At 35.8% G+C, this 43,409-nt stretch carries 34 protein-coding genes and 1 tRNA gene; 16 read left to right on the forward strand and 19 right to left on the reverse strand.

Translation table 11 applies throughout. The annotated features are described in order from the left end of the window. Positions 1-158 precede the first annotated feature (158 nt). The 3 genes from PLJ10_09490 to PLJ10_09500 form a co-directional block, all read right to left on the reverse strand. Positions 159-956, reverse strand: a complete 798-nt coding sequence (locus PLJ10_09490) for an outer membrane lipoprotein-sorting protein (GenBank protein ID HOK09882.1) — start codon at positions 954-956, stop codon at positions 159-161. Between the two features lie 23 nt (positions 957-979). Further along, positions 980-3,883 (reverse strand): MMPL family transporter, encoded by a 2,904-nt coding sequence (locus PLJ10_09495; GenBank protein HOK09883.1) that lies wholly within the window; start codon positions 3,881-3,883, stop codon positions 980-982. 62 nt (positions 3,884-3,945) lie between these two features. Continuing rightward, positions 3,946-4,140 (reverse strand): DUF2892 domain-containing protein, encoded by a 195-nt coding sequence (locus PLJ10_09500; protein HOK09884.1) that lies wholly within the window; start codon positions 4,138-4,140, stop codon positions 3,946-3,948. 303 nt (positions 4,141-4,443) lie between these two features. On the opposite strand from PLJ10_09500, the gene PLJ10_09505 reads away from it, so the two are divergent. The 5 genes from PLJ10_09505 to PLJ10_09525 all read left to right on the forward strand — a co-directional run bounded on the left by PLJ10_09505 (position 4,444) and on the right by PLJ10_09525 (position 10,298). Continuing rightward, positions 4,444-4,536, forward strand: a tRNA-Ser gene (locus PLJ10_09505). Between the two features lie 353 nt (positions 4,537-4,889). After that, entirely contained in the window at positions 4,890-6,374 is a 1,485-nt protein-coding gene (locus tag PLJ10_09510) for an AAA family ATPase (GenBank protein ID HOK09885.1), read from the forward strand. A gap of 263 nt (positions 6,375-6,637) precedes the next feature. Beyond that, a complete protein-coding gene (locus PLJ10_09515; protein HOK09886.1) occupies positions 6,638-7,603 on the forward strand; it encodes an alcohol dehydrogenase catalytic domain-containing protein in 966 nt (321 codons plus the stop codon). 4 nt (positions 7,604-7,607) lie between these two features. Next, positions 7,608-8,690: an aldose 1-epimerase family protein gene (locus PLJ10_09520; GenBank protein ID HOK09887.1), complete on the forward strand. Its 1,083-nt coding sequence runs from the start codon at positions 7,608-7,610 to the stop codon at positions 8,688-8,690. Between the two features lie 117 nt (positions 8,691-8,807). After that, positions 8,808-10,298 (forward strand): PilT/PilU family type 4a pilus ATPase, encoded by a 1,491-nt coding sequence (locus PLJ10_09525; GenBank protein HOK09888.1) that lies wholly within the window; start codon positions 8,808-8,810, stop codon positions 10,296-10,298. 2 nt (positions 10,299-10,300) lie between these two features. On the opposite strand, the gene chrA is transcribed toward PLJ10_09525, so the two are convergent. Continuing rightward, complete coding sequence (chrA, locus tag PLJ10_09530) at positions 10,301-11,479, reverse strand: chromate efflux transporter (protein ID HOK09889.1); 1,179 nt, start codon at positions 11,477-11,479, stop codon at positions 10,301-10,303. Between the two features lie 109 nt (positions 11,480-11,588). Here chrA and PLJ10_09535 point away from each other — a divergent pair, with 109 nt between their 5' ends. The 7 genes from PLJ10_09535 to glmS all read left to right on the forward strand — a co-directional run bounded on the left by PLJ10_09535 (position 11,589) and on the right by glmS (position 18,176). After that, positions 11,589-11,912: a hypothetical protein gene (locus PLJ10_09535; GenBank protein ID HOK09890.1), complete on the forward strand. Its 324-nt coding sequence runs from the start codon at positions 11,589-11,591 to the stop codon at positions 11,910-11,912. A 60-nt stretch (positions 11,913-11,972) separates the two neighbouring features. Beyond that, positions 11,973-12,650: a corrinoid protein gene (locus tag PLJ10_09540; protein HOK09891.1), complete on the forward strand. Its 678-nt coding sequence runs from the start codon at positions 11,973-11,975 to the stop codon at positions 12,648-12,650. A 9-nt stretch (positions 12,651-12,659) separates the two neighbouring features. After that, positions 12,660-13,499 (forward strand): DUF169 domain-containing protein, encoded by an 840-nt coding sequence (locus PLJ10_09545; protein ID HOK09892.1) that lies wholly within the window; start codon positions 12,660-12,662, stop codon positions 13,497-13,499. Continuing rightward, positions 13,499-14,395, forward strand: coding sequence for a homocysteine S-methyltransferase family protein (locus PLJ10_09550; GenBank protein ID HOK09893.1), 897 nt, complete (start codon positions 13,499-13,501; stop codon positions 14,393-14,395). The genes PLJ10_09545 and PLJ10_09550 overlap by 1 nt, the downstream gene beginning before the upstream one ends. After that, positions 14,392-15,090, forward strand: a complete 699-nt coding sequence (locus PLJ10_09555; protein HOK09894.1) for an endonuclease III domain-containing protein — start codon at positions 14,392-14,394, stop codon at positions 15,088-15,090. Before PLJ10_09550 ends, PLJ10_09555 begins: the two co-directional genes overlap by 4 nt. A gap of 137 nt (positions 15,091-15,227) precedes the next feature. Then, positions 15,228-16,268, forward strand: coding sequence for a ketose-bisphosphate aldolase (locus PLJ10_09560; GenBank protein ID HOK09895.1), 1,041 nt, complete (start codon positions 15,228-15,230; stop codon positions 16,266-16,268). Between the two features lie 72 nt (positions 16,269-16,340). Then, positions 16,341-18,176 (forward strand): glutamine--fructose-6-phosphate transaminase (isomerizing), encoded by a 1,836-nt coding sequence (gene glmS, locus PLJ10_09565; GenBank protein ID HOK09896.1) that lies wholly within the window; start codon positions 16,341-16,343, stop codon positions 18,174-18,176. Positions 18,177-18,405: 229 nt separating this feature from the next. On the opposite strand, the gene ahcY is transcribed toward glmS, so the two are convergent. The 10 genes from ahcY to purM all read right to left on the reverse strand — a co-directional run bounded on the left by ahcY (position 18,406) and on the right by purM (position 33,033). Then, positions 18,406-19,863, reverse strand: coding sequence for an adenosylhomocysteinase (gene ahcY / locus PLJ10_09570; GenBank protein HOK09897.1), 1,458 nt, complete (start codon positions 19,861-19,863; stop codon positions 18,406-18,408). Positions 19,864-19,954: 91 nt separating this feature from the next. After that, positions 19,955-21,559, reverse strand: coding sequence for an ADP-ribosylglycohydrolase family protein (locus PLJ10_09575; protein HOK09898.1), 1,605 nt, complete (start codon positions 21,557-21,559; stop codon positions 19,955-19,957). A gap of 20 nt (positions 21,560-21,579) precedes the next feature. Continuing rightward, the gene (gene thiH / locus PLJ10_09580) at positions 21,580-22,734 is read right to left on the reverse strand and encodes a 2-iminoacetate synthase ThiH (protein ID HOK09899.1); all 1,155 of its coding nucleotides are present in this window, start codon (positions 22,732-22,734) and stop codon (positions 21,580-21,582) included. A gap of 24 nt (positions 22,735-22,758) precedes the next feature. Next, the gene (locus PLJ10_09585) at positions 22,759-23,577 is read right to left on the reverse strand and encodes a thiazole synthase (protein ID HOK09900.1); all 819 of its coding nucleotides are present in this window, start codon (positions 23,575-23,577) and stop codon (positions 22,759-22,761) included. A gap of 106 nt (positions 23,578-23,683) precedes the next feature. Next, the gene (locus PLJ10_09590; GenBank protein ID HOK09901.1) at positions 23,684-25,420 is read right to left on the reverse strand and encodes a CehA/McbA family metallohydrolase; all 1,737 of its coding nucleotides are present in this window, start codon (positions 25,418-25,420) and stop codon (positions 23,684-23,686) included. A gap of 28 nt (positions 25,421-25,448) precedes the next feature. Continuing rightward, positions 25,449-26,975, reverse strand: coding sequence for a hypothetical protein (locus tag PLJ10_09595; protein ID HOK09902.1), 1,527 nt, complete (start codon positions 26,973-26,975; stop codon positions 25,449-25,451). Positions 26,976-27,015: 40 nt separating this feature from the next. Then, entirely contained in the window at positions 27,016-28,185 is a 1,170-nt protein-coding gene (locus tag PLJ10_09600) for a ribonuclease D (protein HOK09903.1), read from the reverse strand. 35 nt (positions 28,186-28,220) lie between these two features. Beyond that, the gene (gene purQ / locus PLJ10_09605; protein HOK09904.1) at positions 28,221-29,006 is read right to left on the reverse strand and encodes a phosphoribosylformylglycinamidine synthase I; all 786 of its coding nucleotides are present in this window, start codon (positions 29,004-29,006) and stop codon (positions 28,221-28,223) included. Positions 29,007-29,015: 9 nt separating this feature from the next. After that, on the reverse strand, positions 29,016-31,979 hold the full coding sequence (locus PLJ10_09610; GenBank protein ID HOK09905.1) for an AIR synthase-related protein: 2,964 nt from the start codon (positions 31,977-31,979) through the stop codon (positions 29,016-29,018). Beyond that, entirely contained in the window at positions 31,963-33,033 is a 1,071-nt protein-coding gene (gene purM / locus PLJ10_09615) for a phosphoribosylformylglycinamidine cyclo-ligase (GenBank protein HOK09906.1), read from the reverse strand. The genes PLJ10_09610 and purM overlap by 17 nt, the downstream gene beginning before the upstream one ends. A gap of 145 nt (positions 33,034-33,178) precedes the next feature. Between purM and PLJ10_09620 the strand changes: the two genes are divergently transcribed. Further along, on the forward strand, positions 33,179-34,822 hold the full coding sequence (locus tag PLJ10_09620; protein ID HOK09907.1) for an O-antigen ligase family protein: 1,644 nt from the start codon (positions 33,179-33,181) through the stop codon (positions 34,820-34,822). Here the strand turns inward: PLJ10_09620 and PLJ10_09625 are convergent. Genes PLJ10_09625 through PLJ10_09645 form a run of 5 tightly spaced genes read right to left on the reverse strand, consistent with a single transcriptional unit; the run spans position 34,803 to position 39,444 of the window. Further along, positions 34,803-36,281: a tetratricopeptide repeat protein gene (locus PLJ10_09625; GenBank protein ID HOK09908.1), complete on the reverse strand. Its 1,479-nt coding sequence runs from the start codon at positions 36,279-36,281 to the stop codon at positions 34,803-34,805. The genes PLJ10_09620 and PLJ10_09625 overlap by 20 nt on opposite strands. A gap of 26 nt (positions 36,282-36,307) precedes the next feature. Next, a complete protein-coding gene (locus tag PLJ10_09630; protein HOK09909.1) occupies positions 36,308-36,574 on the reverse strand; it encodes a hypothetical protein in 267 nt (88 codons plus the stop codon). 8 nt (positions 36,575-36,582) lie between these two features. Beyond that, entirely contained in the window at positions 36,583-37,842 is a 1,260-nt protein-coding gene (locus tag PLJ10_09635; GenBank protein ID HOK09910.1) for a HAMP domain-containing sensor histidine kinase, read from the reverse strand. A 31-nt stretch (positions 37,843-37,873) separates the two neighbouring features. Further along, on the reverse strand, positions 37,874-38,638 hold the full coding sequence (locus PLJ10_09640) for a lipopolysaccharide kinase InaA family protein (protein HOK09911.1): 765 nt from the start codon (positions 38,636-38,638) through the stop codon (positions 37,874-37,876). 2 nt (positions 38,639-38,640) lie between these two features. Beyond that, positions 38,641-39,444, reverse strand: coding sequence for a lipopolysaccharide kinase InaA family protein (locus PLJ10_09645; protein HOK09912.1), 804 nt, complete (start codon positions 39,442-39,444; stop codon positions 38,641-38,643). Between the two features lie 511 nt (positions 39,445-39,955). Between PLJ10_09645 and PLJ10_09650 the strand changes: the two genes are divergently transcribed. The 3 genes from PLJ10_09650 (at position 39,956) to PLJ10_09660 (ending at position 43,001) form a co-directional block, all read left to right on the forward strand. Continuing rightward, a complete protein-coding gene (locus PLJ10_09650; protein ID HOK09913.1) occupies positions 39,956-41,089 on the forward strand; it encodes a Re/Si-specific NAD(P)(+) transhydrogenase subunit alpha in 1,134 nt (377 codons plus the stop codon). A gap of 206 nt (positions 41,090-41,295) precedes the next feature. Continuing rightward, on the forward strand, positions 41,296-41,577 hold the full coding sequence (locus PLJ10_09655) for an NAD(P) transhydrogenase subunit alpha (GenBank protein ID HOK09914.1): 282 nt from the start codon (positions 41,296-41,298) through the stop codon (positions 41,575-41,577). A 41-nt stretch (positions 41,578-41,618) separates the two neighbouring features. Further along, the gene (locus PLJ10_09660) at positions 41,619-43,001 is read left to right on the forward strand and encodes an NAD(P)(+) transhydrogenase (Re/Si-specific) subunit beta (protein ID HOK09915.1); all 1,383 of its coding nucleotides are present in this window, start codon (positions 41,619-41,621) and stop codon (positions 42,999-43,001) included. Positions 43,002-43,409 lie beyond the last annotated feature (408 nt).

Here is a 43,409-nt window from a genome sequence, read left to right on the forward strand (position 1 = left end):
GGGGGGGGGGGATGATTGTTTTTGTGTTAATATAAAGTTTATTATTCATTTGTGTATGTTTGTGTTGTGATATTACGAATGTAGGGGCGAAAGATTTTTCGCCCCTAAGCCAGTTTTACGGTCTTTTTAATATAAAAATTGCTCTTTACTATACAGGGTTATTTTAGGTATTCTCTGGGGGCTTTTCTAAGGTATCTTTCGGTAAATATATCGTCGGGTAGGTTAATATCATACTGGACATCGGAGTATTCTAATAAGGTTTCTCCACCAATATTGGTGTCGGTCATTTTTGATTTTATAACAGTGGGGTAGCCCTGAATTTCTTTTACTTCTAATGCTTCTGCAACTCGATAAACTTTACCGCCTTTTTCAAACTCTGCTTTTACAGGGATAAAAGTTCCTTTGTGGACATAAACTTTATAAGAATCGAATTCAACGCTTTTCGGGTCTTTGGGGGTATTTTTGATAACATAGAAGTTTTGTGTCGTTTCGATTAATTCGTGATTATCTTCATCAATACCTCTACCAGAGACATCTTCATAAAAGAAATGAGAGCCGACAAAACTGGTGCGTTCATCGGATGCGGCAATTCGTTTCACAACATCGAGAGCGGGAAGGTATAGCCAGCGGTCATCATCTTTACCGACATGTTTGTGAACCATAAAGACGGTATCTCGCACATCTGCGGGCTGGTGGAAATATACATAGAAGCGTTGTTCTTCATCTTTATCATCCATGTTTTTACGGAGGATAGTTAATTCCCTTGTGCGTTCACGGTTCTGAGCATCTTTGATTGTCATTTTGACGCGGGCTTTACCATCGTTCCCTTTATAGTATGCGGAATGGTTGGCTTTTTTAACAATTTCATTGACATCGGTCAAGTCCTGTGAAAATCCTTTTGGCATGAGCAGGAAAACGGCCACGATTGCTGTTAATAGAATGGATACATGTTTCATGGTAAAACTCCTTATCTTTACGGTTATTTGTTTTGATTTTCTATGGGTATTTCAACGCAAGGTTTGCATTGATTTCTACGAGAACTAATGAAGCAAATTATAGAAAGGATGATAATGGCTATTAACGAAACCCAACTGATAGTAGTCCAGCCAATATTTAGAAACTGATAGATATTAATAGCAACAGCACCTACAATTGTAATCCCTGTAACGATGCAGGTGTTGCACATGCAGGTAATACTGCAAAACCGTGTTTTAGGAAAGAGTAACGGTTCGAAAAGTCGAGTTAATGCAGGTAGAATAATTAATGTTCCTACGCCGGAGAAAAGCATAATAGAAGCCATAAAAGTTCCCACCGTAATATGGGGAGCAAGTGGTGCAAACAATAATGGAGTAAAGCCCAAGGCGATAACGATGATATTCCGATACAATGCCCGTGCCGTTTCTCCGAATAAAATCATGTGGGCTTTTTCCCACGAGCCCGTTTCATTATAGGCAACTCTGCCCCGTGCGAGGAAGTGAATGGCATAATCAACTGCAAGACCGAGAGTTAATGATGATAACACAGCAACAGGCATGTCGTAATATTTTCCAACTAACCCTAAGGCTCCATAGATAGCACCGATAGTAATTGTCAGAGGTATCATACTGAGTAAGCCCCATAAGCCCGAGTGGAATAAGATTATCATCATCGCTAAAACGACAAGGAACGACCCTAAAAAGGCCTCTAACATTCCTATGACCATTTTTTTCTGCCAGACGACATTGATATAAGTCAGACCATACCAGTCGTGCTTCATAGGGAAGGGGGGAGGATTATCTTTAATGAATGTATCTATGGTTTCAACTACTTTGTTCATATCTTTGTTGTCACCACTTTTTAATTGAACCCAGATACTGGCAGATTTGTAGTCAGGTGTAACGAAGTGATAAATATCTTGAGGACGATGGCTACCTTCATAGGTCATGATACATTGAGCCACAGCCCGGGAACTTTCCGGTATTCGATATTCCTTCTCATCACCTCCCATAAGTTCACGATGAACGGTTTTTATAAGGGTAGGTAAAGAATTTGTTTTCCCGACAATTCCTGTTTTCATCATGGTGTCATTTAATTGGTCTATATAATGAAGGATTTCAGGTTGTTTGAATATCTCACTCCTCTGGAGTTCAAGGCCGACAAACCTTTCTGCAAGGTCCCATGCATCCTGAGTTTCACTATTTGCATTGTTGAGTTGTTCACCACACCAATTCTGGAGCGATTCAAGTATAGATTTTAATTCCTTATTATCTGCCTGTTTATGTAAATTGATGAATTCAGAATAAACCTTTTCAGTAATTTCATTAGTATTTGCGTCATCTGCTCCGTTTTCTTTGAACCATTTAGTGAGTCTTTCCTTAAAACCTTTTTGATAATTATCAAATGAAAATTGACTTTCATCCGATTTTAAAGCCAGATATGCCATATATGTTCCGCCAAAATGTTTATTCAAAACTGTATCCGCTACTCTAATTTTATGGGTAGATTTGAACCATCGGGTAGGATTGTCATTAACTTCTATTTGCGTTATTCCATATATAGCAATGACTATCATTATAGCCGTGCCTAAAAGAATAAGTTTATATTGATTATAAGTGAATTTGCCGAGAGCATATAAAATCTTTGCAAGCAATGTATGTTCCTCTGCTTCATGAGAAGTTTTATTCACAGAGGCACCGAAGTTTTTGAGTTTCTTTTCGGATAGAAGCATGGCATATGCAGGGATAAAGGTTACGGTTAAAATCCATGCGATAGCAACGCCAACTGCAATGAATATACCAAAGGTCTGCACGGGTGGATTAGGTGTTAAAGCAAGCGAAGCAAATCCAGCAAGTGTTGTCAATGAGGTATATAACATGGGCATAAAAAGGGTATCCATTACGGATAATAAAATCTCTTTTCTCGGTTTTTGGGGAGTGTATCGTTCAAAAAATTCGGAAAGGATATGTATGGAATCCAATACCGCTATGGGCATAATAAACACAGGTATCATAGAACTCATAATGTGAACGGTATTACCGGAAATTACTAAAAGCCCCATAGTCCAGATGGTAGTAACAATCGCAACAATAAGAGGGGAGAGGATTAAAATTAATTGACGGAAAAAGAATAACATCAGTAAGAAAATAACCAACATAGCAAGAGGAGAAGAAATCGCCATTTGTTTGAACATCTCTACCCCAAAGGTATCGTTGGCAACAGGTAATCCCGTGATATAGTATTTTTCATCCCCCTTAAAGGTGGCTATTTTACCCTCTAATGCTTTACTAACCCGATAACTTTGATTCTTTGCTGTGATAGGAATATATAAGGCTATTGCTTTCCCATCTTCAGAAATAAGCGTATCCTTTAAGAACGGAAGTCGCTCCGTTTTCTTCTTTATTTCTAATGCTTCTTCATCCGTTGCAGGAGGGGAACTCATAAGCCATTCAAAGCGAACTTCTCCAATACCTCCTTGTTCGACATTATCCACAGTGGACGGAGCAATAAGTTCACTGGCTATAACACCATCATATTTTTCAGGCTCATTTGGATTTTGCCATTGAAGCGTTTTTGCAAATTCCGTTAACTCGTATATTTTTTTCAGTGTATCCGCATTAAATACTCCCTGCGGATGTTTTTCATTTACAATACCCAGAACTACAATTTCATAAATGGTAAATTGCTTTTTCATCTCATTATGAAATATACGCACTGCCTCTTTGTGGCTAAGCATATTTTCGGGGTCTGTATCAATACTGATTTTGTTTAGCATGGGAAATGATTGAGGAAATAAATTAGGAAGAGCCACAAGGGCAATGATTACGAAAGTAACTATTGCCATTACACCAACTACAGTTTTAGGATGATCAACAGAAAACTTTACCATTTTCAGTCCTGGGTTCATAAATATCTCCTTTTGTCGTGAGTTTATCTATAATAATATCAAATAAATACTTTTTTATTAACTTATTTTTGATGAGGAACACCTAATTTCTCTAATATCCACACCATTGGACACCAGTTGGTAATGCCCGATTGAAAAAGGTTTAGCCCTACAAAAGCGGTGAATAATAGCCAGTAGGGACTGTGTAAATAGGCAAGAGCCACACTTAGTAGCACAAAACTCCCTGCGATAAGTCTTAAATATCTTTCAATTGTCATGTCTAAACTCCTTTTATTTCTGTTTTTTTATTATAAAGCAAAGCCTGTGCCAAAAAGTAAAACTTTTGTAATTGCCTATTTAATAATAGTTTATATATGGGAAAGTTTGGATGTTTGATTTTGAAACATGATAAATAAATTAACATCGTTTAATTTTGAATATAGTTAAAGTAGTTCAGGTATTCTGCCTTACGATGAACTCGTAGGCAAGATATATGGGGCTACTTAAATTTATGATTAAAAACATATCATTTTTGAATTAATCCTTTAATTTATAGTATAAAAGAAGGGTTGAATGTACTCGGAGAGATGGCCGAGTGGTTGAAGGCGGCGGCCTCGAAAGCCGTTGTGCCGGTTTACCCGGCACCGTGGGTTCGAATCCCACTCTCTCCGCCAGTAAAAAAAGTATTAAAGTAATAGCTTCGTAGATGAATAAGAGGGTTATATAAAAGTGGGGAGGAATCCAGGTTTTAAACTTTGGGAATATTGAATTGATTTTGTTGGTAAAAGTAAAGAACTGGAGATATTCATCTCGAAATGTCTAAAGGGGAAGAGGGGTCAAATAATAATGAATTGAATTATGCATGCTATTTATTCAACATTGTATTTTATTGATGTACCTGGTTAAAATGTTGGAGGATAAATATAATTTTTTTGACCTGTTTATTTATTTGCATTTTGATTTCAGTTACTATTATAATAGGAACTGATATTAAAAACAGTTACTATTATAATAGGGACTGAAAAATATGGATAAAAACAAGATAGAACAGTTTTATATGAAATGGCAGTTAACTCTTCCGAAAAGAATTGAAGGGTATATTTATAATGAAAATAAGCAACTTCTGCCAATTCGATATATTTTCCCCAGATTTATAAATTTAATTGAGCGATTCTTAAAAAATGAGATTTCAGAAATAGAAAAGATTATTTTGATGCCAGGTATCAGAGGCATAGGGAAAAGCACCCTTTTATCTCAAATATATACTTTAGAGAAATTTTTATTACCTGATAATAAAAGTATCCTAAAGAATCTCGGAAAATTGGATGAAAGATTATATCTTGATGTAAGTCAGTTGCATGCAGAACAGATTTCGTTACATGACTTTTTCCAATTTTATGAGGAAATGAAAGATATTCATTTTGAAAAGCCAAATAAAAAAATATTAATTCTTCTTGATGAGGTCCATTTTGATGATAGATGGGGATTGTTTTTGAAAAATCTTTTTGATAGGACTAAAGGTCATAAAGATGTATTGGTAATAGCAACAGGTTCTTCCGCTTTGCACATAAATATAATTCCCGATTTAGGAAGACGTTCCGATATATGGGAAATGTTCCCTTTGGATTTTAGTGAGTATTTACTTTTAAAGTATGGCAAAGATATTGTCAAACATGGTTTTTCAGAAAAATTGCGGACGATAATATTTAGTTCTTCAACTGCAAAAGAAGTATTTAATAAATTATATAAGGAAAAGAAGCAAGTAGATAAATATTTTGTTAATGAAGTTCCTGTTAAAGCAGAAGAGGACTTTTTTGAGTTAGGAGGGTTTCCATCGTCGCTAAAAATAGAGAATAAACAAAAAGCAATAGAGAAAATAAAGAGTGTAATAGATGGTATTATCGCCAAAGATATTCTTAAATTAAAGAACTTTGAGACACATACTGTCGCAAAAATTACTGATTTGTTATATCTTTTAGCTCAGTCTGATTTGATAAGTTATAGTAAGCTTCAATCAGTGCTTCAAATAAATAGACCTGAAACATTAGACAACCTAATTGAGGTTTTGATGTTAAGTGGACTGTTACTTAAAGTAAAGGCTTATGGGACAACTTATGGACCTACACGAAAAACACCGAAATACCTTTTTATAACCCCTTCCCTTCGTTGTGCAATTTTAGATAACAATTTCTACGGTGGTATCGAAGGGAAGAAATTAGAAGATTATTTTGCATTAATCTTTCAAAAACATATAAGAAGAGGAAGTAGTATCGGTTCCCCCAAATTATCATTTGATATGGCTGAAGGTGGTGCCGATTTTATACTAACCCTGCAAGATAAAAGTAGCGTTGTAATTGAAGTCGGTTTTAATAAAGAAGATGTAAAACAAGTAGAAAAAACAATGCAAAAGGCAAAGAATTGCAAATATGGACTGGTATTTGGAAGTAACAATCTGGATTTAATCAATAATTCTATTGTAAAAATACCCTTACGATTTCTACTACTTATTTAATTTTTAGGAAATAATAGAAATCAGACTCAAAACTGATTGTGCCAGTTTTCCCGTCATTGTGGGCTTACATACCCCATTCCTACCTGATGAAAAGTTGAGAATAAATTTTTTATGTTTTATGATGCAAATTAATTATTGGACAGAATCTTTTATAAGAGTGAGAAGGATTTTAAAAATTCAGTCCCTATTATAATAAGAACTGAATTTTATTTCAGTTTCTATTATAATAATAATTAAAACTAAAATATTAATGGTGAGATTAAATGAAATCACTTTTTTTTGATGGGCGAGATTTATTTATAAGGGAAATGGATATTCCTATTCCAGAACAAGGAGAAGTATTAATTCGGGTATTAATGGCGGGGATATGTAAGACGGACTTGGAGATTGTGAAAGGGTATATGGATTTTAAGGGAATTTTAGGACACGAGTTTGTGGGTGAAGTAGTTGAAGCGGAAAATAAAAGTCTGATTGGTAAACGAGTTGTCGGAGAGATAAATTGTCCCTGCTATCGTTGTTCATTTTGCCTTCAAGGTATGTCGAACCATTGTCCAACCCGAACTGTGCTCGGGATAAATAATAGAGAGGGGGTTTTTGCAGAATATACTACACTGCCTGAAAGGAATTTGCATATTGTTCCGGATAGTGTGTCTGATGAAGTAGCAGTATTTACGGAGCCCGTTGCAGCGGGATTTCGCATCCTCGAACAAATACAATTTAATCCTGAAGATTTCGTAGTTGTGTTGGGTGATGGACGAATGGGACAGATTATTTCTCAAATTATAAATCCTTATGTCCGAAGATTAGTATGTGTAGGGAAACATACGAAAAAACTGTTCTTATTAAACATAATTGGAATTGATACATGTTTATTAGACTATTGGAAAGATAAAAATTTAGATGTCGTAATAGATGCCACTGGAAATCCTACAGCACAGTCTTTGGCATTAGATAGGTTACGACCTCAGGGGACATTAGTCATAAAAAGCACTACAGAAGAACAAAATACATTAAACCTTTCAAAATTGGTTGTGGACGAAATTAAAATTATTGGTTCTCGTTGTGGTCCGTTTGGACCAGCATTAAAAGCATTATCAGAAAAGAAAGTTGAAGTAGAATATATGATAAGTTATAAGTTTGCTTTTGAAGATATAATAAAAGCATTTGAGATTGCACAAAGTAAAGACTGCCTTAAAGTATTAATAGACTTTCGAAATAAGAAAGGATGAAATTATGAAAAAGAAAACAACAAAAAGTTGGTATGAGGTATCTCCAATTGAAATAAAAAAATATGCAGGTCAGATAGACCAGATTGCAGGTATACAAACATCCATACTTCAAGATGGCAAAGCATTCCCATCGCGTTCTGTTTTCGTATATACTGGTTCTGGTTTAGAGTTTTCTGTTTATTTAGATCGCTGTATGGACATTTCCCATGCGAGTTATAAAGGCATTCCATTAGGTTGGCGTTCTACACCTGGGGATGTCGCTCCCTTTTACTATGAACCTGAAGGTATTCGATGGTTACGAAGTTATTTTGGTGGTCTTTTAACCACTTGTGGTGTAACCAATGTTGGCCCTCCATGCGAAAGGAGTGAATTAACGGGGGAAGGATTACATGGTAGGATTAGCAGTACTCCTGCTGAAGATATTTGTGTTGAGAAAAAGTGGATAAGCGGAAAATATGTTCTCTCCCTAAAAGGAAAAATGAGACAAACAGCTTTGTTTGCCGAAAATATTATTGTAGAAAGAAAAATAGAAACATATTTAGGAGCAGATTATTTTAAAATTACAGATACCATAACGAACGAAGGTTTCCGTAAAACACCATTTATGATTTTGTATCATTGCAATATTGGTTGGCCTGTGGTTTGTAAAAAGGCAAAAGTCTGTATCCCTGCTAAAAGAACTATCCCGAGAGATGAAATTGCAAAGCAGGGGAAAGATGCTTGGTATGAAATAACACCACCTGAAGAAAACTATCAAGAAAGAGTGTATTTTCATGATGTTAAAACACAAAAAAATGGAGAAGTTATAATAGGCGTTTATAATGCAGAACAAGAACTTGAACAAAATTTTTATGGTGTTTACATCAAATATAAAAAAGCACAACTACCCAAATTAGTTCAATGGAAAATGTTAGGGACAGGTGAATATGTGATTGGCTTAGAACCTTGCAACGCAGGTGTTTTGGGAAAAGATGAAACCGAAAAAAGAGGCGAAATGGATTATCTTCAACCAGGTGAAACACGAATTCATGAACTCGAAATTGGAATTATAAATCAACAAGTAAGTGGCTATTTTTCAAATTTATAAAAATATAATTAAAAAAATTGACATAGAGTATATAAAAATTGTATTATTTCATATCAATTTTATAGTTTTTATATAATTTTACACCAAAAATATCGGGCAACTATAAAGGATAAAATTATGTATATTGGTAGTCAATCCACATCTACTATCCTTGATATTCTAAGAATTGGGCTACATGAAGTTATTAGGGCAACAGGTATTCCATCCGAGGTAAAGATTACTACAGAAGGATGTAGTATTGTTGTAAAATCCACTGATTTGAGTCGTAAAGTAGATTCAATGCAAATCACATTTAACCTAAAAGAATCTACAAATCCGACAGAGCTAAACAAAGCATTTGAAGACACAAGATTAGGTGTTCGTGTTAAAAATGAAGACGGAATATGTCGGGTGATGCTTCCTGGTTTTAATTGGAAGCAACTGCCTCTTTTAATTCCTGTAGATGGGGTTGTTGAAAAATTTAGCAAATCTTCACTTCGTTCGCGAACATGGCAATTAGAGGTTCTTGCATATTTAAAAACAGGTTTTAATATTAACGCAATGATTGAAATGATGAAGGCAAAAAATGCATCTGACCTTCACCTTAGAGCAGGTGCAAAGCCCTATATTCGTATTGATAATGATTTGATGCCTTTGGATATGCCACCATTAAATGCAGAAGATATGAGGGAGTTGTTGTATCAATTAGGTGGACAAGAAGAAGTAGATATGTTATATACAGAACGTGAAACAAGTTTCCAATACCATGCAGCAGGCATTGGATATTTGCGTTGCAGTGGTTATATTAAGATGGGTGCTCCAGCTCTTGCTATCCGTTTAATTCCAGAAGAACCATTACCATTCGAAAAGTTAAATATTCCAGAAGTGGTTCGTGATGTATGTAACAAACACAGGGGACTTTTCCTTGTATGTGGTATTACTGGGAGTGGTAAGTCAACAACATTAGCAGCAATGGTAGATTATATAAACGCAACGCGTTCTGCCAATATAATTACTATCGAAGACCCCATCGAATATGTGTATACCGATAAGAAAAGTATTGTTTCCCAACGTCAGGTAGGGAGAGATACCCTATCCTTTGCCAATGCTTTGCGTGGTTCCTTGCGTGAAGACCCCGATGTGATTCTCGTCGGTGAGATGCGAGATAGAGATACCATTCGTGCAGGATTAAGTGCAGCAGAAACAGGACACCTTGTTTTTAGCACACTACATACAACAACAGCAGTAGATACGGTAAATCGTATCATTAGCTATTTCCCTCAAAATGAACGAGACTTAATCCGACAGGAATTAGCCTATTCTCTCCAGGGAGTTGTTTGTCAAAGGCTATTGAAACGAGTTGGTGGTGGTAGAATACCATGTCTCGAAATATTATTAGGTGGAAAGCCTATTGTCCGCGATGCTATCCTTGAAGGTGACCTTGATAAACTCCATGGAATAATGGATGTTGATGGGGATATGAAGAGTTTTGACCAATATGCGGTAGAATTGTACCAAAAAGGATTAGTATCTAAAGAAGAGGCAATGAGTGCTTGCTCCAATGAAGAAGCCTTCGAACGAATTGTGTCGGGTATCAAGTCCTCTGAAGGTCGCAAGATTCTAAAATAGCCTTATTTAATAAAGAAAAAACCGTATACAAGCCCTATGACAATAAAAACAAGGGGTGGAATTCTGTAAATAAAGAAGAAAAGAAAACTGGTCAAAAGAAGAATTATAGATATAACAGAAATTGGGAGAAGGGTTACTAAAAAAAAGTGGTAAGACAAAAGAATAAGTTGTCCTATAATAGCAATATTAATCCCTCTTAAAAAAGATTGAACATTTTTATTGTCTTTGAAATTATTTTGAAGATTAATAAGAATTTGTAAAAATAGAAAAGCAGGGAGAAAAATCATAAAAGTAGCAAAAAGAGCACCTAAAATTCCATGTAAATAATATCCCAGAAATGTTGCAATAATAGCAAAGGGACCAGGTGTAGCCTGACTTATGGCTATACCTACAATAAAATCATGATTTGAAATCCAGTGTAATTTATTTACAAATATGTTTTGCAAGAGAGGGAGAAGTGCATACCCACCACCAAAAAAAATAAAGCCTATTCCAAAAAAAATAAAACTAATTGTGATAATTGAAGGTGTGCCTATCATAGAAAAGAGGACAGGTAAACCGTAAGATATTTTATTAGGCTGTATAAAAAAAATGGGTAGTAAGTTTTTTTCCTTTTCTTTTATAAAGTGGGAATACAAAACCTGAAAAAAGCCAGAAAAAAGAAGTAACACAACATAGTTTATATTAAGTATTCCACCTATTATTACAAGAGATATAATGAGTAAGAACCCAATGTCTTTTTTTATCTTAATAGATAAATCAAAGGCTGTGGACAGCATAAGAGCTATTATGACAGGGGAAATACCTTTTAATAAATATTGAAAATTGAATAGTTTATTAAACTTAAAATAAAGTCCAGTAAGAACACAAACAATAACAAAAGAAGGCAGTAAAAAAAAGAATGTAGATAAAATAGAACCCCAAATTCCCTTTAACTTTCTGCCTATGAAAGAAGTGGTGTTTACAGCAAAAGCCCCTAAAAATTGGCTTAAACTTATACCTATTGTAAAATCTTCATCCGTAATTAATTGTTTCTGTTCCACAAAACGATGCTTAATCATGGAAATAATTACCCATCCCCCTCCAAAGCCAATAGTCCCTATTTTTAAAAATTCCCAACATAGTTGAAATAGGGATATATTTCCAATATTTTTTTTCTTTTCTTCTTGTAAGGATTGCATTTTTAGGTGAGTAGATATTAACGTTAATTGAAGTTGGAAGTATTATACCACTTTTGTATAATAACTGTGTTATTATGGACGAAAAGCAACAACAAAAAGGAAACAAATTATGAAAATAAAAATAATCGTATTTACATTATTTATTGTTATTAGTTTGTTTATATTGTTTTTAAATAGTTTTGTTTGTGCTGAAGAAAAAACATTAAAAAATTATTACTGTAGTAAATGTGGAACTCACATAGAAGCGGTTAATCAACCGATGATGGGAAATTGTCAGGCAGGAGGAGGGCATTCATGGCGTTGTTTAGGCGAAGTAGGGGAGAGAAATTATCAATGTAGTAAATGTGGATTGGTTATAAAATCAAAAGACACTCCTTTTGGAGGTGTTCCCTGCAAAAATGGTGGAGGCCACAATTGGAAAAGGATTTCATAATTTGTTAATAATTTATATACTATAACATTAAGATATTATATTTAACAGAAGGGATTGCTTATGGGTAATATTTTAGAACAAATTGCAATGTGTGTCGAAAGAGGAAAAGTTAACAAGAATTCTCCTTATCCACCTGATATGCGTGGTCAAGATGGAGCAGAAGAATTAGTTCAACAAGCGTTGGCACAAGGGATACCAGCAGTAAAAATTCTAAATGAAGGTTTGATGAAAGGCATGAGCGTAATTGGCAAAAAGTTTAGTCTGAATGAAGTGTTTGTGCCAGATGTTCTAATGTCAGCACGAGCAATGAATGCAGGTATGCCTTTTCTAAAAAGTGCCTTTGAAAGAGGTGAAGCAAAACATAAAGGGATTTTTATTATTGGTACAGTTCAAGGAGATTTGCATGATATAGGTAAAAACCTTGTTCGAATGATGATGGAAGGAGCTGGCTGGAAAGTAATTGATTTGGGTGTTGATACAGCCCCTGAAAAATTTCTCGGAGCATTAAAAGAAAATCCAGGTGCTGTTGTCGGAATGAGTGCACTGTTGACCACTACCATGATTAATATGGAAAAAGCAGTTAAAGTCCTGAAATCGGAAGTGCCTGATGTAACTATTGTCGTAGGAGGTGCACCATTAACTCAAGATTTTTGTGATAAAATAGGAGCAGATGCCTATTCACCAGACCCACAAGGTTGTATTGAATATCTCGATGCAAAATTAGGATTAGCATGTTAAGAAAATACTATGGAAACAATTCTTTCAGGCTTATTATCATTAAAATATGAACCTGTAGCAATATTATGGTCAAATCAAAAACCAGAACATGCTATCGAATTTAAACCTGGCAAATGGGGTTGTGTAATGTGGTGGTTCGTTAGTTCTGCCAAGGGGAAGACAGCGGTATTCTCTCGGGAAACTTATGGTTGTTGGGGAGGTGGAATTGGACTTGGTTTCGGAAATTGCTATAAAGACTTTCCAGGAGGTGAAGATTGTTTTTGTAGGTTTCTTTCGACAGGAAATAAAGGACATCCGATTGGTGAAGGTGTTGCAGAACAAATTAAAAATTTTGTTACCCCTGAATTTATGCAGGATTTTCTTCATGGAGAAGGGTATCTATCTTCACCAGAACAAGTCCAGAATTTTATTCAGTCATTGCCCATAATAGACATTCCATATGAGTATGTTATCTTTAAGCCTCTATCTCAAATAAATACCGATATTGAACAGCCCAAGACCGTTGTCTTTTTAGTGGAACCACATCAATTGTCCGCATTAATAATTCTTGCCAATTTTCGTAGTAGGACAATGAATAATGTTATTGTCCCGTATTCAGCAGGATGCCAGACAATAGGTATTTGGGCGTATGCAAACGATGATGATAATGACCCAAAAGCAGTTATTGGTCTGACCGATATTTCTGCTCGATTAAATGTAAAAAAGCAGATAGGTGATAACTATTTAACAATTACTTTCCCATGGAAATTATTTTTACAAATAGAAGAGGATGCCCCAAACAGTTTTTTAGTAAAAGAAACATGGAGCCATTTAACAAAAGGAAAAGGGATTGGTGAGGGAGAATCTTAATGGATAGTATTTTATCATTAATAAAGGCAGGTAAAGTGTTGGTTGGTGATGGTGGATGGGGAACTTTATTAATAAAGGCTGGTATGCAAGCAGGGGAATGTCCTGAACTATGGAATATAGACCATCCTGACATTGTAAGTGATATTGCCATTTCCTATAAAGAAGCAGGAGCCGATTTGGTTTCTACTAATAGTTTCGGCGGAAATCGAATAAAATTAAAATCGTATGGTTTAGAAAATAAGGCAAAAGAACTCAATAGAAAATCTGCTTACCTGACAAGGAAAGCAGTAGGCGAAGAACATCATGTTCTCGCGTCTATTGGTCCCAGTGGAAAGTTCATTATAATGGGTGATGTATCTGAAGATGAATTATACGAAGCATTTCGTGAGCAGGCTATAGCATTAGAAGAAGGAGGGGCTGATGCATGCACAATAGAAACAATGTCCGATTTAGATGAAGCTCGATGTGCAATATATGCTGTAAAAGAAAACACAAACTTAGAGATAATTGTAAGTTTTACTTTTAAGAGAAGTAGTGATGGAGAACGGTTTAATACAATGATGGGAACAACGCCCGAAACGTTTATTCAAGAAATGAAAAAAATAGGGGTGCCTATTCTTGGTGTAAATTGTACATTAAGCGTTGAGGATATGAATGTTTTGTTACAAAAAATGTATACCTATGAAAAAGAAACACCCTTTTTAGTATATCCCAATGCGGGACAACCTCAATTAACTAATGAAGGAATTCGTTATCCAGAAACACCAGAAATCTTTAAAAAATATGTTTTTGATTTTTATAAAAATGGAGCCAGAATTATTGGCGGATGTTGTGGAAGCACACCAGAACATATACGAGCAATACGGAATGAAGTTGAAAGAATATCGCAAATATGAAATCTGGTAGTAGGAAGAAGAGGAGAACAATAAAACACCCAACATTAATGGAAATTTACAATACCCTATCTGATTTTTATGGACCAACAGGCTGGTGGCCTGGAGATACCCCTTTTGAAATAGCCATAGGGGCAATATTAACCCAAAATACAGCATGGTCTAATGTGGAAAAAGCCATTGAGAGTTTAAAAAAAGAAAACTTATTAGAGCCCTATAAAATAATTCATTGTAATCGAACTCAATTGGAACAAGCTATACGTCCCTCGGGATACTTCAGACAAAAAGCAGAACGGCTCATCATATTTTGCAATTATTTAATTGACAAATATAATGGAAAAATAGAAAAAATGAAACAAAAAAATACATCTGAACTAAGAAATGAATTGCTAAATATAAAAGGTATTGGTCCTGAAACAGCAGATGATATTTTACTATATGCTTGCGGACATCGAATCTTTGTTGTAGATTCATACACAAAACGAATCTTTTCAAGACACGGAATTCTCGACGAAAAATTAAAATACAGTGAGATACAAAACTATTTCCATAAATATTTACCTCAAGATGTCTATATTTATAAAGAATATCATGGACTTATTGTATGGACAGGAAAAGACTACTGCCGAAAGGTGCCTAAATGTTCTCTGTGTCCTTTAAATAAATATCCTATTTTTAATTTACAAAATGATGTTTGATTTATATTTTCGATAAATGGTATAATAACTCAACTTTTATCTGCCTGTCTATAATCCTATTAGTTTTAGCGGAAAGTAAATCTATAAAAACTGTAAGAGTAATAATACTATAAACAATTAAATTAAGGAGAAATGTTATGCCATTAGTTCCAATGAGACAAATTCTTGATGAAGCAGCCAAAGGTGGTTACGGTGTTGGTGCTTTCAATGTGAATAATATGGAGCAAATACAAGCAATTATGCAGGCTGCAAATGATACTAATAGTCCTGTAATAATACAGGCGAGTCGGGGTGCATTGAAATATAGTAAGATGATTTATCTGAAAAAATTGATGGAAGCGGCAGTAGAAGAATATCCACATATTCCTGTAGCATTGCACTTAGACCATGGAAACAGTGTAGAGACATGCAAGAAGGCAATTGAACTTGGTTTTACATCCGTAATGATAGACGGTTCATTGAAGGAAGATGGGAAAACGCCAAATAGTTATAAAGGTAATCTTGAAATTACAATAAAGGTGATTGAATTAGCCCATCCGTTAGGTGTAACAGTAGAAGCGGAATTGGGTTGTCTTGGTGGAATTGAAGATGGACATGGAGCAGGTTTGTCAGATAAAGATGTGGAAGCCCATTTAACAGACCCTGCACAGGCAGAAGAATTTGTAAAATTAACAGGTGTTGATGCTCTTGCAGTTGCAATTGGAACAAGTCATGGCGCTTATAAATCCTCCAGAAAAGACCCCGTTACAGGGAAAGTATTACCACCGAAGTTAGCCATGGACCGTATTATCGAAATTCATAAGAGAATGCCGAATTGTCATATGGTTATGCATGGCTCCAGTTCTGTTCCACAAGAATTAGTGGACATTATCAACAAATATGGTGGTAAAATGCCAGACACACAAGGTATTCCATTAGAAGAGATTAAAAAAGGTATTGAGAATGGAGTCCGCAAAGTAAATGTAGATACTGATAGTCGTCTTGCGATAACTGGTGCTATTCGTAAGGTATTTTGGGAACAGCCAGAAAAATTTGACCCCAGAGAATATCTTGGACCTGCACGTGAAGCGGCATATCACGTATATGTTGAGAGAATGAAAGCTTTCGGTCAGGCTGGTCATGCTGGTGACTATAAGCCATTGACTCTTGAAGATATGAAAGCTTATTACAAGAAGTAATATTTTTTATTCACATAGAATTTCTATAAGTAATATTTTTATCAAAATAAATTGAATAAAGGAGTGTTTTAAATGTGTGGAATTGTAGGTTACATAGGTCCTAAAAATGCAGTAGAAATTATCCTCTCTGGTTTGCACCGATTAGAATACCGTGGTTATGACTCCGCAGGTGTTGCAGTTGTAAATGAAAAAGGTTTGGAATTTATTAAAAGTGTCGGGAAACTCAAAGTACTTGATGCAAAATTGGAACAACACCCAATAAAGGGGCAATTAGGTATAGGACATACACGCTGGGCAACCCATGGAGAGCCCTCGGAAGTCAATTCCCATCCACATTTTGATATGAACATGGAAATTGCTGTTGTCCATAACGGCATTATTGAAAATTTTCACGAACTCCGCGAACAATTACAAGCAGAGGGTGTTAAGTTCAGGAGTCAGACAGACACCGAGACCATAGTTCATCTTGTAAGAAAATACTATGATGGTGATTTATTTAAGGCAGTTCAACGTGCCCTCAAAGATTTAAGGGGTGCTTATGCCATCGGTGTGATATGCAAGAATAACCCAGACGTTCTCGTAGCTGCAAGGAACGGCAGTCCACTTATTGTAGGTATAGGAGATGGAGAAGGATATATCGCTTCGGATGTGCCTGCTATTATGAAATATACCCGAAAAGTTATTTACATTGATAATGGACATGTCTGTGAGATAAAGAAGGATACTATTTGCATAGAGGATGTGGATGGAAATCCCATCCCTGTTCATGTTCACAATGTCGAATGGGATGATTCCGCAGCGGAGAAAGAAGGCTATCCTCACTTTATGTTAAAAGAAATTTTTCAACAAGCAGAAGTTCTTCAAAGCACGCTTCGTGGACGAGTGGAAGAAGGTTCTGATAAAGTGCAGTTAAGAGATATGAACATTTCTGAAGAAGAGTTAAAAGCTTGCCAGAAAATTTATGTTGTTGCATGTGGGACTGCATGGCATGCAGGAATGGTTGGCAAATACCTCATAGAAAAATTTGCACGTGTCCCTGTAGAGTTAGATTTAGCATCAGAGTTCCGTTATAGAGACCCAATTATTCCCCCAAATACAATTTTAATTGCGGTTTCACAATCAGGCGAAACTGCCGATACCTTAGAAGCCATCCGAATTGCCAAAAGTCGAGGTGCAAAGGTCGCATCCATTGTTAATGTTGTCGGTTCCAGCGTTGCACGTGAATCGCATGGGGTTATCTATCAGCAGGCAGGACCTGAAATTGGTGTTGCTTCTACAAAGGCATATACATCACAATGTATGGCATTTGCATTATTTACAATATGGTTAGGGCAAATTCGTGGGACACTCACAAAACAACAAGCCCGTGAAATGATAGAACATTTAAGAACGATTCCTGCAAAGGTTGATTATGTTTTGAAAAATCATGAAAAGGTGAAAGAATTAGCAAATCGTCCTGAATATAAAGACGCAGAAAGTTGCTTCTATTTAGGAAGAAATTTCAATTTCCCGAGTGCTTTAGAAGGTGCCTTGAAACTGAAAGAAATTAGTTATATCCATGCAGAAGGTTATGCTGCAGGGGAGATGAAGCATGGTCCGATAGCACTTGTAACCGAGACCTTCCCCGTTATTTGTATAGCAGTAAAAGGCGAAACTTACGAGAAGATGGTGTCAAATATTCAAGAAATAAAAGCAAGACGCGGTTTGGTTATAAGTGTAGCCACAGAAGGCGATGATGATATTGTTGCTCATAGCCGTGATGTTATCTATGTTCCTGATTGTTATGAGCCATTTAGCCCAATAGTTGTGGCTGTTCCATTACAACTTTTCGCTTATTACATAGCAGTTAATCGTGGTTGTGATGTAGACCAACCTCGCAATTTAGCCAAAAGCGTTACCGTCGAATAAAAGTTAACAAATAAAAATAAAAACGGGCAAATTAAAATAATTTGCCCGTTTTTTATTTCTATAATTAATATTACGCCTTACCTAAAAATATATTAATAAATTATGGTTTTTGTGTATTTTGCTTGTAGAAAATACGAAAACACTTTTTTCATTTATACCCTTTATGTGCTTCATAATAAATAATAGAGGGCATAGAGTATTACAACTGTGTGAAATTTTAATATAGGATTTAGTAACGATAGTGGTCGGGTTTGTAGGGTCCGTCAATGGGTACACCGATGTAGTCGGCTTGTTTTTGGGTAAGACGGTCTAATTTTACACCGATCTTTTCAAGGTGTAGTCTGGCAACTTCTTCGTCTAATTTCTTGGGTAGTGTATAAACTTTACCTTTTTCATATTTTTCAGGTTCAGTAAATAATGCAATTTGGGCGAGAGTTTGATTAGTAAATGAGTTAGACATTACAAAGGAGGGATGTCCTGTTGCACAGCCTAAATTAACTAATCTACCACGGGCAAGCAGGATGATTTCTTTGCCATCTGGAAAAATAAACTTGTCTACCTGAGGCTTGATGTTTTCTTCACGGATATTTTCCTGTTTTTCGAGCCAATCCACATCAATTTCTGCATCGAAATGACCAATATTGCAAAGTATAGCTCGGTGTTTCATTTTGAGCATGTGTTCACCACGAATAACATCGCAACAGCCTGTCGCAGTAACAAAAATATCGCCAATAGGAGCCGCATCTTCCATTCTCATAACTTCGTAGCCTTCCATTGCTGCCTGTAGAGCACAGATAGGGTCAATTTCGGTGATGATAACACGAGCACCCAATCCTCTCATTGCTTGGGCACAACCTTTGCCAACATCACCATAACCAGCAACCACAACTGTTTTCCCAGCAATCATAACATCGGTGGCTCTTTTAATCCCGTCGCCTAAAGATTCCCTACAACCGTAGAGGTTATCAAACTTTGATTTTGTAACGGAGTCATTGACGTTCATGGCACGAGTGAGCAGTTTGCCTTCTTTCATCATTTGATAGAGCCGATGGACACCAGTGGTAGTTTCTTCTGATACGCCAATCCAATTTTCGACTGTGCGATGCCAGCGGTCAGGGTCTTCTTGATAAATCTGGTGAAGTAGACTATCTACAATTTGTAGTTCTTTATGTCCATCACTGATAGGAGGAAGCTTTCCAGTTTTACGGACATGTTCTTCTAATTCATATCCACGATGAATGAGTAGCGTAGCATCGCCACCGTCATCTACTATCATATTAGGTGTTTCACCGTTAGGGAAGCACATGGCTTGATAGGTACACCACCAGTATTCTTCTAATGATTCCCCTTTCCATGCGAAGACAGGAGTTCCTGATGCAACAATAGCGGCAGCAGCCTGGTCTTGTGTAGAGAATATATTGCAAGAAGCCCAGCGAACATCTGCTCCTAATATTTTAAGTGTTTCAATTAATACAGCGGTTTCAATGGTCATGTGAAGAGAACCCATGATACGAGCACCTTTTAATGGCTGTTTTGTAGCATATCGTTCACGGAGAGCCATTAATCCGGGCATTTCATGTTCTGCTAATTCAATTTCTTTTCTCCCTAATTCTGCTAATTTAATGTCTTTAATTTTGTAGGGGAGGCCTGAGTGAATTTTTGGAAAACTTATGGGAGCAACTGCCATATTTCAACTCCTTTTTAGTGAGAGGTTTTCGTTATTTTGTTAATTATCTATATATTTTAAACGATTTAAGGTGGCTCTTTCACGTTTGTAATTATTGAAATGTAATATTTCCAAAGCAGGCAGTTATGTTACTTTTCTGCTCTACAGGAAAGATTTCTATAGTTATTACATGTTGAGTGCCAGCCCATTTTTCTACATTTACTGGTAGTGTTACCCATTGGGTGTCATTGATAGTCTGTTCAAAGACAGGATGATAATCTACTCTAAGTCGAAGTAAGAAAGGTTGGTTCTGAGGGGCACATGTCTCTATTGATAGTTGTTTAGCATTTGTTGGGATTTCAGATAAGTATTCAATAAGGGCGGGAACACCTTCTTCTGGCGGAGTAATTATAAGCACGTTATCATGATTAAATTTATTTTGAAAGACACCTACTTCCAATGATTTTTTGCACGACTTTACTTTCCATAGAGAGTTCCATTTTGCCACTTCTTCAGATGGTATAGGTGGGGTATGGATTTCTTTTTTATTTACCCATTGTTCTAATGTAGGTGGTGGAGTTGGAACTTGAATAGGGATTTTGTACAAGTTGTTTTCAATGCTTCCGCCAGCTTTTATAATGATTTGCTCAGCAACACGAACTGATGCATCAATGAGTGTATTCCATGAGTAGTTTGTAAAAATGAACTTATTATCACTAACTTTTGGCAGGTACTCTTTCCATACAGGTTCTAAAGCGGAAAAACCTTTCATACAACATAAGACACCTGCGGCTGATGAAGGATTACAATCGGCATCCTGACCGCAACGGGTTGTAATTTCAAGCGTTTTTTTCAGGTCTCCCTTACCATAGAGTAAGCCAATCGCAACATAGGCTCCATTGATTTTTGCATCAATGTTTACTAAATTCCCTGGAATGCAATCTATATCATCCTGCCATTTGTGTTCAATATATTTCCATGTTTCCAGCCAATCATCTGGATGTTGATGATAGGATGTTACAACATCTTCTATACATTTGCGATAGGTGCTTTCAGGAGGGATACATGAAAGCCCTATGCGAATCACTTCTTCAACATTATCATCAATAAAGAATGCCGAGGAATACATCCCTGCAATAAAATATCCAGCATAAAGCCCATCACCGTAATTCATGATGGAGCCAAAAACTTCTCCCAGTAGTTGCATTTCTTTGTATAGACCAGGTGTAATAATTCCAAACAGGTCACTTTCAATCTGAAAGTCAATATCATCAGCGTGATAATTAAAACGAGGATGGCCAGATAAAGGAGGCATAATACCCTTTCTTACATTCTCTCTACCTACTCTGTTGGCATGCCATAGCGGATATTTAGACTCAGCGAAGGCTTTCCCTGCCTGTTCGAATGAGATGTTAATGCCATACTTTTCAATGGCTTCCAAGAATGTCATTTCTACATATAAATCATCTTGTTCAAAGGTTCGTTCTAATGCTTCAGATGTCCATTCATCCAAAGGTTCGAGGATAGGAATTCCATTGGAACGAAATTCATACTTATCTCCATAAGTAACGCCTATCATTTGCCCTAACCAAGCCCCTTTACATTTGTCAATGTATTTTTCTCGGGAAAGTTCCCTAAATTCTGATGGGTTTATTGTTTGAGCACCTATTGTAAAAGCTAAGGTGAGAGGGATAATGAGAATAACATATCTTTTCATTTTGAGCCTCCTTCTGTTTCTTATAATGATTTAATAAAACCAGGTTCAAAGTCAACCCATACAGGGTCATACCCCTGGGCTTTAATGGCAGATACAACTTCTTCCACAGTTCTGTGGTCATCAATTTCAAATTGTTCTAATACTGGACGCTGTGAAGTAGTAGTATCCTGATATACTTTATAACCTCCGGGACGGGTTGATGACCCAGCACTCATTGAAGTAATGCCTAAAGGAATTAAGTGGTCCCGCACTTCCGCACTTTCACGAGTGCTTAAGTTAAAAGGAGAATAAGGCAGGAAGAGTCGCATCGCAGTAATAATTTGAACTAATTTTTCGAGGTTTACTAAATGTGGCACCTTAAAACGAGGAGGAGTATGTTTAAGCCTTGGGAAGGAAAGCGAAATGACGCTTTGCCAGCATGTCTTTTCTAAATATTTGGCGTGTAGTGCAAGCCAAACAACATCGAAACGCCAGTCACTGAGTCCTAATAGAACACCGCACGTAAGCCGACGGATACCAGTTCTCCCAGCTCTTTCAAGAGCATCGAGACGGTATAGATAATCCTTTTTCTTCCCAGACAGGTGAACTTTATCGTATGTGTCTTTATCGTAAGTTTCCATATATAAAGTAACACCTTCTGTTCCAGCATGTGCCAATTGGGCATAATGTGCCTCATCCATGGAATATACTTCGACATTGACAGATTTGAAATATTCTTTTGCGATACGTACTGCTTGCTCTATATATTCAACTGGAACACGATTAGGTGCATCACCTGTAAGGAGTAATACGGTCTGAATTCCTTTTTTACTTAATTCAATGCATTCTTCGCGTATTTGTTCTTCTGTTAATGTAACTCGTTTTTCTCGAATACCTGAGTGTGAAGCAAAATAGCAATATACACAATCAGATGCACAAAGATTCGAAAGATAAATAGGAGTGTATAAAGATATGGTTCTTCCAAAATGCCAGCGTGTAAGTTGATTTGCCTTTTGAGCCATTTTTTCAAGGAAGGGAACTGCTTTAGGAGAAAGAAGTGCAATTAAATCCTCAATGGATAAAGAATCGTTCTCTAACGCATGTAAAATCTTATCTTCATTAATTCCTTCATATATTTCCTGAATAAGGTCTGAACTCCACTTGTTGAGAATGTCTGAAAAAGAGTAAGGTTTCATATAATCAATCATTTTATATCGTTATTAAGATTTATTTTTAGAGTTAAACAAGAAACCTGTTAATGGAGAAGAAGCCTCGGCGGTATCACGTTGAGGGCCTAACCCAGCACGGAATGCTAATCGACCTGCTTCCGTGGCTAAACGGAAAGCAGTTGCCATTTTTTCATGGTCTTGTGCGTCTGCAAGAGCGGTATTAACGAGAACTGCATCTGCACCCATTTCCATTGCTTCTGCAGAATGAGAAGGTGCTCCTAATCCTGCATCTACAACAACGGGAACATTAGATTGCTCTATAATAATCTTTATCAGTTCTTTTGTTTTTAATCCCTTATTGCTACCGATGGGAGAACCTAAAGGCATAACTGTTGCTGTGCCTAATTCTTCTAATTTTTTAGCAAGTATGGGGTCTGCCTGAATGTAAGGAAGAACTGTAAAACCATCCTTAATTAATAATTCTGCCGCTTTAAGTGTCTCGATGGGGTCAGGTAGTAAATATCTGGGTTCTGGTGTCAGTTCTAATTTTACCCATGGCTCTAATCCTGCAGAGCGGGCTATGCGTGCTAATTTTAATGCTTCTTCTGCGGTTCTGGCTCCACTGGTATTGGGTAAAATAAGAATCTCTTTGGGGTTGAGGACAGAAAGGATACTGTCATTTTCTGGTTTTTTTAGGTCTACTCGCCTAAGTGCTACTGTTACAATTTCTGTGCCTGAAGCCTTTATTGTTTTTTGTAATGCTTCTGCTGATGGAAATTTGCCAGTGCCAATTAAAAGACGGGATTTAAATTTTCTTCCGGCAATAATTAGCGGGTCATCAAATAAATATGTATTATTTATTTCTTCCATTTGATATGCCTTTTGGAATAATTAAGTTATTAGATATAACAAAGAATGGTTTAATCTCATTTCGATTGATGTATTATATTTTATCAAAAATGAGGATGTTAACGGGTTAGTTTTCAGGCAAGTTAAGATACGAGCCTTCTTCGCTGGGTTTGATTTCTATCCATGCTTTTTTGGGGTCAAACTTAGGCAAACGCCAGAGTATCTCAGGAGTAATGTCTTGAGCATAGATTGGGCTTGTCATAGCATATACTTCCACATCGCCAAATCCTTTTTGTTTTTCAGGTGGGCCTATAATTCTTAATCTATATGCACCACTTCTTGTAGGTTTATCTGTGAATCTAAGTGTAAAATTATCACTTTCAACTATTTTTGTTACAATTGGTCTACCGTTAAATATGACCTCTAATTTTTTTCCTTTAGCATTTGTAACAATCGCTTCAAATCGTATGTCAATACCTAATGGGACAATGCCACCAATAGATACATCAATTTTATTGTCTGCTAATGAATCCGCAACAAAACTGAGTTTTGGACCATTGGGTCCAGAAGAAACATAGGTTCTGCCGAGACGAATACCATCAAGAATAGCGGACAACGATTTTTTTTCAGCTCGAACATAGGTTATAGGTCTTCCTAAAGGCACAGATGGGTTTGATGAATGACTTCCAGCAATACCGCATATCATAGCACCTCTTGCTATTTCATAGTCCCAGAAACGGGCTGCCTGAATATTAGCAGAAACATTAGCAATGTTAGACTCATTTACTGCCGCGGCAAGTGAATAAATAAATTTGCCATCCTTTTTTTCTTTAATCCAGTCATCTAATTTATCCATTGTTAATGGGGGAATGGCTCTCCACTCTCTACACCAGACCTGGATGGCGTTTACATAATTTAATCCCCATTGCCAAAATCCTGTTGGGAAACATGGATGTGCAATTGCGAAAATGCCACCTTGAGCCTGGACACGGATACATTCCCCTTGTGCTTCAGGGATAGTTGATGGTATATCGAGGGGGGTTCGTGGACAGTACACAAGTGCATAACCCATTTTGTCATTACCCCATTTCATTGCTGGAATGAGGACAATCTTCTCAGATTTATATTCTGGGTCTTCAATAGATTTTAGTGTATTTATGTCGGTAATGGCTAAGAAATCGAGATTCTCTTTTTCCGCCCTTTTAATGAGTTCGCCTACTGATTCAGAACCGATACTATATTTGGAAAAGGCACATAGTTCCCCTTTATACCATCCTGGCTTGTCATTAAGAACTTTATCATTTATAGGAATCGTCTTTTTACCTGGGATATCCAATGGATTATATGGGTCGGTTCCTGCTTCAATTTCTACTCTATCAAGAACAAGGTCACAATCACCATCGAAATCTCTAAGGACGAGAGGTCCTGTTGTTCCCTCTAATAGAGTTATAGGTAAAAAAACAGGTTGGTTTTCTTTAATTGTAATGTCTTTTATCTGAACCATGACAGGAACGCCATTGTCGTAGGCGAATATATAGGCGCGAAATTGCCCTATAGGAACGTTCTGTTCTCCTTTTCCCTCTGGAAAGTCAAAACGATATCGTTTTCCTGTCTCTAATTCAAGCAAGTCAATACGAGCACCCCAATATTTTCCAACTGCATCTGTTACATCGATGTCTAATGTGCCTGTAGGCCCAGAATACGTGTTATATGTCTGATTCTCAAATTGGTGAGTGACCGTAGGTTTTTGAGAGGGAGTCTCTTTTTTAGGAGTTTTTTTCTTGGCATACGTATTTTGGGTGATTAAAATTAAGGTAACAGTTATGGTAATAACTAAAAACAACTTTTTTAATTTCACTATCATTAATTATGTCCTATTTGGTTTCTATATGTTAGAAATAGCAACGTGCACCTATATAAATATTTGAATTTTCCATAAATTGCCCAAAAAATGTGTATGGCTCGTTTCCAATAAAAATATTAGCACCTCCTTCGACCCACCAATTGTCATTGATTTTATAACGTATATTCGGTCGTAAATATGAGTCCTGGTCAGTTGGTGAGTAATACATGAACCATGAAAGGATAAGGTTTTGATTTAATAATTGACGTGTGAGCCGTATTGTGGTGACTAAACGGTCCTGGTCTTTGTTATGAACCCAGAAAGGTTGTGCTTCTTTATATTCGTCATAATCTAACATGTGTTCAAGATAAATCTGCAAACCGCCTGTAAAATCTTTAGTCAGTTCTTGTTCATACCCGACAAGGAATCGGAATTCGGAATTGTTTATAAATGGGCTATTACCATCTCTATCTTCTTTAGAATCGTAATAACCCATTTCAATGGAGAGAATCCCTTTCCATACAGGACCACGAAGACTGGTTCCATAAACATTTAGTTTAGGGAAGAATGCCTGTAATGGTGGATATAGTTTTTGACCGCCAGGACTTTTCCATCTACCAGAATAACTGTAAAATGCCAATTCAAATGTGTTTATTTTGCGGTAGGCACGAAAAGCCCACTCATCATCATGGAACCAGTCGCCTGGATGGTCAATACGCACTTCGTTATCCTCACCCTGAAGACTGTTGAATAATGGATTCCAGAACGTAATGGGGTCGCCTGTAATATATCTGTCAGGAGTAAATCGTGGAGTATAAACAATTTCAAAATTGAACCATTCGGGATATAAGCCCAATTTGATGGAATCAGATGGGGCTTTCAAATATTCTTGTTCTCTTCCAACAAAGTAGGAGTTCCAGTCTTTGGGGAACAGGTCATTAATGAAAAGCATATCTCCCGTACCCCATGTTAAGATTTGTCTTCCTAACCGAATATCTAAAAACGATGTGATTGTCCATGATATTCTTGCTTGGCGTAGGTCAAAATTGAGTTCTTCTTCAACAAGGTCACCATAAAAGTCACCTGTAGTTTCTATCTCAATTTTGTCCCAAAATTTTTCAGCTTTAAGTTGTAACCGAGATTCACCAAGAATTAAGTCTTTGGATTGTTGTTTGTCTTCTCGATAGCGAGTGCCAATTCGGTTGTCCAAAAAGCCTTTTATGTCAATACCTAATGGTTTCTTTTTCTCTTGTTTTGCTTTCTCTGTTTTTGGTTGGTCTGGAGTCGGGGCTTGTTCAAGACCTGCGGGTAGTTGCGGTTCGTTTGATGGAGTAGATTCTAATCCTTGTGGTAATTGAGGTTCATTTGAAGGTAACGTATTGTTTAAACCTGCAGGTAAAGGAGGTTCATTATGATTCGTTGATTCTGAAGAGGATGATAATCCTTTAGGTAAGGCAGGTTCATCTGTATAGGAAGTGGAAGGGATAAGAGTTGTTAAAGATAATAAAAGGATAGATAAAATAACAAATAAATAAAACAAATCAATCTTTATCAGGGAGTTAATGTTATTGTCCATTTTTATCTTCCTTCAATAAAATAAATAATAATATATTTTATTATGTATTTTTCTTATCAAAAAAATCGTCAGATATCTTCAATATATTTAAAATTTGTTCCCCATACATTTTCAGGCGAACAGGTCCTAAAATTTTTAATTTTATGAGGTCAGAATGGGTTTTAGGTCCTGCATGGGCGAGGATAGATATTTTATTTTTTGTTAATACAACATCCGAATCAAGATTCCGAGAAGTGGCTAAATTTCTTCGCCATTTCATAAGCAGAGAAACCCTGTTTTTTACTCGTGGGTCGTTATTTTTTCTATGTGAAATATTAATAGGTTCTTTATTTATAAGTGCTTCCCCAATTATTTTGATTAATTCTTGTTTGTTAATATGTTTTGAGATAGATTGTGCACCTTGAATTTTTTCCAATTTCTCTAATGAAGTTGGTAACGACCGTGATATGTTAATCAAACAACGATTTGAGATGAGTTTATTAGGTTGAATGTGGATTTTTTCAGCAAGCGTTTTTCGGTAGTAGTAAAGAGCCTTAAGGGCTTTTATGTTTTTTTCTGGGAGATTCCTATTGCCAAGTAAATTAAGAAATTGAGAGGCATCTTCATCTTTAGAAAATTCATGGGGTAATTCTTCAAAAATTTCCTTTGCTTCTTCCCATAATCCCTTTTCTATTAGTTTTTCTTTCATTATTTCTTCTAATGGAATTAAGTAGTGAGAATCACGATAAGCATAACTTAATTGTTGTTCTGATAAAGGTCTTTTTTTCCAGTCTGATTTTTGATATTTTTTGTCATGATTAATGTTTAGAATGGAGTGAAGGAGAAAAACGAGTCCTAAGTGCTTATAACCTAAGAGTTTGCCAGCCCACATCGTGTCAAAAAGGTTTTTTACTTCCCAGCGGTATTGTGTCCAGAGAAGACGAAGGTCGTATTCACAAGCATGAAAGATTTTTTCAATATTGGGATTGGCTAATAACGTTCCTAATTCGGAAAAGTCAAAATTTGCTAATGGGTCAAGGAGAAAATCATAACCCCTTACTGATATTTGAATTAGACAAATTTCACCAGGGTATTCATAAATGGAATTAGCTTCAAGGTCTAAAGCGATTTTAGGTTCATTACTTAATATTTTTAATACTTTTTCCCAGTCTTTTCGTGTCTGAATAAGATTATAATTGTTAATTACAAAATCAATATTTTTATGAGGCATATAACACGTATCAATATTATTTAATTGTAGATAGTTTACAAATTCTTTTTTGCATAAGCGATTCCATTTTCAAATATTTTCAACCCATCTCCAGAACCTTCCAATTTAATGCGGTTCCAGAGAGGATGTAATTTTGAGTCCCAGAACCCTTCTGGATGTGGCATAAGCCCAAAAATTCTACCGTTAGGGTTACATATCCCAGCAATATCATTGATAGAACCATTAGGATTGCTTGGATACTCATTGTTTGCAAGTGTTCCATCTGGCTTCATGTATTGTAATACAATTTGGTTTTGCTTGTGTAATTTTTCCAAAACAAGTGGGTCTTTGGTTAAAAACTTTCCTTCTCCGTGTCGCACAGGTAAATCTAATTGGTTTATGTCTTTTGTCCATACACAAGGTGAATGGGGATTTATTTTTAGATGTACCCATCGGTCTTCAAAACGGCCAGAATTGTTGTGGGTTAATGTGACTAATTGTTTAAATTCGCCATCGAATAAGGGAAGAATTCCCATTTTTACCATGACTTGAAAGCCATTACAGATTCCAATTATTAATTTTCCATCATTAATAAATTTTTGGAGTGGTTTTTCCAATCGGTAGCGGATTCTATTTGCAAGGATTCTTCCAGAGGCGACGTCGTCGCCGAAGGAGAACCCCCCAGGGATAGCGAAGATCTTTGAAGATTCGAGATAATCTGGTTTTTCAATAAGGTCATTTAAATGAATAAGTAATGGTTCAGCACCTGCTTTTTGGAAAGCGTATGCCGTTTCGCGTTCACAATTAATACCAAAACCTGTTAGTACAAGAACCTTAACCATAGTATATCCTTAAATACGCAATGTTTTTTGCCATGCCTCTTTAAGTTCGTAAATGGTAGTGTGTATAACTGGATGTCCAGTATATCCATTTATAGTAAAATCAGGGGCAGAGGTAACGTTACCAAGATAATAAATATTTACATCGTTCATTAATTTTAAAAATGCGTTCTCTTTATGTTCTGGGACAGAGACAATATGTCGGCAGGGTGTTTCACTAAATAGGGAGACTATATCATCTTCAATTTGTAGTGGTTGTATGTTTATTTCCATACCAAGAGCACCAGCAAATGCACTTTCCGCTAAGGTGACTGCAAGTCCTCCATCGGAACAGTCATGGCATGAGGAAATTAACCCTTGTTTAATAGCCTCATGGATTCGTGTATATTGTATTACAGCTTCTGTAGGTGTAACGATTGGAACAGTTCCACCCTCGATATTATTTAATACTGCCCATTCACTTCCGCCGAGTGCCTCAACAGTTTTACCAATAAGATAGATTCTATCACCGGGTTGTTTTACATCCATCGTCATTGTTTGCTGAATATCATTTATAAAACCGATAGCTGTGAAAAGTAATGTGGGAGGTATTGAAATTTTTATATTGCCAATCTTATAGTCGTTTTTCATACTATCTTTACCGCTAATAAGCGGGATTTTGTATGTAACACATGTATCGTATAGTCCTTGGCATGTTAGGACTAATTGGGCTAATTTATGGGCACCATCAGGAGTTTTTTCACTTTCTACAGGGTCAGGCCAACAGAAATTGTCTAAACCCGCAATATCTCCTAATTGCACTCCTACTGCAACAAGATTTCTAACAGCTTCATCCACAGCATTCGCAGACATTTGATAACAATCGAGGTCACTGTATTTGGGGCAAATACCGCATGCGACTGCAAGTCCACGATTGGAGTCATATACTGGTCGTATGACAGAGGCATCGCCAGGTCCATCGTAAGTTGCACCTTGAAATGGTTTTAATATGGTTTGTGCCTGTACCTCATGGTCATACATCCGCACAAAGGATTCTTTACTACATACATTTAAACTACCTAATACCTTTTTTAGGTCATCAGTTAAATCCAATTTTTTGGGGATATTAAATCTTTTTGATGGTGAAGGTGTAAGTTTTGCTCTTAACTGCATTGTAGGGACACCCTCATGGAGGAAATGCATAGATAAAGAGGCAATTAATTTATTATTGTAATAACAGTTAAGATATCCAGAATCTGTAAATTTACCGAGAACCGTTGCCTCTACGTCTCTACGCTTTGCAAGTTCGAGAAATTCATCAATGTGTTCAGGTGGTACTGCGAGAGTCATTCGTTCTTGTGATTCAGATAGAAAAATCTCCCATGGTGCAAGCCCAGCATATTTAAGAGGTGCTCGGTCTAAATAAACATTTGCACCTCCTGGAATTCTTGCCATTTCTCCAATACTTGAAGATAAGCCACCTGCACCGTCATCGGTAACTGCATTGTATAAAGACCGATCCCTTGCCTCAAAAAGGAAGTCCGAAAGTTTCTTCTGCGTAATGGGGTCGCCTATTTGGACGGCTGTGACTGGGGAACCTTCATGGAGCTCTTCCGATGAGAAAGTAGCACCGTGTATTCCGTCTTTGCCTATTCTTCCGCCAAGCATAACAATCAGGTCGCCACTGCGTGCTTGTTTCTCATGGCTGGGTTTCCCATTAATCTTATTAGGGATTATTCCACCTGTGCCACAGAAGACTAAAGGTTTCCCTAAAAAACGTTCATGAAACACAATTGCTCCATTAACTGTGGGTATACCACTTTGATTGCCTCCGTCTCTCACACCAGCATGAACGCCACGGAGCACTCTTCGTGGATGGAATAATCGTTCTGGAATTTTCCCTTCATAGAAAGGTGATGCAAAACAAAATACATCTGTATTGAAAATACAACGGCAACCTAAACCAGCACCTAAAATATCACGATTTACACCAACAATACCTGTAATAGCACCACCATAAGGGTCAAGTGCTGAAGGGCTATTATGTGTTTCGACTTTCATTGAAATAAGATGATTATCATCAAATCGTATAAGACCTGCATTATCGTGGAAAACACTTACCAGCCAATTAATTTCGGATTGGAGTTTTTCTGTAACAGATTTTATATATGTTTTGAATAGACTATTGATTTTTTGGGTCTCATTATCATTTTCGAAGTTAATCTCTGCATTAAATATTTTATGTTTGCAGTGTTCAGACCATGTTTGTGCCAAAATTTCTAATTCAATATCAGTTGGACAATCAGGTAAATTATGCTTTTTCCTATGGTTCTTCGTTTCTGGATTCTGATAATAGTCTTTAATGGCTTTCATTTCACGTAGGTCAAGGGCTAATAATCTTTTTTGGCTTAATTCAACCAATCCTTTATCGTCCAAATCTAAAGAAATGGTTTCTACAATGCTTTCCGTTTTTTCCTTTACAATAGGAGGTGGTAATAAAAAAAGGTCATCTTTTGTTGAAAGTTCATTTAGAGATAGCACACACCAGTGTTGGATAAGTTCATTTGCAAGAAGTTCTCTCGCAATTTTTGAACAAAGGTCTTTAGATAAACCTGCAAACCAATACATTGTTGATTTGAAAACAAGTTCATCCGATTTTAAATCGCGAGAAATGGTATCCTGAATTCCCTCTCGTGCACTTTTACCAACATTGTCCGTAACTCCAGGGCGAAATCCAACCTCAACAACATGTTGGTATTCATGGGAGAAGAGAATATGCTTATTTATTGATGAAATTTGTATTACAGAATCGGTAAATAATTCATTTGCTATTTTTATTAGTTCATGTTCTGTGAGATTTGCCATGATTGTATATACATCAACCACACGAATAGAATTACAGGTAATGGCTAAATCGTCTTTTATTTGTGAACATAAACTTTTACCGATAGGGTCCGTCAGTTCCGGTCGAACAGAGACTTCAATTCGGTTGAGCATATTTTAAATTCCCTTTATAATACACTTTCCTTTCGCCATTGATTATTTTTCCTACAATATGTACAGTTACACCTGCTTGTTCGAATGCTTTCAATACTTTGGGTAGATGTTCTTCTGGAATGATAAATAGTAAACCAAGCCCCATATTAAAAACACGCAACATTTCTTCATCATCTACATTTCCAGTTTCTTTTAAGAAGCGGAATAGGTATGGCACTTCCCAACTACCAAGGTTAATTTCCGCACCTATATTTTCAGGTAGAATTCGCGGTAGATTTTCTGTAATACCCCCTCCTGTAATATGAGCCATACCACGAACGTCTGCTAACTTCATGACTATTTGCATAATCTTTGAGTAGCAGAGATGAGGAGCCATTAAAGTATCGTATACGGATTGATTTGTTCCTGGAAATGTATCTTCTAATTTTAATTTTGCTACTTCAAAACATATTTTACGTGCGAGGGTGTATCCGTTTGTGTGTAACCCTGAAGAAGCAAGTCCGAGTATAACATCGCCAGATTGAATATGTGAGCCATCAACGATTTTTTTACGGTCTACAATTCCAACAATAGTTCCTACAAGGTCATACTCTTCTGGTTTATATACATCAGGCATTTCTGCAGTCTCTCCTCCGATGAGAGCACAACCAGCCTGACCGCAACCTAATGTGAGCCCACGTACAACCTCAATAATTGTCGAAGGATTTAATTTGCCCATGGCAATATAATCAAGAAAAAAGAGAGGTTTTGCACCTTGAACTAAAATGTCGTTTACGCAATGGGAGACGAGGTCAATTCCCACTGTATCATGTTTATTTGCCATAATCGCTAATTTTAGTTTTGTTCCTACTCCGTCAATACTTGAAACGAGAACAGGTTCTTCAATACCTTGTAAGTCAGGTTGGAAAAGTCCACCAAATAATCCTATGTTATATAAGACTTGGTCGTTGAACGTCCTTTTAACTAATTCTTTAATTTCGCTAACTGCTTCATTCGCAGCGTCAATATTAACGCCTGCGTCTTTATAACTTAATTTTCGTGTTTCGTCGTCCATAAATTATTCCTCTAATTAATTGCCCAATAAATTGGTAGTATAATAGCATATATAGAAATATAAATCGAATAGAGCATACCTTTACTATAAGGGAGGTAATATTAGAATTCATGGAAAAGGTGAAAAATGAACTTTATCATCAAATATGAATATGAATTTATTTAAAAATGAAAATGTAATTCATACCTTAATATTTTCATCAATTGTTTTGCCTCCTTTAATTTTTTCTTTTGAGTTCACTTCCTTCCTATATCCCAAAGAAATTGTGTTGAGTGGTTTACTTCTACTCTTGTTTCCATTTTTTTTGGCACGAACTGAAACGTTAGTTGTTAATCTTCATTCCCTATTATTCTTGATTTTAATTTTATTTTTTTGTTTGAGCATATTTTATGCGAAAGTGCCAGAACAAACGTTGATTAGAGTAAGTGAACTAACCTTGTTTTTAGTTTATATTATTGTTATAGATGATTTTTGTGTGAAGAGTACTTATAAAAATGCTATGGATTTAGGAATCATTATTTCTGGGTTGGGTATTTCATTAACATTAATCATTCAAAAATATAATATAGTACCAGTTCTATTCCCTACATTTCCCGAGTATAAACAACTATATTCTGTATTTGGCAATCAAAACCTTGCAGGTTCGTATATTGCCTTGTCTATGATTTGGCTATTGACTCGCAAACAAGAAATTATAAGAAAGAATTTATATGTTGTTTTATGTTCTTTTGTTCTTGGATACGGTTTATTTTTGAGTAATTCTCGGTCATCATGGATTGCTTTTCTATTTTGTTTTATTCTTTTTATTTTTGATATGGGTAGGGATAAGGAAGATAAGTATCATTTATCTATTGGTTTAAGTTTAGGCATTTTATTGGCACTTATTTTAGCATTACCTACTGTTATACCACGGATTACACAATCTTTTTCAGGAAGTGATGTTGGGTTTCGTACACGGCTATGGATATATGACGGTACTATCAGAATGTTTTTAAAGAATCCATTATTAGGGGTTGGATTTGGAAATTATTATTATTGGAGCCCGAAATATTTGGGGGATGCTTTACATTCAAATTACGGTAATACTCATTATAGGAATGAATTGTTAACTTTGCATGCTCATAATGATATTTTGGAGTTACTTGCAGAAGGTGGAATTATAATTGGGATATTAATACTTATTTTCTATTTCCTACCAATTATACTTTATCGAAAGAATTATGTTTGGATTGTATTTTTAATAACATCACTTTTTAATCCCATATTTATTAGCGGATTTCATATAAGTATAGCGTTATTTTCTTTGATGAACCATATAAATATTGGGACTAAGAGTGTGATGAATATATTAAGCAGATATGAATTATTTTTAAATAGAAAATGGAGATATGTAGTAGTTGTTTTAGGAATATTTATTATGGTTTTTCTTTCATATACGTTGTGGTTACCTGATTATAAATTAAGGCAGGCAGAAAAACAGTTAATATTACATATAGATTGTTCGAGCCATTACCAGATGTTAGTAAAATCAAGATTTGCCTCTTATGCAACGTGGGAAGGGTATGCCCAATCACTAATACTAAAAAAAGATTATGAAAATGCCTATCATGTTCTAAAAAAAGCATTAGAAAAGACGGACTCAGGGTTTATATATTTATTATTAGGTAGATGTGCAAGCGAGTTAGGAAAAAAAGAAGAAAGTATCCGATGGTATCGTGAATGTTTATATCGATTTCCCAATAATATAGAGGCTCAAGAAGGGGTAAAAGTTAACTCAGATTTGCAATAAAAAGGCTTTGTACTATAGCTACAAAAGGGGTGTTGTTAGAAGTAGATATTTTTATTGTGTAGTTTGTATCGGTTTCAATAGGTAAGTTCACTTTATATCTTTCGCTTCTTAGTTTTTCATAAATTATAGGTTTTGTTTCCCCTCGATTTACTTCAAGAACAAACTCATCAGCGTCATTTAGAAATAAAGTAATTGTTATTTCTTTTGAGCGTGTATCCAGCCAATAAGAACCAGTGCTATTCCATAATATATTACGTATTACGGGGGAACCATCTTCACTTTTTATTTCTAATGAACGAGTTGAATTTGGATATTGAGTGCGGAAAAAACTAACAGTAGACGGAATTTGGGAAATAGGATTAATAAACCGTTTGAGTTGATAACTTTCGGATAGAGTAAGAAGTAAAATGGTAGATATTAGTAAGGATAAAATATACAGTAAACAGATATTTAAGGCTTTAAGGAGTGAGATGCCGAATGTTCCTAAAATAATAAGAAAAGCAAAAAGTGGGATAAATGCAAATCCCCAGAGGATAATGAATTTAGGTAGCCATGAAAATAAGAAAACAATAGAGGCTATCAGTATTCCAACCAATATAATAAGATTTGGATGTATGCTTTCTTTAACTCCCATAATTTTCGAAATTAAATTTATAAGTAGGGGTGAAATAATTAAAAGGGAAAATCCAGTGATAATTCGAGATAATAACAATTCATTTTGATAAATATCCCAGAATGATAAATGTGTATGTAAAAGGGTTGGTTTTTGTAGCCAAAATGTGAGCGACATAAATATGTTGATTGAAACAAAAATAATAAGGACTAAACCGAGGAATAAGGTAATAATTTCAGGTGTTAAGTTAATCAAAACATTTTGAGAAAATCCCGTGGTTGATAAATTTGGTGGGCTTGTTGAAAGTCTTAATGTCTCTCCACATTTCCAACAGTGGTCATTATCTTTAGGATTTTCAGAGCCACAACGTTTACAAATTGACTCGGGCAATAAATCAAAGTCCGTTGCAAGGATTACAGGGAAGGGACGTTTTTTTACAGTTTTTCTTTCAATGTGTCGTTTAAGTCGTTCAATCGCCACATGTGCCCATTTATGTTCAGGACATATCTCATGTAATTTTTCATAAGTTTGTTTAGCTAAATCATATTTACCAATAGTAACGTAAATTCTGCCAAGTTGTTCATATAAGCCAGGTTCATTACCCCAGATTTCAATTGCTTTTTTTAATTTCTCTATCGCATCTTCATATTTCCCCAATCGGTAAAGTGTTGCAGACAAGAATCGGTAAACATTTATATGTGGTTCCCATTCGTTAACTAAGACGGTAAGATGGTCTAACGCTAAGGAATAATCTTTATTTTGATATAGTTTTTTTGCTAATGTCCATCGTTTTTCATAGTCTTTAGGATTTTTTTCAACGTAGTCAAGTAGGTCAAGAAGGTTCAACGTTCCATCACCTTTTCATTAAAAAATTAACTATTTTTTCTTTTCTTTTTTCGTTCTTTTTTCCGTGTTTCTTTATATTTAGCTAAATTTATTCTATACAAAATTTCATTGACAACCCAAGCAATAATTGCACCTACAACAGCTGACATACCTATAGTAAAACCAATACGTGTACCCTTTGAATAATCATACACTAAAAAACCAGCCAGAAAATAATTAGGGACGAGAAGTAATAGACTACAAATAATCCAAAAAATCCATCCAACGGATTCAATATTTTTGAACTGTTTCATTTAACTCCTTATCCTTTAGTTTTTTGAGGTTGTGGGATTGTTAGTGTAAATTGAGTTCCTTTATTAATTTGACTGGAAACGGTGATTTTTCCACCGTGTTCTTCCACAATTTTCTTCGTAACCGAAAGTCCTAATCCAGTGCCTTTATATCCCTTTGTAGTAAAGAAAGGCTCAAAGATGTGTTTGATATCCTCATCGGATATCCCCTTGCCATTATCAGAAATAGTTATAACTAACCCATTATTTTTAGAAAATGTTGCCTTGATATCAATACGCCCCCCGTTTTCTGGGATAAAATCTGTAGCATTTAATAAGAGATTCGTAATGCAATGCATAATACCATTGGGGTCAAGATATACATCATCTTTTATTTCTGAAAGGTTAATAGTTAAGGTGATGTTTCGACTTTTAAATAGGTCGGAAAATATTTCAGTTACTTTATTTATAATACTCTCAAGGTTGCAATACGTCTTTTGTGGGATGCGGGGTTTTGAAAATAAAAGCAAATCTTGAACAAATTCAGAAACGAAAAATGAAGTTCGTCGTAGAACAGGCCATGCTTTATGAACGATAGGATAGTTTTTTTGTTGCAGTGCCTTATCCATAAGCTCAGTACTGGTGAGCATCCCTGTGAGAATATTTTTTAAGTGATGCGTCAATGCTGTAATTGTATATCCAATCGCAGCAAGTCGTTCCGATTGTAGTTTCTCCTGAATAAGTTGTGAATTTACCACTGCAGTTGATGCCCAAGAGGCAAGAATTTCAAGGAAACGTAAATCCTCATGAGTAAAATCATTTCCATCGAGTTTGTTAACCATTTCAAGGACACCTATTAAGCGCTTACGGTCAATCATAGGGACCGCAAGTAAGTTTCTTGTAGAAAAGTTCGTTAACGTATCTACCTCAGAAAAGAAACGTGGGTCATTCTTGACATTATTTACAATTATCGGTTTCAGTGTCCTTGCTACTTCTCCTGCAATACCACGGTCTATTGGAATACGTATTTCCTTTTTAGTTATTTCTGAACCAACTGGTCCTAATGTAACCTGAAAGGATAATTCTTTCCGCTTTTCATCGTATAGCAAGAGAGAACCTGCCTCCGCATTACTCGCTTTTCTACATTCCTCAGTAATAATAGTAATGAGTTGGTCTATATCCGTTAAATTTGAAAAGAAATGTTGAACACGGTAGATAGCTTGAACGTAACCTCGTATTTCCTCATTAACCCACGATAATTTTGTAATTTGACTTTCTGCTGAATTATCCATATTAGTAGCTTCTTGTCCTATGTATAGAGTGCTATTTGTATTTTTCTAAATGTATTAAATGTTTTATCCTTCGTTCTGATTGAAGTTCCTTAATTTGATTGAATAATAACACACATTTATCAGATTTTAATTCAGGTAAGAATGATAATATAAAATTTCTTAATGTATCTTCATCAACAAAATCACAAAAAGAATCATATAATTGCACAAGAGATTTCAATTTATCCTTTAATAAAATCGTTCTCTTTATTATCGCCGAATCTAAATCAATGATAAAAATTCGTTTACCATCTGTTGTTAGTAAATTCTTACCCGATACGTCCTTGTGGTATATTTTCTTTTCCCATAAGGAAAAAATGAGATTATGAATAGAATTGAAAAATTCGGGCAAGGAGACCCCTTTTTGGATATATATTTTATTCTTTACAAACATTTCAACATTACAACTATCATTGATAAATTCTGTTATAAAAATATGCTGGACTGGTATGAAATACTGACGTAATTCAATATACCCGATAGGTTTAGGAGTTGAAATAGAATGAGAATCTAAATACCTGCTTATGTTCCAGGCATTCTTACACCGCCTACGAAGTAACAAATGCCTTATCATACCTTCAAAACGACTGTATGTTGTTTTCTTAACAAAATAATTATCTACTTTGAGTGAAATAGATTTATCTGTTTTTTTAATTATTTCTGTCGCATAATTGATTTTGGTTATCAAATCATCTATATCTACATCTCTATTATTTAGCAGAGCATGATATATTTGTTTTTTTATGATGATAGTCATATCTAAAAAGTTATGTGTTTCTTAATCAAGGTTTTAATAGATACCCACGTTAGATGTGGAGATGCAAGAAGGTTTGCTAAAAATGAAAACGTAACATCTCCATATCCTTTTAATAACGTATTATAAAAATGTAATGGTATATTTCTTTTAATAAATGAACGTTTTAATCGGATAAGATTAAAGGAACGATGAAAATTATTGAGATTCTTCTTAGTCATTGCCTTATCGAAATCAATAAGAAAAACAGAATTGGATTTAGAATCAATTAAGATGTTTCTTGTCTGTAAATCTTTGTGATAGACCCCTAATCTATGCATTCTTTTTATAATCTCTCCTGTTTTTAGTGAAATATTTTGTTTCTCATCGTTAGAAATAGAATCAGATATTAAAAATTCTTCAAGGGTATATGCGTCTGGGATATATTGTGTAATAACCCCACATTTATAAAAAACATGTTTTTTAATCCAGAAAATGCCTAAATACTCAGGAACAGGCAAATTGTTATCTAATATACGGGTGAACAAATTAAATTCATTCAAACAACGATTTGTTAAAAACCAATACTTAAAAAAACTAAACAATCCACCATGTGTATATATCTTGATTAATAGTTTATGTTCTGTGTCTATGGGTAATAGATATATAACATCTCTACCAACCGATAACGTTTTTATATTCTGTGGCAAGTCCCCATTAAGAATACTGGAACATACATGTTCTATATGTAAAGGTAAAGTGTTCTTTAAAATTAAATGTAAATTGTTTTTACGATGTGAAGAATAATTATTATTTGAATTTAATTGCATAAAAAAATCTAAAATTTTAAGGTTAGAAATAATTATAAATTAAGTGAATATTATTTTTGAAATAAGGAATATTATACCCAGAGAAAAGCACATAGAATAAATGTAAATAATCTATATGTGAAAAAAACAAACCTCAACTTGTATGTTAAGGGAGGAGGCGGTAGGCTTGGGCGAACCTACCGCCTAAATAGCGGGGGGTGTCTGAGAAATTGCTCTGTAGGCGCAAGAGGAAAATTCATATTCAATTTTATATCGAAGTTTTGGGCTGGTCTGAGGAATCGGGTATATGCAATTCCCAAACACCAAATATATAGTAGCACAATATATAGTAGTTTGTCAAGTATTTTTTCTAAAATTTTTTAAATATTTTTTTAATTTTTATGATTATTTAATGGTAGGTAAGTTACTTGAAAAGTTGAAGTTTTTAATAACATTTTCTTATACTATTTACTAAGTTGACGAAAGGAATTCTTTTTCAAACGAAAAATTAAATGATGAAGAGGGTATTTTTATGATTTTCATTCCAAAGGAAGTTTACCCCAAAGAGACTCGAGTACCAATTGTTCCTGATACTGTAAAAAAATTAGTTAAGTTAGGGGCAGAGGTATGTATTGAGCACGATATGGGGTGGAGTTGCGGTTATTCAGATGCACAGTACACTGAAGTAGGTGCAAAAGTCATAGCACGCGAAGATGGATTAAAAAATGCAGATATTGTTCTTCGATTACGGAAACCTCCTATTGAAGAAATTAAATTAATGAAAAAAGGTTCTTTACATATTAGTTATTTGGAACCCTTCTTTGATTTTGCAATTCAAGATGAATTTATTAGGAATGAAGTAAATGCAATATCTATGGAAATGATTCCGAGAACCACATTAGCACAAAAAATGGATGCACTGAGTTCGCAGGCGAATTTAGCGGGATATGTTGCAGTTATCGTTGCTGCACATAGATTACCTATGGTATTTCCGATGATGATGACACCAGCGGGAACCTTAAAACCCATTCGTATTTTTATTATTGGGTGTGGTGTTGCTGGTTTGCAGGCAATAGCCACCGCAAAACGATTAGGTGCCCGAGTGGAAGCCTTCGACACAAGACCTGTGGTTGAAGAACAAGTATTATCATTAGGAGCGAAGTTTGTAAAAATCGATGTAGGACCCACAGGTCAGACTAAAGATGGTTATGCCTTGGAACTTACAGAGGAACAAAAGCAAAAACAGCGGGAAGGAATGAAAAAAGTTATAGCCCAGTCTGATGTAGTAATAACTACTGCTCAGGTCTTCGGTAAAAAAGCACCATTACTCGTTACAAACGATATGATAAAAGCAATGCGACCCGGTAGTGTTATTGTTGACCTTGCCGCAGAAACGGGAGGAAATGTCGAAGGTTCAAAACCCGGCGAAGAAGTAATAATAGACAATGTTATTGTGATTGGAGCAGAGAATTTCCCGGGAAGGGTAGCAGTTCATGCAAGTCAAATGTATTCTGCTAATTTAGGAAATTTAGTGGAACACTTCTGGAATAAAGAAACAAAATCGTTTAATTACAAATTAGAAGATGAAATATTAAATGGTTGTCTAATTATTCATGAAGGCAAATTAAGAAATGAATTAATACAAAAGGCAAGGAGTTCACAATGAAAAAAAAGATAGTAAAACTAAATAAAATTCCATTGATGGGATGGGTAAGTTTGGTAGTTTTTGTATCCGTCCTATCCCTTTTATTTTTGGGAAGTTTCCCAAAGGTAAAGGCAGACAGTAATGCAGGTATGTCAACAACACCCGCAGTTGTTGCAACGGAATGTGCAACGGAACAGTCATTACCCAGTACCAGAGCGTTAAATCCGATGACATTACTTTTATTTACGTTCTTAATTGCGGTATTTCTTGGTGTGGAAATATTGACTAAAGTTCCATCCCAACTTCATACGCCCCTTATGTCCGGGTCAAATGCCATTTCGGGAATTACAGTCGTAGGTGCCTGTTTGGCAGCGGGACAGGGGAGAGATTCAGTGTTATTAATAGGTATCGGTATTATCGCAATGATTTGTGCAATGATAAATGTAGCAGGTGGTTATCTTGTAACAGACAGAATGTTAAGAATGTTCAAAGGGAAGGAAAGGAAGTAGCCGTGAACGAGACTATTAAAATATTAATTGAAGTTGCCTATATGGTATCGGCGGTTACCTTTATTCTGGGGCTGAAAATGCTCAGCAAACCGACAACCGCCATTAAAGGGAACATTATCTCCGGATTAGGGATGTGCCTTGCAATTGCTGTTACGCTTGTTAATCCGGTAATTAAATCCTATGAGTGGATAATAATTGGTGGACTTATTGGGAGTGTTATAGGAGCCATCGCTGCGATTAAAGTTCCGATGACCTCTATGCCCGGCTTTGTCGCATTTTTTAATGGAACAGGTGGACTTGCCAGCATGTTGGTAGGTTGGTCTGATTTCCATGTTACCTATACAGGCAAAGGTTATGGCGAATACAGCCTTGAAAATATTGTTTTAATACTTGCTACCTATTTAGCAATGCTGATTGGTGGAGTTACATTTTCAGGAAGTATGGTTGCTTACGCAAAGTTAGAAGAAAAAATTCAAGGGAAACCTATTTTATTTAAAGGACAACAGTTAGTAAATGCTGTTGTATTAGGATTAGGCATCCTGATTGGAGTCCTTTTCTTTGCAAGTCCCAATGGTCCTTTAATTTATCCCGCAGTCATATTATTAATGATATTGGCGAATATCCTTGGTATTTTAGTGACCATCCCTATTGGTGGAGCAGATATGCCCGTCGTGATATGTTTATTAAACAGTTACTCAGGTATGGCAGCATGTGCCTCTGGTTTCGTATTAAATAATACCGTATTAATCGTAGCAGGCTCCTTAGTCGGTGCCAGTGGTATTATCCTAACTGCAATTATGTGTAAAGCCATGAACCGTTCCCTTGCGAATGTCTTATTTAGCGGTTTTGGTTCATCCGAAGGAGCAGTGAGCACTTCCGTAACCGGTGAAGTAAAAGCATTATCTCCTGAAGATGCTTATTTTGTATTGGAAGCGGCTCGCTCCGTCGTATTTGTGCCCGGTTATGGTATGGCAGTGGCACAGGCACAACATGTAGTCAAGGAATTAGCCGACCTATTAGAAAAAAATGGAGCGGAAGTGAAATACGCCATTCACCCTGTTGCTGGTCGTATGCCAGGACACATGAATGTTTTATTAGCAGAAGCCAATGTCCCTTATGACCAATTATTGGAAATGGATGATATTAATCCAATAATTGATACCGTTGATGTTTGTATTGTAGTCGGGGCAAATGATGTTGTAAATCCATCCGCAAGAGAAGACCCCAAGAGTGCCATCTACGGAATGCCTATTATTAATGTAGATTACGCCAAAACCTGTTTTGTCTTAAAGCGGTCTCTTGCTTCAGGCTTCTCCGGCGTAGAAAACCCGCTCTTCTTCAAAGAAAATACGCGAATGATTTTTGGCGATGCCAAACAAACTCTGACAGCATTAGTAAATCAGTTCAAAGAAGCACAAGAGTAATTATTGCAAACATTAGTAGTAATTTTGGTACCCTTGTTGTATGAAAATACAGCAAGGGTTAATTATTTTGGGAATATTAAACAAATTTCTGAACAAACGATATAAGAGGTCTTGATGTAAATTATACATTTTATTCTTGACAAAATCTGACGGAAATATAAACTCTTATAGTAGTAGACATGTGTGTCTGCCCTGAAGAGTGAATTTATGTAACAGATTTATCCCTACTACCGAATGGATTGATTACACTACAATCATCATTTGCAGTGGAAAAAATCGTTTTTTAGGGGAGCAGGGATGCTCCCGATACATTATACCTTTAGAAATAAGTAAATCATAAAGAACATGGAGGAAAGGATTGAAAAAACTCTGTGGTTCTCTGTGCACTCTGTGGTTAGATTTTCTTTG

It is taken from the genome of Candidatus Hydrogenedens sp. (assembly GCA_035361075.1).
Taxonomy (GTDB): Bacteria; Hydrogenedentota; Hydrogenedentia; order Hydrogenedentales; family Hydrogenedentaceae; genus Hydrogenedens.

What these genes read in the sequence shown, in the direction of transcription:
- PLJ10_09490 (HOK09882.1), bottom strand. Translation starts at nt 956, where the DNA reads ATGAAACATGTATCCATTCTATTAACAGCAATCGTGGCCGTTTTCCTG.
- PLJ10_09525 (HOK09888.1), top strand. Translation starts at nt 8,808, where the DNA reads ATGTATATTGGTAGTCAATCCACATCTACTATCCTTGATATTCTAAGA.
- PLJ10_09595 (HOK09902.1), bottom strand. Translation starts at nt 26,975, where the DNA reads ATGGACAATAACATTAACTCCCTGATAAAGATTGATTTGTTTTATTTA.
- purQ (HOK09904.1), bottom strand. Translation starts at nt 29,006, where the DNA reads ATGGTTAAGGTTCTTGTACTAACAGGTTTTGGTATTAATTGTGAACGC.
- PLJ10_09545 (HOK09892.1), top strand. Translation starts at nt 12,660, where the DNA reads ATGGAAACAATTCTTTCAGGCTTATTATCATTAAAATATGAACCTGTA.
- PLJ10_09590 (HOK09901.1), bottom strand. Translation starts at nt 25,420, where the DNA reads ATGATAGTGAAATTAAAAAAGTTGTTTTTAGTTATTACCATAACTGTT.
- PLJ10_09630 (HOK09909.1), bottom strand. Translation starts at nt 36,574, where the DNA reads ATGAAACAGTTCAAAAATATTGAATCCGTTGGATGGATTTTTTGGATT.
- PLJ10_09640 (HOK09911.1), bottom strand. Translation starts at nt 38,638, where the DNA reads ATGACTATCATCATAAAAAAACAAATATATCATGCTCTGCTAAATAAT.
- purM (HOK09906.1), bottom strand. Translation starts at nt 33,033, where the DNA reads ATGGACGACGAAACACGAAAATTAAGTTATAAAGACGCAGGCGTTAAT.
- chrA (HOK09889.1), bottom strand. Translation starts at nt 11,479, where the DNA reads ATGCAATCCTTACAAGAAGAAAAGAAAAAAAATATTGGAAATATATCC.
- PLJ10_09550 (HOK09893.1), top strand. Translation starts at nt 13,499, where the DNA reads ATGGATAGTATTTTATCATTAATAAAGGCAGGTAAAGTGTTGGTTGGT.
- glmS (HOK09896.1), top strand. Translation starts at nt 16,341, where the DNA reads ATGTGTGGAATTGTAGGTTACATAGGTCCTAAAAATGCAGTAGAAATT.
- PLJ10_09610 (HOK09905.1), bottom strand. Translation starts at nt 31,979, where the DNA reads ATGCTCAACCGAATTGAAGTCTCTGTTCGACCGGAACTGACGGACCCT.
- PLJ10_09510 (HOK09885.1), top strand. Translation starts at nt 4,890, where the DNA reads ATGGATAAAAACAAGATAGAACAGTTTTATATGAAATGGCAGTTAACT.
- PLJ10_09495 (HOK09883.1), bottom strand. Translation starts at nt 3,883, where the DNA reads ATGAACCCAGGACTGAAAATGGTAAAGTTTTCTGTTGATCATCCTAAA.
- PLJ10_09650 (HOK09913.1), top strand. Translation starts at nt 39,956, where the DNA reads ATGATTTTCATTCCAAAGGAAGTTTACCCCAAAGAGACTCGAGTACCA.
- ahcY (HOK09897.1), bottom strand. Translation starts at nt 19,863, where the DNA reads ATGGCAGTTGCTCCCATAAGTTTTCCAAAAATTCACTCAGGCCTCCCC.
- thiH (HOK09899.1), bottom strand. Translation starts at nt 22,734, where the DNA reads ATGAAACCTTACTCTTTTTCAGACATTCTCAACAAGTGGAGTTCAGAC.
- PLJ10_09660 (HOK09915.1), top strand. Translation starts at nt 41,619, where the DNA reads ATGGTATCGGCGGTTACCTTTATTCTGGGGCTGAAAATGCTCAGCAAA.
- PLJ10_09500 (HOK09884.1), bottom strand. Translation starts at nt 4,140, where the DNA reads ATGACAATTGAAAGATATTTAAGACTTATCGCAGGGAGTTTTGTGCTA.
- PLJ10_09600 (HOK09903.1), bottom strand. Translation starts at nt 28,185, where the DNA reads ATGCCTCATAAAAATATTGATTTTGTAATTAACAATTATAATCTTATT.
- PLJ10_09535 (HOK09890.1), top strand. Translation starts at nt 11,589, where the DNA reads ATGAAAATAAAAATAATCGTATTTACATTATTTATTGTTATTAGTTTG.
- PLJ10_09540 (HOK09891.1), top strand. Translation starts at nt 11,973, where the DNA reads ATGGGTAATATTTTAGAACAAATTGCAATGTGTGTCGAAAGAGGAAAA.
- PLJ10_09515 (HOK09886.1), top strand. Translation starts at nt 6,638, where the DNA reads ATGAAATCACTTTTTTTTGATGGGCGAGATTTATTTATAAGGGAAATG.
- PLJ10_09520 (HOK09887.1), top strand. Translation starts at nt 7,608, where the DNA reads ATGAAAAAGAAAACAACAAAAAGTTGGTATGAGGTATCTCCAATTGAA.
- PLJ10_09585 (HOK09900.1), bottom strand. Translation starts at nt 23,577, where the DNA reads ATGGAAGAAATAAATAATACATATTTATTTGATGACCCGCTAATTATT.
- PLJ10_09645 (HOK09912.1), bottom strand. Translation starts at nt 39,444, where the DNA reads ATGCAATTAAATTCAAATAATAATTATTCTTCACATCGTAAAAACAAT.
- PLJ10_09555 (HOK09894.1), top strand. Translation starts at nt 14,392, where the DNA reads ATGAAATCTGGTAGTAGGAAGAAGAGGAGAACAATAAAACACCCAACA.
- PLJ10_09635 (HOK09910.1), bottom strand. Translation starts at nt 37,842, where the DNA reads ATGGATAATTCAGCAGAAAGTCAAATTACAAAATTATCGTGGGTTAAT.
- PLJ10_09655 (HOK09914.1), top strand. Translation starts at nt 41,296, where the DNA reads ATGACATTACTTTTATTTACGTTCTTAATTGCGGTATTTCTTGGTGTG.
- PLJ10_09575 (HOK09898.1), bottom strand. Translation starts at nt 21,559, where the DNA reads ATGAAAAGATATGTTATTCTCATTATCCCTCTCACCTTAGCTTTTACA.
- PLJ10_09560 (HOK09895.1), top strand. Translation starts at nt 15,228, where the DNA reads ATGCCATTAGTTCCAATGAGACAAATTCTTGATGAAGCAGCCAAAGGT.
- PLJ10_09620 (HOK09907.1), top strand. Translation starts at nt 33,179, where the DNA reads ATGAATATGAATTTATTTAAAAATGAAAATGTAATTCATACCTTAATA.